This window comes from Limnoraphis robusta BA-68 BA1 (assembly GCF_034932365.1).
Classification (GTDB): Bacteria; Cyanobacteriota; Cyanobacteriia; order Cyanobacteriales; family Microcoleaceae; genus Capilliphycus; species Capilliphycus robustus.
Genome location: NZ_JAYGHR010000022.1, coordinates 1 through 51,159, shown reverse-complemented (window position 1 = coordinate 51,159; position 51,159 = coordinate 1). Strand labels below are relative to the sequence as shown.

At 40.1% G+C, this 51,159-nt stretch carries 41 protein-coding genes and 4 pseudogenes; 27 read left to right on the top strand and 18 right to left on the bottom strand.

Annotation, left to right across the window (positions count from 1 at the left end; genetic code table 11):
• Together VB836_RS10605 and VB836_RS10600 are read right to left on the bottom strand one after the other, a co-directional pair.
• A pseudogene (locus VB836_RS10605) lies at positions 1-496 on the bottom strand (RNA-guided endonuclease TnpB family protein); the annotation flags it as partial.
• A gap of 276 nt (positions 497-772) precedes the next feature.
• The gene (locus VB836_RS10600; RefSeq protein ID WP_323219322.1) at positions 773-1,735 is read right to left on the bottom strand and encodes an aldo/keto reductase; all 963 of its coding nucleotides are present in this window, start codon (positions 1,733-1,735) and stop codon (positions 773-775) included.
• 74 nt (positions 1,736-1,809) lie between these two features.
• Here VB836_RS10600 and VB836_RS10595 point away from each other — a divergent pair, with 74 nt between their 5' ends.
• Entirely contained in the window at positions 1,810-2,403 is a 594-nt protein-coding gene (locus VB836_RS10595) for a DUF1802 family protein (RefSeq protein ID WP_323219321.1), read from the top strand.
• Positions 2,404-2,552: 149 nt separating this feature from the next.
• On the opposite strand, the gene VB836_RS10590 is transcribed toward VB836_RS10595, so the two are convergent.
• Entirely contained in the window at positions 2,553-3,536 is a 984-nt protein-coding gene (locus VB836_RS10590; protein ID WP_323219320.1) for a hypothetical protein, read from the bottom strand.
• A 734-nt stretch (positions 3,537-4,270) separates the two neighbouring features.
• Between VB836_RS10590 and VB836_RS10585 the strand changes: the two genes are divergently transcribed.
• Complete coding sequence (locus VB836_RS10585; protein WP_323219319.1) at positions 4,271-4,933, top strand: MOSC domain-containing protein; 663 nt, start codon at positions 4,271-4,273, stop codon at positions 4,931-4,933.
• Between the two features lie 431 nt (positions 4,934-5,364).
• Here the strand turns inward: VB836_RS10585 and VB836_RS10580 are convergent, their stop codons facing one another.
• The gene (locus VB836_RS10580) at positions 5,365-5,721 is read right to left on the bottom strand and encodes a peptidoglycan-binding domain-containing protein (protein WP_046280937.1); all 357 of its coding nucleotides are present in this window, start codon (positions 5,719-5,721) and stop codon (positions 5,365-5,367) included.
• Positions 5,722-6,009: 288 nt separating this feature from the next.
• Positions 6,010-6,387: a rhodanese-like domain-containing protein gene (locus VB836_RS10575; protein ID WP_063847412.1), complete on the bottom strand. Its 378-nt coding sequence runs from the start codon at positions 6,385-6,387 to the stop codon at positions 6,010-6,012.
• Positions 6,388-6,828: 441 nt separating this feature from the next.
• Between VB836_RS10575 and VB836_RS10570 the strand changes: the two are divergent.
• From VB836_RS10570 to VB836_RS10535, 8 genes and pseudogenes are all read left to right on the top strand, one after another.
• Positions 6,829-7,071: pseudogene (locus VB836_RS10570) on the top strand (hypothetical protein); the annotation flags it as partial.
• Between the two features lie 113 nt (positions 7,072-7,184).
• Positions 7,185-8,163: pseudogene (locus tag VB836_RS10565) on the top strand (RNA-guided endonuclease InsQ/TnpB family protein); the annotation flags it as partial.
• A gap of 67 nt (positions 8,164-8,230) precedes the next feature.
• Positions 8,231-9,376 carry a DegT/DnrJ/EryC1/StrS family aminotransferase gene (locus VB836_RS10560; protein WP_323219318.1) on the top strand — a complete coding sequence of 382 codons (1,146 nt, stop codon included), beginning with the start codon at positions 8,231-8,233 and terminating at the stop codon, positions 9,374-9,376.
• 207 nt (positions 9,377-9,583) lie between these two features.
• Positions 9,584-10,468: a cyanoexosortase B gene (gene crtB, locus VB836_RS10555; protein ID WP_323219317.1), complete on the top strand. Its 885-nt coding sequence runs from the start codon at positions 9,584-9,586 to the stop codon at positions 10,466-10,468.
• Between the two features lie 61 nt (positions 10,469-10,529).
• Positions 10,530-11,318, top strand: a complete 789-nt coding sequence (locus VB836_RS10550; protein WP_046278032.1) for a cyanoexosortase B system-associated protein — start codon at positions 10,530-10,532, stop codon at positions 11,316-11,318.
• 107 nt (positions 11,319-11,425) lie between these two features.
• On the top strand, positions 11,426-13,066 hold the full coding sequence (locus VB836_RS10545; RefSeq protein ID WP_323219316.1) for an SLBB domain-containing protein: 1,641 nt from the start codon (positions 11,426-11,428) through the stop codon (positions 13,064-13,066).
• A gap of 95 nt (positions 13,067-13,161) precedes the next feature.
• Positions 13,162-15,384, top strand: coding sequence for a GumC family protein (locus tag VB836_RS10540; RefSeq protein ID WP_323219315.1), 2,223 nt, complete (start codon positions 13,162-13,164; stop codon positions 15,382-15,384).
• On the top strand, positions 15,381-16,103 hold the full coding sequence (locus tag VB836_RS10535; RefSeq protein ID WP_323219314.1) for a 4'-phosphopantetheinyl transferase family protein: 723 nt from the start codon (positions 15,381-15,383) through the stop codon (positions 16,101-16,103). The genes VB836_RS10540 and VB836_RS10535 overlap by 4 nt, the downstream gene beginning before the upstream one ends.
• 70 nt (positions 16,104-16,173) lie before the next feature.
• On the opposite strand, the gene VB836_RS10530 is transcribed toward VB836_RS10535, so the two are convergent.
• A complete protein-coding gene (locus tag VB836_RS10530; RefSeq protein ID WP_323219313.1) occupies positions 16,174-16,587 on the bottom strand; it encodes a type IV pilin protein in 414 nt (137 codons plus the stop codon).
• Positions 16,588-16,690: 103 nt separating this feature from the next.
• Positions 16,691-17,011: a hypothetical protein gene (locus VB836_RS10525; RefSeq protein ID WP_323219312.1), complete on the bottom strand. Its 321-nt coding sequence runs from the start codon at positions 17,009-17,011 to the stop codon at positions 16,691-16,693.
• A gap of 342 nt (positions 17,012-17,353) precedes the next feature.
• Between VB836_RS10525 and VB836_RS10520 the strand changes: the two genes are divergently transcribed.
• Positions 17,354-18,727, top strand: coding sequence for an NB-ARC domain-containing protein (locus VB836_RS10520; protein ID WP_323219311.1), 1,374 nt, complete (start codon positions 17,354-17,356; stop codon positions 18,725-18,727).
• 66 nt (positions 18,728-18,793) lie between these two features.
• Here the strand turns inward: VB836_RS10520 and VB836_RS10515 are convergent.
• The 3 genes and pseudogenes from VB836_RS10515 to VB836_RS10505 form a co-directional block, all read right to left on the bottom strand.
• Positions 18,794-20,004, bottom strand: a pseudogene (locus VB836_RS10515) (RNA-guided endonuclease InsQ/TnpB family protein).
• 110 nt (positions 20,005-20,114) lie between these two features.
• Positions 20,115-22,367, bottom strand: coding sequence for a GumC family protein (locus tag VB836_RS10510; RefSeq protein ID WP_323219310.1), 2,253 nt, complete (start codon positions 22,365-22,367; stop codon positions 20,115-20,117).
• 71 nt (positions 22,368-22,438) lie between these two features.
• A complete protein-coding gene (locus VB836_RS10505; protein ID WP_323219309.1) occupies positions 22,439-23,917 on the bottom strand; it encodes an SLBB domain-containing protein in 1,479 nt (492 codons plus the stop codon).
• 105 nt (positions 23,918-24,022) lie between these two features.
• Between VB836_RS10505 and VB836_RS10500 the strand changes: the two genes are divergently transcribed.
• Positions 24,023-25,375: an O-antigen ligase family protein gene (locus VB836_RS10500; protein ID WP_046276975.1), complete on the top strand. Its 1,353-nt coding sequence runs from the start codon at positions 24,023-24,025 to the stop codon at positions 25,373-25,375.
• Here the strand turns inward: VB836_RS10500 and VB836_RS10495 are convergent.
• A complete protein-coding gene (locus tag VB836_RS10495) occupies positions 25,365-26,288 on the bottom strand; it encodes an alpha-1,2-fucosyltransferase (protein ID WP_323219308.1) in 924 nt (307 codons plus the stop codon). The two genes, VB836_RS10500 and VB836_RS10495, sit on opposite strands and share 11 nt — an antisense overlap.
• Positions 26,289-26,432: 144 nt before the next feature.
• Between VB836_RS10495 and VB836_RS10490 the strand changes: the two genes are divergently transcribed.
• The 11 genes from VB836_RS10490 to VB836_RS10440 are packed head-to-tail and all read left to right on the top strand — an operon-like array spanning position 26,433 to position 38,950.
• Entirely contained in the window at positions 26,433-27,971 is a 1,539-nt protein-coding gene (locus tag VB836_RS10490) for a lipopolysaccharide biosynthesis protein (RefSeq protein ID WP_323219307.1), read from the top strand.
• Between the two features lie 3 nt (positions 27,972-27,974).
• Positions 27,975-28,817, top strand: coding sequence for a sulfotransferase (locus VB836_RS10485; RefSeq protein WP_323219306.1), 843 nt, complete (start codon positions 27,975-27,977; stop codon positions 28,815-28,817).
• Positions 28,818-28,824: 7 nt separating this feature from the next.
• Positions 28,825-29,955, top strand: coding sequence for a hypothetical protein (locus VB836_RS10480; RefSeq protein ID WP_323219305.1), 1,131 nt, complete (start codon positions 28,825-28,827; stop codon positions 29,953-29,955).
• A gap of 29 nt (positions 29,956-29,984) precedes the next feature.
• Complete coding sequence (locus VB836_RS10475) at positions 29,985-31,211, top strand: glycosyltransferase (RefSeq protein ID WP_323219304.1); 1,227 nt, start codon at positions 29,985-29,987, stop codon at positions 31,209-31,211.
• 45 nt (positions 31,212-31,256) lie between these two features.
• A complete protein-coding gene (locus tag VB836_RS10470) occupies positions 31,257-32,396 on the top strand; it encodes an acyltransferase family protein (RefSeq protein ID WP_323219303.1) in 1,140 nt (379 codons plus the stop codon).
• 40 nt (positions 32,397-32,436) lie between these two features.
• Complete coding sequence (locus tag VB836_RS10465; RefSeq protein WP_323219302.1) at positions 32,437-33,351, top strand: glycosyltransferase family A protein; 915 nt, start codon at positions 32,437-32,439, stop codon at positions 33,349-33,351.
• A gap of 38 nt (positions 33,352-33,389) precedes the next feature.
• Entirely contained in the window at positions 33,390-34,109 is a 720-nt protein-coding gene (locus VB836_RS10460) for a CatB-related O-acetyltransferase (RefSeq protein WP_323219301.1), read from the top strand.
• Positions 34,106-35,344 (top strand): glycosyltransferase family 4 protein, encoded by a 1,239-nt coding sequence (locus tag VB836_RS10455; protein WP_323219300.1) that lies wholly within the window; start codon positions 34,106-34,108, stop codon positions 35,342-35,344. Before VB836_RS10460 ends, VB836_RS10455 begins: the two co-directional genes overlap by 4 nt.
• A gap of 19 nt (positions 35,345-35,363) precedes the next feature.
• Positions 35,364-36,617 carry a glycosyltransferase gene (locus tag VB836_RS10450; RefSeq protein ID WP_323219299.1) on the top strand — a complete coding sequence of 418 codons (1,254 nt, stop codon included), beginning with the start codon at positions 35,364-35,366 and terminating at the stop codon, positions 36,615-36,617.
• Between the two features lie 29 nt (positions 36,618-36,646).
• Entirely contained in the window at positions 36,647-37,780 is a 1,134-nt protein-coding gene (locus VB836_RS10445; RefSeq protein WP_323219298.1) for a glycosyltransferase family 4 protein, read from the top strand.
• A gap of 45 nt (positions 37,781-37,825) precedes the next feature.
• Positions 37,826-38,950, top strand: a complete 1,125-nt coding sequence (locus tag VB836_RS10440) for a glycosyltransferase family 4 protein (protein ID WP_323219297.1) — start codon at positions 37,826-37,828, stop codon at positions 38,948-38,950.
• 170 nt (positions 38,951-39,120) lie between these two features.
• Here the strand turns inward: VB836_RS10440 and VB836_RS10435 are convergent, their stop codons facing one another.
• A complete protein-coding gene (locus tag VB836_RS10435) occupies positions 39,121-39,609 on the bottom strand; it encodes a pentapeptide repeat-containing protein (RefSeq protein WP_323219296.1) in 489 nt (162 codons plus the stop codon).
• 120 nt (positions 39,610-39,729) lie between these two features.
• Between VB836_RS10435 and VB836_RS10430 the strand changes: the two genes are divergently transcribed.
• Positions 39,730-40,086: a phage holin family protein gene (locus tag VB836_RS10430; RefSeq protein ID WP_323219295.1), complete on the top strand. Its 357-nt coding sequence runs from the start codon at positions 39,730-39,732 to the stop codon at positions 40,084-40,086.
• A gap of 72 nt (positions 40,087-40,158) precedes the next feature.
• On the opposite strand, the gene cobJ is transcribed toward VB836_RS10430, so the two are convergent.
• Complete coding sequence (gene cobJ / locus VB836_RS10425; RefSeq protein ID WP_323219294.1) at positions 40,159-42,018, bottom strand: precorrin-3B C(17)-methyltransferase; 1,860 nt, start codon at positions 42,016-42,018, stop codon at positions 40,159-40,161.
• A gap of 119 nt (positions 42,019-42,137) precedes the next feature.
• Here cobJ and VB836_RS10420 point away from each other — a divergent pair, with 119 nt between their 5' ends.
• Both VB836_RS10420 and VB836_RS10415 read left to right on the top strand, forming a co-directional pair.
• Positions 42,138-42,932, top strand: a complete 795-nt coding sequence (locus tag VB836_RS10420) for a cyclic nucleotide-binding domain-containing protein (RefSeq protein WP_046276619.1) — start codon at positions 42,138-42,140, stop codon at positions 42,930-42,932.
• Between the two features lie 25 nt (positions 42,933-42,957).
• Positions 42,958-44,058: a saccharopine dehydrogenase family protein gene (locus tag VB836_RS10415; protein WP_323219324.1), complete on the top strand. Its 1,101-nt coding sequence runs from the start codon at positions 42,958-42,960 to the stop codon at positions 44,056-44,058.
• Between the two features lie 6 nt (positions 44,059-44,064).
• Here the strand turns inward: VB836_RS10415 and VB836_RS10410 are convergent, their stop codons facing one another.
• The 5 genes from VB836_RS10410 to cobA form a co-directional block, all read right to left on the bottom strand.
• Positions 44,065-45,111 carry a diguanylate cyclase domain-containing protein gene (locus tag VB836_RS10410; protein ID WP_323219293.1) on the bottom strand — a complete coding sequence of 349 codons (1,047 nt, stop codon included), beginning with the start codon at positions 45,109-45,111 and terminating at the stop codon, positions 44,065-44,067.
• Entirely contained in the window at positions 45,104-45,520 is a 417-nt protein-coding gene (locus tag VB836_RS10405; RefSeq protein ID WP_323219292.1) for a response regulator, read from the bottom strand. Before VB836_RS10405 ends, VB836_RS10410 begins: the two co-directional genes overlap by 8 nt.
• Positions 45,521-45,548: 28 nt before the next feature.
• Entirely contained in the window at positions 45,549-46,979 is a 1,431-nt protein-coding gene (locus VB836_RS10400; protein WP_323219291.1) for a response regulator, read from the bottom strand.
• A gap of 286 nt (positions 46,980-47,265) precedes the next feature.
• A complete protein-coding gene (locus VB836_RS10395) occupies positions 47,266-48,474 on the bottom strand; it encodes a trypsin-like peptidase domain-containing protein (protein ID WP_323219290.1) in 1,209 nt (402 codons plus the stop codon).
• Between the two features lie 37 nt (positions 48,475-48,511).
• Positions 48,512-50,098, bottom strand: a complete 1,587-nt coding sequence (cobA, locus tag VB836_RS10390) for a uroporphyrinogen-III C-methyltransferase (RefSeq protein WP_456085756.1) — start codon at positions 50,096-50,098, stop codon at positions 48,512-48,514.
• Positions 50,099-50,323: 225 nt separating this feature from the next.
• Here cobA and VB836_RS10385 point away from each other — a divergent pair, with 225 nt between their 5' ends.
• Entirely contained in the window at positions 50,324-51,100 is a 777-nt protein-coding gene (locus tag VB836_RS10385; protein WP_323219289.1) for a hypothetical protein, read from the top strand.
• The last annotated feature ends 59 nt before the right edge of the window (positions 51,101-51,159 follow it).

Below are 51,159 nucleotides of genomic sequence, written 5' to 3'. Positions count from 1 at the left end.
ACTGCACATAGTATCCATCGGCTCTCTTCACTAACCTCACTCGCTTAATGTCTTCGAGTTGGTAGAAATGAAGATCATAGGTTCCCTTTAGCTTCAGCTTACCGATATTGTTCTTATCGGTGAAAGTAATATGTTTCCTGTTCTCTGAAAGCTTCCACCCGCAAGTCTTATATTCAACAGAACGAGCGTGTTTCTTGAACTTAGGGAATCCTTTCAAACCAGGTACTTTTTTCTTACAGTTGTTGTAAAATCTGCTAATTGCACTCCAACTACATTCAGCCGCAGACTGTCTAGCTTGAGAGTTGAGTTTGTGAGCAAAAGGATATTGTTTAGCTAGCACCTTGCAATATTTATTGAGGTCGTACTTGCTCACCATTTTGTTGTCCATCCAATATCTTAAACAAGAGTTTCGGATGAACTTGTAGGAGCGTATCGCCTCATCAATTGCTCGATACTGGCTATCTTTACCTTGTGCTTTGAACTCAAAAACTATCAATTCTGACTACTTACCTTTTAATTTATGCTGACTATGATAGCATAGATTTGTCTAACACAAGCACATCGAGCGGTTTTTTTTTACTTTGGGGAGCAATAAAACCACGAAGACACTAAGGGTGAAGAGGTAGAAATTCTTTGAGTATATAGGGCAGCATCCATCCCAATTATAATATAACCCCAAAACGGCTTTTGGTCAACCCCTAAATCTAAAAATTTAGATTTGTATGGGTGCAAGCCTTGTACGTTTAAAGTTGCACCTAGAAATAGTAGAATTCTAGGAATTCAGCCTCTTCAAATTTTCATCTAACGGATCAGTAACAATCCGTCCTATGCTGTCAATTTCATCTAAATCATGGTCTGAAAGTTGAATAGCTGCCGCCTGAGCATTTTGTTGAGATTGTTCATCGTGACGCGCCCCGACAATGGCATTGGTTTGAGGTTGAGCAATTAACCAAGCTAGAGATAACTGGGCTAATGTGCAATGATTTCGTTCGGCAATTGGACGCAATTTATCTAAGGCGGTTTGAACACGGGCGTAGTTTTCTTGATCGGCGAATAACTTATTAGAAGAGCGATTATCTCCTTCTGAAAATTGATGAGCAGGGCCAAATTTTCCGGTTAAGAGTCCTTGGGCTAAAGAGGAATAAGCTAGAATTGAAATATTGTTTTCAAGGCAATAAGGCACAATATCTTTTTCGATTTGACGCCAAAATAAAGAATAGGGCGGTTGTAAACTTTCAATGCGACCATATTGAGCGGCTTCGGCGAGTTGATCGCGAGAAAAGTTAGAAACCCCGATCGCCCAAATTTTACCTTGTTCTTTGAGTTTATTCAAGGCTCTCATTGTTTCTTCAATGGGAACAATTTCACTGTTGAAACTCCCAGACGGCCAGTGAATTTGGTAAAGATCAATGTAGTCGGTTTGCAGATTTTTTAAAGAGCGCTCGCAAGCTTCAATCACTTGGTTATACTTAAGATGATTGGGGAAAACTTTTGTGGCATAAACGACTTGATCCCGAACATCGGATAACGCCTGAGCCACAATTTGTTCAGAATGACCATCTCCATAAATTTCTGCGGTGTCTACTGTGGTTATTCCGGCTTCAAATGCTGTCCGAATGGCTTTGATGGTATCTTCATCCTGAATACCCGTCCAACCTCGCTTTCCAGCTTGCCAAGTTCCCATAATAATGGGTGTAATTTGAATATTAGAGGTGCCAAGGGGTCGCGTTTCCATCTTTGAATCCTCAATTGTCAAATGCTACGAATTCTATTATTGTAAAGACAAATTGTCGATTCTGTATCTATCTTATGGATGTTAAAATCAAACAAGCGTTAAAAGAATGGAATATTGCGGTTAAGGCTTTAGAAGCGGGTGAAACTATTTTACTGCTACGAAAAGGGGGAATTAGAGAACAAGGGGGAAAGTTTTCTGTTGAACATCAACAGGTTTTATTGTATCCGACTTTTGAACATCAACAGCCGGATTTACTATTACCTGAATATGCGTCTCAAGTGCAACCTGTCTCCTCCGGTTGGCATCCAAAAACGGTTAAAATTAGCAGTTGGGCAGAAATTACGGATATTTTATCAATCGAAACGCAACAGGCGGAAATGTTGATTTCTGAGTTGCTGCCTTTTTTGATTTGGAATGAACAATTTGTGCGGGAACGTCTCCAGTTTAAACCGCAAAAACCGCTTTTTTTACTGCTGTTAAAACCTTATAAACTTTCCCAAGTTGATGAAATTCCCTATCATCGGAGTTATGGCGGTTGTCGTTCTTGGATAGAATTACAAGAGGATATTTCAATTCAAAACTCTATTTCTGTTTGGGAAGAAACAGAATATCAAACCCTTTGTGCAGAAATTCGCCAATTGTTAATGCAGCCGGAAAAGTCTGATTGAACAGTCCCAAACACCCGAAAATCAAAAAAGGGGCTACAAAACAAATCTTGTCAAAACTAGAGGTTGGGTTAAATCCTGTGAAACCCAACAATTCTAAAAAAGGGATGTATTTCAAGAAGAATATAAATTGACTCAAATCATAGACTTGTTCAAGATTGAGATTCGGTTTGAGCAAGTTTAGCGATCGCCTTATCTTTTTTAGAAGCTTTCAAAAACCTCGGTGATTTTTCTATCGGTGGGGCTAATTCTTCTACAAAACCAAACAGATCTCGATCCGGTAAAAACTTGGCTTTAACCTGAACAAAATGAGGTTTACCTTGTTCTTCTTTTTCTAACTTCGGGTTAAATCTAAAAGGTCTAACAGGTGCATCTTTCCACAGCAAAGGAATATGAGAGGCTTTCATAAACTTGACCTTGCGAGTCGGATCAGCTTCTTTAATCCAAGCTAGCCGTTCGTCGTTAAAGTTCCGAAAAATCGAAATGCAAGGAACCCGACAAACGGGAATAAATTGCCATAACCCACAGAGACGAAATTCTCCGTCTTTTAATTCTTCTTCGACACCGGATTTTGTGTTTTTATCACTGACAAAACCGACTAACTGAAAACCAATCCCATGCGGTTGTTCTTTTCTGGGAAAGTGAAACAATTTAGGATAAACAATTAAACGCTGGACTAAGTTTCCTGTTGTTTCAATTTCTTTTTTTAGGGCATTATAGGCTTTTTGACGCCGACCGGGAATATAAAACAATCGGTATTCTTGATCTCCCAGCTTAATGATCGAGCGTTCCTCGGTTAAATGCACTTCAGCTTTGAGAATACCAATTCCCTGAAACTCTACTTGCTCGAGAGATTGTTGTTCAACTGCTTCAACTTCTGAAGCTTGAGGCTGGTTGGCTTCAACTTTTTCTGAAGCTTGAGGCTGTTTGGCTTCAACCTCTGGAGTTGAGATTTGCGGTTTAGGCTTTGAAGGCTTAACGGGTTTTGGAAGTGGAGAGGGCGATGGAGTTTCTGGTGCTGGCGATGATGATTGAGTTTTCACCTTTTTCAGCAAAGCCTCGTACATGGCTTTTTGCTTGGGGTTGGTTGCCGTTGCAATTAAATTTTGAAGCTTCGCTTCTTGAGGTGTAGTCATTCTCTGTGGCTCTATCAATATTAATATATTACAGTTTACTCCACAAGATATCAGATGAAAACCCTAGAAAACAACCCTCAAATTAAATAATCTCTAAAAATTTCTCTCTAGCCTCTGGGGTACAAACCGATGCAACTGCTTATTTGTGCTTCCCATCGCCTGATATTATGTCCGGTTGATTAATTCTGTTATGGGGTGGGGCGGGTTTATCTCAATCTCTCAGTAGTGCTAAAGATATTGACTGAACCCGCCCCTACAGAATCATTATTGATTAGTCGGACATGATATGAGTTGAGTTGAAATCAAGGAATCCCACATCTATCAAGGGTTTGACTTCAAGGATTGGTGTTTATAGGGAGAATGATCTTCATTTTAAACTCAAAACCTTCTGAAAGTTCAGTAATTCCCCTGTTGCCTGTCTCCGCTTTAGAGTTTAATCTTGAAATCGAGAATTCATCAAATCACCCCAGAGTTTAACCAGGAGTCAATGCCTTAATCCTGATTGCCTCTATCTCAATCCTCAAAAAAACCCCGAATTAACGTTAATAAACCTGCCCGGTTAGATTGGAAAAAATCCATGCAATGTAGAGGCGAGTTTATTAATCAAGTTAGGGTAGGGGGGGATCAGCCAAATTCTGGGTGAGATTTGAAAGGTTTTGTCGCATCGCCTGACCATTTAGATTTTTATGGACTGATTGATATAAAATATAACAAGGATTGGAAAATCGACAGATATGCTCATTCCTCAACTCGATTCAATTCAAGTCGGTCTACCGCAACAAATTGGTATAGAAGAAGCAACTGATCCGATGGATCGTCCTTGGTCAACAGGATTTTTTAAAGAATCCGTTCAAGGATTAATTTGGCTTGGAAAAACTCACCTCGTTGGTGATGGTCAAGCGGATCTCAAAAATCATGGAGGTGTTGATAAAGCAGTTTTGGGTTATGGTGCGGATCATTATCCCTGGTGGAAAAATTGTTTAAATAAAATTAATTTTCCCTACGGTGCATTTGGTGAAAATTTTACCATTAGTGGACAAACTGAGACATCGGTTTGTATTGGTGATGTTTACCAAGTGGGTGAAGCGGAAATACAGGTGTCTCAACCTCGAAAACCCTGTTGGAAATTATCTCGTCGTTGGCGGATTGAAGATTTAGCCCTGCAAGTGCAGAAAACTGGACGGACAGGTTGGTATTTTCGAGTATTAAAAGAAGGTTTTGTTGAACCGGGTTTACCGCTCATATTAAGCGATCGCCCTTTTCCTGAGTGGACAGTTGCTCAGGCTAATGACATCATGTACAATCGATGTTGTGATCCAGATGTCAAAAGCCTACTGGCAACTTGTCCTTTATTATCTGCTAACTGGCAAGAAAAACTCTTGAACTCTTTATATTAATCCGTTAAAAAACCCCTGATAAAACTTTCATTTCATAGCCTTGATCAGTAACTCTGTCAGCAGTGCTGAGGCTATTCTTTCTAGTCTCATGGATTGTCCACTTCTAGGATCACTAAATAAATGGACAGCAATGAGATTACAACAATACCAGTCAATCCGAAAAGGCTAATACTGATAGCGGTAGTGATGGTGATCGGGTCCATGATTTTGGTGTTCTCCTAATTGATTGAATAGTTCAGGGTTGACTGAATAAAACTCAGCAAGTCCGAAGAAGTTGGATGATATTTGAGTGGATTAACTCTACTCTTAGAGTAACTCAAAAAAGCCTGAAAAAGCCAGAGTAGTTTTACGGATTTTTTTGATTTTTAGATGTAAACAAATCCGGATATGACCCCGTGAAATTACGGATTTAGCGGCTCTTAGGGATACATTCAGCGAAAATCACCGAGCCTTGGTATAGATGAAGGAGTTGAGATCGAACTTGAAACCGGGGGAGAGTTGAACTGAGATTCAATCGCAGCCTGAGTCATGGAGCCAACAATACCATCGAGTTTTAATCCAACATCACTTTGAAAGACTTTGACGGCTTGCTGTGTAGAAAGATCATAGTAACCTGTAATGGGTTTGTTATAATATCCCATGACTTGAAGATATTGCTGAAGTTCGATCACTTCAGAACCGCGACTTCCTAATTTTAAAAGTGATGTTTTTAGGGAAGTTTGGCTAGTGTTCGCATTTGTTAGAGCAAGGAGTGCTAGAGTTTTAGGAGTGGCAATTCCATATCTCAATAAAAGGATGGCATTCGATGAATGAATGATTGATTTATTGCTTTGAAAAACTCTTCGTAGGATGCGCCGCTATCAGAGCTATAGCGCGAAGCGCTAGGCAAGAGGCAAGAGGCAAAAGGCAAGAGGGGGAAAAAGTTCGGTATAGTCAGGCTTTTGGCTATTCTTCGTGCCGTAGATTTGTAAATATACCAGCGCGAACTGCTATAAAAAAATAAGCCCTACAGAAACTTATCTGCAAGACTCTAATCAGCTATTGGGATTTTTGTTAGAAGGAAGACCCAATGAATTTTAGGTAACGATCGCACTAATTGCTTCAACCGGATAACCCACTGCTCTCCAGGCTGCAAGTCCACCAATTAACTCAGCAACATGAAGATAACCTGCTTCACGGAGTAGGGCTGCTGCTTGTGCTGTTTCTTCCTCAGTTTCAGCATAAAGATAGATATCACGAGCAGGTTCCAAAGTTTCCGGTACTCGCTCAACCAATTTGTCCATTGGTATGCCAATGGCGCCGAGAATATGACAAGCGTTGAAGGCTTCTAAGCCTCGCACATCAATGATGGTTAAAGCAGGTTCGCCCCAGTCCAAACGGGATTTCAAATCTTGAACTCGAGATTTAGGTTTGATCGGTTCAGGAGTGGGGATTAGCTTAGAAAACATATTCATAGATAAAAATACTCAACATTTAGAATCAGATCATTACTCTCAATGTAACTAAATATTTCACAAATTGCAAATTTTTATTGCTAAAACTTGACGAAAATTATAAATTTATATCTAAAGAGAGAGTCAGCAGGTCTTCTCTATATCTCTATATCTGTAGAAAAATCACAGCGACTTGAGATCACACAAATCCCAAGTTTTCCTGAGCTATGCTATTCATGCCCAGATCTGCTGAGTCGCTGCCAATCAACTCACTCCTATTCTGCCAGGAGACCGATCGCGATGACTCACTCGGCCTCGTCACTCTAAAACGCTCTAAAATTAAAAGCTTCTGGGCGATTCTGGCCCCTCTATTTACCAAGAGAAGCAGGTTTAAAGCCCCGTCGTTCACGACGGATTATTTTATGCTAACATAAGTTTATCGTGGCTTGATGCCGATAATCTATGCTTGTGTATGAAATGAAGCTGCAAGGAACGCAATACCAGTACAGAAAGTTAGACGAAGCTATCCGTACTGGTAGGTTTGTTCGCAACAGCATCATCAAAGCATGGATAAATGGTCAAGTTAAAAGTCGCAACGATGCTTATGCCTACTGCAAACTGCTGTCAGACAATCCAGATTTTCCCTGGGTAAACAAACTCAATTCTATGGCTCGACAAGCCCACGCAGAAAGAGCATGGGCATCCATTTAAAAACGGATAGAGAAGCGGAAGAACGGATTAACTTAACTGTAAAACGCATAGATCTTGGCATCTCACAGATAGCTTAATCCGTTAAATCCTTATCCTATCTGTTTTAAATTGAACGATTTTATCAAAAATGTCGGCAAAAAATACCGGGGAAAAAAGGATTTCCAAAGTTTAAAAAATCTCAAGTCCGAGCATCTGTTGAATACAAAACATCGGGATGGAAACTTTCAGAAGATAGACGCTATTTAACCTTTTCCGATAAGTTTCAAGCAGGTACATTTAAGCTTTGGGGTAGTCGAGACTTGCACTTCTATCAACTCCAACAAATTAAACGAGTTAGGGTGATTAGAAGACACGATGGGTATTATGCTCAATTTTTGATAGACCATGAAAGGGAGGAAAACAAAGAACTCAGTAACAAACAAACAGGGCTTGATGTAGGTCTTAACTATTTCTACACTGATTCCACCGGGATACAGGTAGAGAATCCCCGTTTTCTAAGAAAAGATGAGCGACGAATTAAAAAGCTACAACGTCGATTATCTCGAAAAAAAAAGGGAAGTCAAAACCGTAAAAAAGCCAGGAATCGGTTAGGTAGAGCGCATCTAAGAGTTTCACGCAGGCGTAATGATTGGGTTTGTAAACAGGCCCAACACGTCATACAGTCTAACGACTTGGTAGCGATTGAAAACCTACGGATACGCAATTTAGTTAAAAATCATCATCTAGCCAAATCAATTAATGATGCTGCTTGGTACAGATTTAGAGAATGGTTGGAGTATTTTGGGAGAATTTATGGGGTTCCGGTGATTGCTGTTGAACCCGCATATACTTCTCAAAATTGCTCAAATTGCGGTGAGAAGGTTGTCAAAACTCTCAGCACCCGGACTCACAAATGTCCTCACTGTGGGTATGTAGCAGACCGGGATGAAAACGCCGCCAAAAACATTCTAAAATCTGCACTTAAACAACTATCAAATACCGTCGGGCAGACGGAAATTAACGCCTCCCGAGAGACTGACCTCTGCTTGGACGGGGAAACCCAATCCTTGTAAGTCAACTCATAGAAAGAGGAAGCCCAAACAGTGATGTTTGGAATCTCCGTTGTTTACGGCGGAGAGGATGTCAATATATAAAAACTCAACGGAAACTCACGATGACTACCGCTTTAAGCTCTATTCCTTTTGTTGATCTCAAGCTGCAACAGCAACCCATACAATCTCAAATCGAACAAGCAATACAAGCCGTTATTGATCAAGGAGATTTTGTCCTCGGTCAAGTGTTAGGAGAATTTGAAACAGCTTTTGCTCAAGCTAGTGGAGCGCAATATGGTATCGGGGTCGCCTGTGGCACCGATGCGATCGCTTTAGGCTTACAAGCGATCGGTATTGGTCAAGGTGATGAAGTGATTTTACCCGCTAATACCTTCATTGCGACTGCGATTGGTGTGATCCACTCGGGGGCAACTCCTATTCTGGTTGATTGTGACCCTCAGACGGCTTTAATTGACCTAGAAGCTGCCCAAAAAGCAATTACCGCTAAAACAAAAGCAATCCTTCCCGTTCATCTCTACGGTCAAATGGTTTCGCCTCACGGCTTGCTCGAGTTAGCGAACAGTCATAACTTAGTGATCTTTGAAGATGCAGCCCAAGCCCACCTCGCCCAACGAGAGGGCTATCGAGCGGGTTCAGTCGGGATGGCGGCGGCGTTTAGCTTCTATCCCAGTAAAAATCTCGGTGCGTTTGGGGATGGCGGAATGGTGATCACCCGTAGCGAAGAAGTGGCGCAAAAAATGAAAAGCCTGCGAAACTATGGCGCACCGAAAAAATATGTTCATATGGAACTGGGAACCAATAGCCGTTTAGATACAATACAAGCAGCGATTTTAAACGTGAAACTCCCTCATTTAGAAAGCTGGAATCACGATCGCAATTTTGCGGCTGAACAATATGATACCCTGCTGTTACCTCTACGGGAAAAGGGGATTATCCCGATCGAAAATCAATGCGAAGATGGTCATGTGTATCATTTGTATGTGATGCGGGTAACAGAAGAATGTGTCGTTGATCGCGATACTTTACAGGCGAAATTATCTGAGATGGGCGTACAAACTGGAATTCACTATCCAATTCCCTGTCATCTGCAACCTGCTTATCAACATTTAGGGTATTCTGAAGGTGATTTCCCAATGGCGGAAATGCTCAGTCGTCAAATCCTCTCCCTGCCGATGTATCCTGGACTCAGGAACGAGCAAATTAATCATGTGGTTGCATCTATTAAATCTGTGTTAGGGATTAATTAGTAAACAGCTTTTACAGTGTAGGGGCGGGTTCAGCCCAAATCTATGTTGATCATAAACAGCATACATAAACCCGCCCCAAGAGTGCCTCTCTTGCAAACTGTGCTTCTGCCGGAAACCGCCGGGCCGCAAGTTTGCGCTGTTGCCTTTTACCTATCTTTTGGGAAAACTTTTGATCGGAACGCATTAAATACAGGGTTAGTAAGAACGATGCAAATTCAACGAAAAATTCCCATTGCAATTGAGCGATATGTGTTAAATGCCGCTCTTGTGGTACTGTTAGGCTTGCTGTATGCTCCTCTGTTAGTTTATTGGTTTGATGGTTGGCTTGAAAAAAGTATCAGTATTGAACATGAATATTTTAGTCATGGTTTAATTGGTTTACCGTTTGCAGCTTATATTGCTTGGACACAGCGATCGCAATGGAGTCAACTTCCGAATATTAGCCATCCTGCGGGTGCAGTTTTGCTGCTCATTTCGGGGTTATTTTATGCGTCAGGATTATCAGATTTAGTCAATCTTTCCTTTCCGATGATGTTAGGGGGACTGTGTTTGTGGTTGAAAGGAATTGCGGGTTTAAGGTTGCAGAAATGGCCGTTAATTTTTGTGGCTTTGGCGACTCCGACTCATTTACCCTATCTGATCGAACCGTTAGCATTTCCGTTGCAAAAATTTATTGCATCCGTTGCCGGATTTATCTTGGTGCAGTTTAATCTAAATGTAACAGTGGAGCAAGTTTATCTATTTGTTAACGGACAAATTGTTGAAGTTGCGCCTCATTGTGCGGGACTGAAGATGTTATTTACCAGTTTATACGTCGGGTTGATGCTGTTGTATTGGACGGGTACAATATCAGATCGCACAAAAAGCATTTTATTTTTAGTGAGTGCTGCTACCATTAGTGTGGTTGCTAATATTATTAGAAATACGCTGCTTACACTGTTTCATGGTACGGGTCAAGATGGATTATTTCACTGGCTGCATGATAGTTGGGGGGGTGATCTTTATTCAGCTTTGATGTTGGGTTTATTGGTTGTGTTGATTAATTGGGTACAAAATTATTTTCCGAATGAACCGGAACCTGAGACTGATTAAACGGTGATAAATTTCCAGATAAATAACTCTAAAATCATCAGAATGAATCAAAAAATAACCTATGGTTGTAAAAGAAAAACTCCCCCAAAAATGGGCTAAAATTATTGTTTTAATCTTTCTGTTTTTGCTGTTAATGGTTGCAGCAATTCCGGGTTATCTAACGGGAAAATGGACTTGGGCCGATCAACCGCAACTGCAAACCTTAGCACAATTGCAACAAATCCGAAAACAGGGTTTAGATTTAGCCGGATGGAAAACCCTCGAACAAAAACTGATGAAAATTCGGGGTCAAGAGTGGTTAATTCAAACGGTTGAACAGGATAATCAAACGGCTATTTTAGTCATGCTGGTTCAGAAGTATTATAAAGATAGACCGCAAGTAGAATGGATGGATATCAACGGATTTCAACAGTGGAAAACGGATTCTTCACGTCGTCTACGCTTAACCGTTGAACCGTCTAAAGAAGAATCATCCTCTGTAAAATTTACCACTCATTTTTTTCGCAGTTGGACGCAAGCGGCTAACCCGTTATTAAGTTTATTGTGGAAAGATTGTTCCTCCGATCAACTCTGTGAACTTTACCAAAAACAGCGTTTAAAACAAACCTATGCAGTAATGCAATGGTACGCTTGGCCTAATGGTGGTAGTCCAGCCGCGAGTCATTGGTTTATGGCGGATCGCATGGCTCAATTATCCCAGCAACGGGCGGCTTGGGTAGCAGTTAACGTGTTAATTCCGATTGAACCATTAGGTAAAATAGAAAAAGTAGAGGATAGGGCTAGTTCTCTGAGTCAAACCGTTCAAGCGGCATTGATGGCAGAAGCATTTCTGCTCACCAGTCACCAGTAAACAGTTACCATTAAACAGTCACCAACGAACAGTTTGTAGGGGCGTGCCTCCTGACAACTGATATAAACCCGCCCTAAGTGATAACTGTTTACTCCCTAAAAAATGTTATGGTTAATTCTATTGATCGATTTATTTCAGTAACAGTAGCGGGTCTTTACTCGGGGAGTTGGACTCTAGGATTAACGGTACTATTGGGGGGAGTCAATACCGTTGTTTTTGTTCGCCAAAGCAAAGCGCAGCAAATCCCGGATAAATGTGTTTTACCGCAAGAGTTTGTTGAGCGCAAGATCGAACTTTTGGAGGGTGTGGAACCGCAAAATACGCCGGAAATTTTAGGATTATTTCAACAACCGGGCGGCCGACCTGTAGAACGAGTCCTTGAACCGAATTTAGTTCCAGTGGATGTATCCTATTTTGAACGGGGTAATGAAAATCAGATTGAACGCTACCGTTTAGGGCCTGGAGATCAAATTTTTATTGATATCTTTGTCAATGGTTTACGTTCAACAGAGTTAAGCATTCCGAATGCGGTGATAGGCCCGGAAGGAACAACGATTATCCCGTTAATTGGCACGGTGAGACTAGAGGGGTTATTTTTACGAGAAATAGAACAGGAAATTCGCGATCGCTTAAATCAGTATGTGAAAAATCCCCTAGTCAACGTCTCACTTTTAGCACAGCGCCCCGTACAAGTCACTGTTACTGGACAAGTCGCCCGGCCCGGTTTTTATCCTTTGGGAACCCCTCAACTGGCGATCGCCCTCTCAAGCGCTGGGGGGACTCGCGCCAATGCTGATTTACGTTCAGTTCAACTGCGCCGGGGTTTACCTGATGGGAGAACCCTAGCCGCAGAAATTGATTTATTGACGCCTCTCGTCTCGGGTTTAGCTCCCCCAGATATTCGTTTAGAAGACCGAGATATTATCTTCGTTCCCACCCAACAAACCTTACCCACTCAAGGCCCAGAACGGGAGATAGTTGAGTCCTACAGTTTAGCGGCAGCGCCTACCCCTGTGGAAGTAACCATAGTGGGAGCCGTCGTCAAACCGGGTTTTTACACCTTACCAGCAGGGCTAGGACGGGTGTCTGCGGCGATTTTAGCGGCGGGAGGGGCAACTTTAACAGCAGATTTGCGATCGGTGATTGTCTGTCGTGTGACCATTGATGGTCAAGTGATTCAAGATCGGGTTGATTTGTATTCTCCGTTAAAAGAGGCAACGGCTTTACCGAATGTGGCGCTGTCGAATGGGGATTCGGTAATTGTACCGCAATTGTCGATTCAGGATCAACAAGATTATGATCGAACTTTGGTCGCGAATTCAACATTGGTTAATCAACAGATTACGATACGAATTCTCAGTAATGCGGGCGGTGCAGTGGGATCGGTGACGTTACCGAATGGCAGTACCTTTGTCGATATTCTCAATAACGTTCCTTTAGCGACGGCGAAGTTGGATGAAATCACCTTAATTCGTTTTGATCCCCAAGCGGGTAAAGCGATCACCCGGACACTCAATGGTAGACAAGTGTTACAAGGTAATCCCACCGATAATATTTTGTTGCAAGATGAAGATGTGATCGTGATTGATCGCAATTTCTCGGCTAATTTGAGTTATTTCCTCAATAGCTTTACTCAGCCGTTTCGGGATATTCTCGGTTTTCTCCTGTTTTTTAGAGAGATTAGCAATGCGGCGGAAGAGCTATTCGGGCCGAATAATAGTAGTGGGGGAAGTGGAAATCGCCGTTGATGATCAGTTTTATTCTTGAAGTGCCGTTAAAAATATTCCTGAAACAACACTTTTGAAGATTTTAATTTGATGTTCTATTTAGACAAAAATTCCTTATGACTTTACCGATTGTTAAACGATATCTGATTGCCTTTGACCAGTATAAATGGGCGGGATTTTCGACTTTTATACTGGTTTTGGGCGTTTCGGGGGCTGTAGCCATGATTCTCGAACCACCAGAGAAACCCCCTTACACTGCAACCGGAGTATTGACCTATCAAAATCCACCTGTACTTTTTTCAGAAACGGGTCAAAGTATTCGCGAGAGAGGACAGCAACTTAATGAGGGAATGTTACTGCAACCGCGAGTTATTGAAACAGTTTTGGAGAAGACCAAGGTGACTCCAAAACAGTTGAAAGATGGTTTAAAGGTGACGGTGAAGAATCAAGTGGATGCACCGAGTTTTATTCAAGTGAATTATACTGATCCCAACCGGGAACGAGCCGTCGAAATTGTGAATATAATGATGACGGAGATGATTGAACAAAGTCGCTTGATTAATACTCAGCAGCTTCGGGATATTATTGATACGGTTACAGCCCGTTTGAGTCCGGTCGAAAAAGAACTGCGACAAGCCGAACAAGACTTAGAACAATATGATAAACGGGAGGGAGCAACCTTACTAGCGATAGAAAGTGGTGTTTTACCGGAAGCAATTGTTGGTAATCAAAAACAACAACAAGATGTACAAATTCAGATTGAAACGCTGACGGCACAAATCAAAAGTTTGCAGTCGAGACTCGGATTAAATGTGGATCAAGCCTATGTTTCTCAAGCCCTAACGGCTGATCCGATTATCGCGCAGTTACGGGTTCAACTGTATCAAATTGAGTCTCAGCTTGGGCTTTTACGTCAAGATTATCGAGATGAACATCCCCAAGTTGCCGCTTTAATTAAACAAAAACAAGCCGCCGAACGACAATTACAAGAACGAGCCTCTGAAGTGTTGGGGGGAGATGGAGTCGCGGCACCTTTAAGACAAGCGGATCAAATTCGGGTAGATTCTTCTCTCGATCCGGCTCGCCAACTATTGGCTCAAAATTTAACAGCCTTGCAAACCCAAAAAGAAACACTCCAACAACAATTAGAAAATCTCAAAAAAATCGAAGTTGATCTGCGAGAAAGTTATGCCACTCTCCCCAATAAACAGTTAGAAAAGCAACGCCTCGAACAAGAACTCCTCTACAAAAAAGCCTTACATGATAAGATGAAGGCTCAGTTGGTGGACTCTCAAGCAGCAGAAGCGGAAACCGTTAGTAGTTTAAAGGTGGCTCAAGAGGCTTATGCAAAGGATGTAGAAGTTCCAGAAGCGATCAGTATGGCGCTGATTTTAGCCGGGGGTGGGCTGGCTGGGGTTTTAGGGGGAGCGGTGTTAATTTTTGTTCTGGGAATGCTCAGTGGCAAGTTCTACACTTGGGAAGAAATCAAAGGCGCATTGCAAGAACGAGAGGTGCCGTTGTTGGGTTTATTACCGAATGTGATGTTATTTGAAGGATCATCTCAGGCGATGCCTCTATTGCTCAAAGCTCATTCTCCCTATTTAGAATATTACGAAAAAGTCCGCAGCAATTTACAACGAATAGGAGAAAAACCCGCTAGAGTGGTACTGATTACCAGTGCGGGTGAGTTGGAAGGAAAAACGTTCTGTGCTTATAATTTGGCAATTGCTACAGCTAGAGCGGGAAAACGGACGTTGTTAATTGAAGGAGATTTGCGATCGCCCTCTCAGGTAGAATCTTTGAGATTGGCACCAGAACCGTTGAGTGGGACTGAACCTTTACGCTACTACGGGGATGCTAATCATTGTATTCGCCTGGTTCCTGATGTGGAGAATTTGTATGTGATTCCCAGTCCGGGGCCATTGCGACAAGCGGCTAGGGTTTTAGAGTCGAGCGAGATGAAACGTTTACTGGCAGAAGTTCGTTATCGCTTTGATATGGTGATTATTGATGTTCCTTCTCTGAGTTCTAATAACGATGCTTTGACGCTTGAACCTTCAACGGATGGTTTAATTTTAGTGGCTCGTCCAAGCTATACGCTATCGGGTCAGCTAGGAGAACTAGCGGAGCAGTTGACAGAAGTGGATGAGGATGAAGGCTCAACAAAATACCGTCCGCGTCTGTTGGGTGCAATGATTAATGATGCGGATATTGCGGTTGAATGGTTTGATGAACCTATAGATCAGAGCAAACAGGCTGTAGACGCTCCCTTGTATCAACCGACGCTCCCTTCCCAGTCTCAGACAGTGCGCCAGTTACCCTCAAAGGTTAAACGATGAATTTGATTTGGCATCGACCTGCGAAGGTGTATAATCTCTCAACGGATGGGGTTGAGGTTTGGCAGGCTGAGTTCGGGTTACTCAGTGAACACCTGGAGGAATTTGAGCAAGTCCTTTCCCCCGATGAACAAGAACGAGCCAGACGTTATCGCCAAAAACGGGATCACGTTCGGTTTGTCGGGGCGAGGGGGGTTCTGAGAATGATTTTGGCGGGTTATTTGGGGGTGTCACCGTCTGAAGTTGAGTTTAGTTATAGTGAACGGGGAAAGCCTTTTTTAAAGGCAAATTCGACGGGTATTGAGTTTAATGTCTCTCATTCTGAGGATAAGGCATTGTTGGCGATCGCATTAAATCGTCGAGTGGGAATTGATGTTGAATATATTCGTCCTATTGAGGTGTTGTCACTGGCGAAGCGGTTTTTTCGGGAGTCGGAATATTTGGTTTTGAGTACATCGCAAGGAATGGAACAACTGAGGGGATTTTTTCAGTTGTGGACAGCAAAAGAGGCGTATTTGAAGGCGACGGGGGAAGGGTTAGCGGGGTTAGAAACGGTGGAAATTTCGTTATCGGAGTTAGAGTCTGCTGAGAGTTTAGAGATTCATAATACAGGTTGTGATTGGTTGCTGCAATCTCTAGAGTTGGGTGAAGACTATTGTGCGGCGATCGCAGTGGAGGGAAAAGCGAGTCAAGTCAACTGTTGGCAATTTAACATCGGATGAAAAGCGGAAGTAATGACTAAGCGCGAGTTCTTAGACATTCATTAATTGCTATTGGCAACCGAGAGCTAAATTAATTGCTACTAGCACACAAAAAGAGCATTTGTCTTTCACCGCCCTTTTCAAGAGCCATACAGCAAGCAAGAGTGACATTACCATCTTCAGGTTTTGTCGGTGGAAAAATTTCTAGATCGTATAGATAATTTTGGGTTTCACTAGACAAACCAATTGAGTCTAAAGACTCGGCAAATTTTGTGTTTTCTACATAGTAAGTCTGTTGTTGTTTTTGACAGTAGTTAATATTAGCAAGTGCTTCTGTTTCTTTCGCTTGATGAATAATTTTAAACATTGTTGCCGTAGAAATAGAAGCTAAAATACCAATAATTAAAATAACGACCAAGAGTTCGATAAGAGTGAATCCTGAACTTTGCAGTTGAGAATCATATTTGTAAAAAAGAATGGTTAAGTATTTCAGGCTTGTTTTCATAGTTAATTATTGTCGGATTACCGTGAACAAATTCAGTGAGAGTTATTGACTGTGAATGAATACTACTCACTGAATTGACCTTTAAAAAGTTAGATTTTATCTTTTACCACCACCATTTCCAGTACCGATGGTAGCAGTTTGTTTCCAAACTAGCTGCAAACCAACCAGCCGCTTCACCATATACTGTACCATTTGTGCGTGGATATTTCCACTGACAAATGAGGTCACGATTCTGGGGAGGTGTGCCGAAGTGTATTCTTCCTCTAGACCTCCAATAAGCCTCATTATCTGCGCTGGTTGCTCGCCCTAAATAATCTGTTTTCCACCACCCAAATGCTGATGCAGGTTCGGCTGTAGAAACCATTATACTCCCACAAAAAATGGTGGCAATAGAAAGAGTTTTGAGAAATTTTTTAGGTTTCATAGTAAAAAAACATTCCTGGTTGTAGTAGAGAGTATTGGCTAAAATAACTGTTTACAATCAACATAAAAAGGAGTTTAGCCGTACCGCAAAATTGATTTGTTAATACTTATTATTGCCTCTTGTTTAATTAAATTCAATCATAATCAGTTTGATTTTATCAGCAAAAACTCTATCGATAGTGTCAGAAAAAATCAGAATTTATCATAAAAATCAACAAAATCAATAAAAAGTATGATATTATAGTAAAATTACTGAGTTACATAGCAATAATCACATCTATTAAATTGTTATTCAGTAATAATACTGAGAAGCAAGACTTCTATCTCCAAAAAAATTAAAATAATGGATATTCAAGAAGTATTGGGTTTTGCGGATGAACTGGTCTTCGCCAACACAGGGAAACATCTATCTGATTTACAAAGTGCTGTTTTACGAGGAGTTTGGCAGGGTAAAAAGTATTTTGAAATTGCTGAAGAACATTATTGTAGTGAAGGATATGTGAGAAATATAGCCTCAGAACTGTGGCAAATTTTATCAGATGCTATAGCAGAAAATGTCAATAGAACGAATCTGCGATCAGTGATGGAGAGGAAGCAATCACTAATTTTATCCTCTAATTTGGTAGGTAATGATTTTATCGTTGGTAATGTTAATATTTGCGGAGATCCCTCATCAAATCAGTATTCACCCTCAACATTCACCAAACCTCAACAAGATTTAAGCAACGCACCAGACTTAATTAAATTATGCGATCGCCACAAGGAAATTGCCACCTTAGAAAAATGGATACTGTACGAAGGCTGTCGTTTAGTTGCAATTCTAGGTTGCTCTGGAATCGGTAAAACTGCACTGGCTGGATATTTATTACAAAAAATAAAAACTCACTTTGATGTCGTTATTTGGCAAAATTTTGATCTATCCCCTCCTTTAGAAAATACACTAAACAATTTAATTTTATCTATTTCTCGTAACCCTGAAACTCAATTACCTTCAAGTTTAGGTGAAAAGTTGTCAATGTTATTAGAAAATTTGCAACAAAAACGCTGTCTAATTGTATTAGATGGGATAGAGAATTTACTCAGCGAGAAACAATTTGCAGGAACTTACAGAGCAGACTGTAAAAACTATCAAAAATTATTTAAAATGATTGGTGAAACCGTTCACAAAAGTTGCTGTATTCTTAACAGTTGGGAAGCTCCCCAAGAATTGATGATCTTAGCAGGTAAAAACTCACCTGTTCGCCTCTTTCCTCTGAAGGGTTTAGGTGTAGCAGCTAAAGAAATACTCAAAGAAAGCAAATTATCAGATGAGTCTGAATGGAATAATTTAATTAATACTTATCAAGGAAACCCATTATTTTTGAAAATAACAGTTAATACAATTCAAGAAGTTTTTGACGGAAGATTAGGAGAATTTTTAAAATATGAACAACCCTATTTGAGTGAAGAATTGAAGATTGTTCTCGATCAACAATGGCAACATTTACCAGAATTCGAGCAAACAATTATTGCTTGTATCAGTCGTGAATATGAACCTGTTTCTCTTAATCAATTATTGGTAGATAGTCAATTAAATTATCAACAATTATTCAAGATAATACAATCTTTAAAGCGACGTTTTTTGATTGAGAGCAATGAAAAAAAACAGGAATCTTTGTTTACAGTTTCAGAGATTTTGAGGCATTATGTAAGATCTATTAATAAGTCAGAGCGATGAGTTATGAGATCTGAGGCAGACAATATTGACATCCTCCCCGACCTGAAGGTACGGGGATTCCAAGAATCACTTCTTGGGCTTCCTCTTTCCACGACTCGACTTGCTTGGAGGGATTTCTCCACCCACGCAGAGGTCGATGTCTCCAGAGGCGTTAGTTCCGACGTGACCCGCCGTACTTAGACCTTTTTCTAATATGTTCCGTGCTGCATTCTGGTCCCGGTCTTGGGTATGTCCACAATCAGGACAAACATGAGTTCTGGTACTAAGGGATTTTTTAACTACTGCACCACAATTAGAACAGTTCTGTGAAGTGTAGTGGGGTGGGACTGCAATAGTTACTACTCCAAACACTTTGCCAAAATACTCAACCCATTGCCGGAACAACGACCACGAAGCATCACTAATCGATTTAGCCAAGCGATGATTCTTGAGCATATTCCGCACCTGCAAATCTTCATACGCCACGAGGTCGTTAAACTTCACTACGCACCTTGCTGTTTTTACAGCAAAGTCTTTACGCTGGCGACTTACTTTGAGGTGTTTACGAGCAAGTTTATTTCTCAACTTGGCTCTGTTTTTAGAACCTTTTTTAGTCTTAGAAAATCGGCGTTGCAGCCGTTTCAAAACCTTTTCGCTTTTACGAAGGTGTCGGGGATTTGCAACTGTTTCTCCATTACTATCGGTGTAGAAGTGGTTCAACCCCACATCAATACCAATAGTTTTACCTGTTGGCTCTCGCCTTTCTGTTCGTTCTTGGTCAATACAAAACTGAGTATAATACCCGGAACTCACGGCGCACAACCCGTACTCGCTTGAACTGTTTAAGTTGGTAGAAATGCAGGTCACGGGTTCCCCAAAGTTTGAAAGTTCCTGCTTTGAAGCCATCAGTAAAAGTGATGTATCTTCGGTCAGCAGAAAGCTTCCAACCACTGGTTTTGTACTCAACACTTCCGTGAGTTTGTTCTTTTTTGAAGCGTGGATAACCTTTCTTCCCTGGCTTGTTTTTCTTGCAATTATCAAAAAATCTAGCAATTGCACTCCATGCTCTTTCAGCAGAAGCTTGTCGAGCCATAGAATTGAGTTTGTCCACCCAAGGGAAATTCTCATCCGCAGCAAGTACAGCGCTGCGGAGCACTCAACTCATATCTGCCAATATCGCGGTTATCCATCCAGTATCTCAGGCAAGCATTACGAACAAAACGAGCCGTTCTAATCGCCTCATTCAGCGATTGATACTGCTCATTCGTTCCTTCCAGCTTGGCCTCAAATACCAGCATTTTTACGTTTAACTCACTGACGTAATGATACCACAAAAAGCCGTCCTAGAAGGACGGGGCTTTCAACCCATTTTTTCGGTAAACTTTTCTTTTACCTATTGCCTGACTTCTTAACGTCTCATGCGGTTAGCGACTAACCCCAAAACAGAGTTACTGAGGTTGAGTCCTTCTAGGGATTTTAGCAGGGCGGAACGGTTGGTTTTTTTGATGCCAACGACTAAAATAATACCATCGGTTTGAGCGGCGATTAAACTGGCATCTGCTAAACCTGTGACGGCGGGTGTGTCGTAAATAACTAAATCAAAGAATGCCCGAAATTGTTCCATCAGGTATTGTCTTTTTTTGGCGGAGAGGACTTGTACGGGATCGGGGGGAATTTGTCCGGCGGTGAGGACGAATAGGTTATCATCTTGAGGCGATCGCATAGCGTCTCGGAAGGAGAATCGCTGAATGGCATCATTGAGACTGAGATCGCTGGTAATGGCATCTCGAAAGCCTCGTAAATTGGGTAAACCGAGTTTATGATGAATTTGGGGATTGCGGAGGTCTGCGTCAACCAGGAGGACACGCTGACCCATAAAAGCGGCGGTTTGAGCCAGATGAATAGCAATGGTTGATTTACCATCTCCTGGAGTCGCGGAACTGATGGTGATAGAGCGTAAGGGTTTGTTAGAACTGAGTAAACAGATATTGGCATAGAGGGAGCGAAAGGCTTCTGAAACTGGGGAAGCTGTATAGTATTGATGGACTTGAGGGTTGACGGGGGCTGAGTGGCGATCAACGACAGGGGTTAAACTGGCGACTGAGCCGATGGGAATAAAAGTTTTGGATTTTTGGGCGACTTTTTTGAAGTGTTTGGAAAGGGGAATAACGCCTAAAACGGGTAATTTAGTGTTTGATTTAATTTCGTCGGGTGTGTGGAATACGGTGATCAAGACGTCTATGATGAAGCCAATGCCAATTCCGAGCAAGGTACTCAAGACGACTGCGATCGCGAGTTGACGTTTTGTACTACTAACGGTAATTGAGATGGGTTTTCCAGAGTCATCTATCGATACCGAGGGAGGGGAAACCAGATGCCAGGGAATTTGTTGTTGAGCGGCGTCAATACCGAGGGCTTCTCGTTTTTCAAGAAATTCTGTGAGGGTTTCTGAAGCGACTAGAAGTTGTTGTTGTAATTCGGCTTCTCGGTTTGCTAAAGCTGGGAGTTCTTGTATTCGTTGGTTGAGTTGATTTTGAGCCTCCAGCAATACATTGACTCGGGCTTCTAGTGCTTCTATACGTCCTACGGTACTGTCTATAACTTTTTGAGCTTCTTGTTGCAGAAGTGATTGCATCTTTTGCTGCTTTTCTCGTAGTAGCTGCATGGGAATACTGTCTTCACGGAGTCGCTTTGATTCTTGGATGATCTCGGCTTCGGTGTCGTAGTATTGCTTGATTAACCAAGAATAAGAGCCTGTGTCATTTCCTAAAATTTCGGCATAGTTTCCTTGGGCATATTGTTGTTGGAGAACTTCTGCCCAAACTTTTTTTTCGGCGAGTTCGGATTGGTTGTTTACGATTTGTTCTTGCAGGTTTCGGGCTGCAATTGCGAGTTCTCGATCTTTATTGTCGGGATTAATTAGATTGGCTTCTTGGCGAAATATTTTAATTTGTTTTTGTAGATTATTATATCGTGCTTCTAACATCGGTAACTGTTTATTTATAAATTCTAGTCCCTGATTAATACTGGTTAAACGTTCTTGTAAACTATAATTCAAATAAGCTTCTGAAATTTGATCTAAAATAAATTGGATTTTTTCAGGATCAGAATCCTGATAGCTAACTTTGATCAGTTTTGTTCCTTCTTCTTTTGAATCTTTTTCATACATGATCCGACCAATTTCTAGGCTAGAAAGGAAGGAACGGGAACTCAAATTTGGATAACGTTGTTTGATTTCCTCTACAACAGGTTCCATTAAACTAGGACTTTTCAAAACTCGAATGAGACTCTCATAATCGACTAAACTATTATTCACTTGAATTCGATTAATATCTACACCTCCAGCTTGAGCAGATAGATATTTTTGGGCAAACTGACCTTCTACCGTGACGGGTTCTATTAATAGTTGAAATGCTCCTTGGTATTTCGGAATAACTTGGCGAGATTTCAAAACGATCAAACTTCCTAAAGCTGCGGTGAGAGTCAAGATTACAAATAACATGATCGGTAAGCGTCGTCGGAAAACGGCAAAGACCCAGCCAATATCTAGTCGTTCTTCATCTTGATCTTGAACTTCTCCTGAAAATCCTTGATTCATTTCGGGATTAAGCTTCCCGTTATTTTGGACTAAAAATCGTTGTAAATCTCGTTCAGTGTCCATGATTTTGATTGATTTTTTATAGCAATTATTTTTAATTGAAGTGAAGAGCCTCTATCAGCTTGAGATTTCAATTAATCTTGGAACCCTTCGATAACCTCCAGAAGTCGAAAAATAGATAGGGCTTGATTGATGAAACTACCTGTTGGAGTTAGAAGTAAACTCGTCCGATCTGAAAACTTTGCTAAACCAGAACGTTCGACAACAATGATGTCGTTATTGCGAAGTAGAGGATTGTTTTGTTCATTCGGACTGGCAGAAAAATCAATGGCTATCGTTCGCTGAGATATTGTACCATCGGGGTTGAGGCGAATCAAATCCACGAACTGTCGGCTTGATCTGGGATTAAATCCACCTGCTTTGAGTAAGGCTTGGTTCAATGTTGTATCTGGGGCTACGTCAATTGTACCGACACCGGGATTTCTAATTTCTCCGACTACACTCACCCTAATTGTAGCAGGCGAAAAACTGGCCCGAGCGATTGGTGTAATTTCGGTTAAATCAACAGTTGTTGCTTGCGGAATAACAATGGTGTCTCCATCTTGTAAGAAGGGGTCTTTGTTGAGGTCGCCTGTTTGCAAGAGTTCCCATAAATTGACGGGGATAATCTGTTGGGTTCCGGCTTGGGTGATGCGATGAAGTTGAATTTGACGAATATCGGCTTGTTCTGTAATTCCTCCGGCTTGTCGAATGGCCCAAGTGACGGTGGCGTATCCGCCTGGACGTTCAGTATTGGCATCGCCCCCAATTAAGACATAGTTCCCCGGACGGTTCACTTGTCCAACGACAATAATATTATGAGCGACATCGGCTGAGATCGCTAAGTTACTGTTGGCAACCTGACGAACTTCTGCTTGATTAAAATGGGTGGTCGCTGGAATAATAATCGTGTCTCCATCTCGTAGGGTTATATTAGAACGAGTATCCCCATTCTGAAGAAACTCCCAAAAATTAATGGCGATGATTTGTTCACCCCCTGAAGGTTGAGGTCTACGAAGCTGAATTTGACGGATATCGGCCGATAATGTTACTCCTCCGGCTTTTTGAATGGCTTCTGCGAGGGTGGGATAACGCAGTTCAGGTTGACGGGACTCCGGGTCAAACAGGGTCAAGATGTAGAACCCCGGACGAGAGACTTCTCCTGAAACGGCGATTTTTATGGGCCGAGGTTTGGTGAGGGTAACGGTGATTAAGGGATGTTTGAGGATACGAGCATATTCTGTTTCAATCATCCGAGTCACTTGCTCTAGGGTACTCCCTTGAACGTATAATCTCTTGATGTAGGGGAGTTGTAGGGTTCCATCCGCAATCACCTGAGCTTCTCCACTGAAATCTTCAGCGTCAAAAATTTTAACAGAAATAAAATCACCTATTCCTAAAATGTAGGCAGGTTCAAGGACAGTTAGATTATTGTCCGACTCGGATACAGTTTGACTCGGTTGAGGTAGGGATTGAGTAGAACCGCTTAGATGCCCCCCGACAGTTGTCAGTATGATTAGAGAGAGGTTAACGATCACTCGGGTCATTTTGTAGGGAGTCTTTAGGCTAACCATAGAGACATCTTTTTTAAAAATATATGAGGCTTTATTTCTATATCTTAATCTAGTTTTTTCTTGAGTTGCACCGTCTCTCCTCTAGAACTGCATAATCTTAATCTTATGAAACAGATTCTTTTTGATCCTATTTTTTTGCCTTTGATTTTAGGGGTTGTGATTATTTATGCGTTATTGGCTTTTCATTTGTCGAGTTCTAAAAAAGTTAGTTTTCTCTTCGGAGATATTTTTACGATCTTTTTTCTGTGTTTAGTTCCTAAACTGGTTATTTTCCCGTTCAACAAGTTTGATTTAAGTGTTTTGTCTAATCCGGTTTTTACCTTGGCTTCTGCTACCGGAATTATTGTCATGGCTTTTTATGGTTCTTCGTTTATTCTTTTACATTTATATTATCACAAATATTTAGAGCATACCCTCTCAATTCTCAAAGATCCGTTTTTAGGAACTTTAATAATTTTAGCCGTTTGTTCAACGTTTTGGGCTTATGAAACTGAAAAGACGTTACGAGCGACTCTTGTTATTTTGTTTCTCAGTAGTTTAGCGGCTCATATCAGTCGGCGATACAGTTTACAAAAAATTTCGTCTCTCATGCGAATCTCTCATACAATAGTCGCGTTTTTAAGTGCTTTTTATGCCCTAGCAAAACCCAGTATTGGAATCCATGAAAAAGGCTGGAAAGGGATTGCAATTCATCCCAATTTTCTCGCCATTATTATGGCTTTAAGTGTTTTAATTTGGACGATTGATGCTTTAAATAAACCCAAATATCCGGGGTTATCTTGGGGAATGGCTGCTTTTTCGTTTTTTATTTTACAAATGGCAAACTCTGCGGGTGCTTTTGTGACGGCGATGTTGATGCTGATGATGATTGGATTGCTGAGAGTCTTAAAAAGTCTCACTTTTCAGCAAGCTTTTACCGCTATTGTGCTTTTTTTAGTCTTGGGAATTGTGATTATGATTTTACTAACAGAAAATTGGGTGAGTGTTCTCAGTAGTTTGGGTAAAGATCCAACTTTAACGGGACGAACGGAATTTTGGCCAATGCTAATTGATGCGATTAATCAAAGACCTGTTTTGGGTTATGGATACCATAACTTTTGGCAACCTTGGCGGGGGGTTGATAATCCCGCCGCAGGCGTTATTACACCGAATGGGTTTAAGCCGCCTCATGCTCATAATGGCTTTATTGAGATTGGTCTAGACTTAGGGTATATTGGCTTATCTTTGTTTATTTTGTCTTTTTTTAGAAATCTTCTTTTGGGTTCCATGCTATTAACTCAAAGCAAAAGACTAGAGTCTTTACTCCCTACTATTTTTATGGGATATTTGCTTTTTCAAAATATTACTGAAAGCCGACTTTTTGATGCTAACTTTGTCTGGTTTTATTATGTGTTATTCACGGTCAAACTCAATCATATTCACGAAGAACTGAAAAAAGAAAGAGAACTCACCCCTTAGTGTCTAACGTTAAACCTTGGGGATATTTGTAGTCCATTCCGGGAACATAAATTTTAAACTGTTCCAAACTCAAACTTAAGTTTTCGTCTGGATTATAAATTCTATACAGGGGAACTTTCCCATAAAAAGAAGCCCATGTTGAATAGGTACTCATCGGCCCAATTAAGGAGTCACAAGCGGCTAAAGCATAAAGGTCTTCTAATAAATGATTCGTTCCAAAGAAGACGTTTAGAGGGGCAAACTGTTCGAGATTGTGTTGAGAATCTGAACAGACTAAAAATCCGACTTTTTGTTGAGGAAATAACTGTGTAACGTTCTGCATAACTTGTACATACTGTTCAACTGTAAAAAAGAATTCACCGCCTCGATGCTGTTGATAGTCGCCATGACGAATATGCACCCCAACTAATATTTGACACTGAGAGCGAATCTCTGAAATTAATGTTTTAATATTGTTCTGATGATGCTCAACGGGTGTAAAATAGTCTCTAACGTGATCAGCATATTTGATTAAGTTAGATTCATCTCGAAAGCGAAATCCTTGAATGCAGTAGGTTTTCTGGTGATCAAATTGACTGAGAAACTCATCACTATCGAGTAAACAATCCTGTTGGGAATCAATTCTAAGAATCTTTAAACCCCGATTCAACCCTTTGATTTTACTCATCAGTATCACGAAAGAATTAGCCCAACGACCGATTAATTGGCGTAGAATTCGATTGGGTTTACCCGGAGAAGGATGAGGCGGATAACGGCAAAATAAGTCGCGACTGGTGGGTTGAAATAAATCAGCGTATTCATCAAACGCCAGATTAGCTAAGGTGATTTTATGGGCGTGAGCAAATGCGATTAAATGTGAAAATAAAATCAATCGATTGCCAAGCTGTCCATATTTCTGAGTGATGATCATCATGGTTTGATTGTGTAAAGTATCTTAACAAAAAACTTCACAGAAAAGTCATACTCTGTTTATTATGTCTAAGTTAAAAAAACAAGTCAACTCAAGACATCGTGATATAGTATTGACAGCAATAGTAGCGGGATAAGAGGTATCATTTTGCCGGAGTCCAAACCCAAAACTCCTGCTAGCACCGATCCGGAACGATTCTTTCGTACTGATCATCTCAAAGCCGATCTCAGAGGGCGTTCGATTCGCGGGGGTGCGATCACCATTTTGGCTCAAGTTAGCAAGTTAATCATGCAATTTGGGTCAATCGTTGTTCTTGCTCGTCTTCTTGAACCCGAAGATTATGGTTTAATCGGGATGGTGACAGTTATTACAGGCTTTATTTCCATTTTTAAGGACTTAGGCTTGTCAATGGCGACGATGCAACGAGAACAGATTACCCAGACTCAAGTCAGTACCCTATTTTGGATCAATGTTGGAATCAGCAGTGCAATTATGTTGCTGACTGTGGCTTTAGCGCCTGTGATTGCTTGGTTTTACGGTGAACCGCGTTTAATTTTGATTACGTTAGTGCTGGGGAGTGGTTTTATCTTCGGCGGACTAACTGTTCAACATCAAGCGTTGCTGAAGCGACAAATGCGTTTGGGTGCGTTGGCGGTGATTGATATTATCTCGATGATTAGTAGCATTAGTATCGCCCTGACGCTGGCAATTTTGGGTACAGGTTATTGGGCGTTAGTCGCCATGCAATTGGCGATGACAATTATTAATTGTATTGGAGTCTGGGTGAGTTGTGGTTGGCGTCCGGGATGGCCGAAGTTTGACTCAGATGTTGCTCCGATGTTAGCGTTTGGGGGATGGAACACGGGTTTTACAGTTGTTAATTATTTTACTCGTAATCTCGATAATTTACTAATTGGAAAGTTTTGGGGTGCGGATCAATTGGGACTCTACGCCCAAGCTTACAAATTGTTGGTTTTACCGCTACAACAGATTAATTTTCCGCTTTCAACGGTGGCTTTACCGGGTTTGTGCAGTGTCCAGTCTGATCCCGAACGATATCGATCTTACTATGGCAAAGCCGTTGAAGTGATGGTCTTGCTCGGAATGCCTATTTCAGTCTATATGGCGGTGGATGCTGATAATTTGATCATCAATTTGTTAGGATCTCAATGGAGTGAGGCGATCATTTTATTTAGAGTCCTTTCACCTGTCGCTTTTATTAGTACCTTTAACGTCGCCACTGCCTGGGTGTTTATCTCAATGGGACGAGCGGATCGTCAATTTCACTGGAATATATTTGCTTCCGCGATCACGGTGATTGCATTTTTAATTGGGGTGCGTTGGGGTGCTTTGGGGGTAGCAATTGCAGCCAGTATTACCTTCTGTGGTTTGCGTTATCCGGGGATTGTTTATTGCTTTCAGTCTTCTCCATTGACCCCAGGATTTCTGATGAAGATTTTATGGAAACCTGCCGTTGCTTCTTTTGTTGCCGGAGGACTGCTTTGGTTGCTTCGTCAAGCAATATCTTGGAGTATTAATCCTTTTGTTGAAATTGCCCTTCATTGTGCATTATATGCTTTATTCTATCTGTCGTGCTGGTGTATTTTACCGAATGGCAGACAGACTTTAACACAAGTGTTGCAACTACTCAATGAGTTGCGACATAAGCCTAAAAAGGTGGGATAAAAAATGTCTAAACTCAATCAGTTTATTCCGAGTTCGATTCAACCCTTCTATCAAAAAATACGAGGTTTTCGTTATCAAGTTGAGGGGGAATTTCAAAAATTAACGACTCCAGTTCATCCTCATCCTATTCTGGTGTTAGGAAATCAAAAGTCTGGAACTTCAGCAATTGCTGCTTTACTCGCTGAAAATACGGGCTTATCAGTGACAATTGATATTACCCAAGAAGTTGATTACCCAATTTATCATCATGTGCTTTTAGGGAAACTATCGTTTAATACATATATTCAACGTCACAAACTCTATTTTTCTAAAGCGATTATCAAAGAACCTAATCTCACCCTGTTTTATCAGGAGTTAATTAACTATTTTCCGCAAGCCAAATTTGTTTTTATTATTCGTGATCCCCGAGATAATATTAGAAGTATTTTGAATCGCTTAAATTTACCCGGAAATCTCGATGAAATTCAACCTGAACAGGGCAAAAAAATCAGTCAAGCTTGGCAGTTAATTGTCAATAATGTTGGGTTAAATCTTCCCGGTTTAAACTATATTGAAAGAATGGCTTATCGATGGAATTATATGGCTGATGTTTACGGCAATCACTCCGAAAAGATGATTTTAATTCGTTATGAAGATTTTCTCAAAGATAAAGTTAGTCAAATTGAAAAACTCGCTCAACAGTTAGGTCTAAAGCCTGTCAATGATATTGCTGATAAAGTTAATATTCAGTTTCAAGGACGAGGAGATAAAAATGTAAAATGGCAAGATTTCTTTGGAAAAGATAATTTAAGCAAAATCGAATTGATTTGTGCTGAAAACATGAGAAAATTTAATTATTCAATTTAGGAAAAAGATGCACCCGGATTATCCAGAAAAAATCTTCTTCTATTGTCTTCCTCAAGGGCCACCCGAAAAAGCGGCTTATCAACATCCTATTGTTTGTTTAGCGGAAGGTTTACAACAATTAGGAATTCCTTTTTATGGGAATGTTAACTATTGGAAAACATCCGTTCAAGAGGATAGGTTTCTCCTGTGCCATGACCCCGAGATTACAGCTAATGAATGTCAGGTGGCAATTATTAGTGGTCGTTGGTTTGACTATGGTTATCCCATTCCTGAAAATTTATTTCATCCCAAACGCAAGTACATAACGGTATATTTCGATGATTCAGATGGCTTAAGAACTCCATCTTTTCACGATAAATTTAGAAAATTTGACTATATTTTTAAGTGTCATTATCACCAACAACTAAAATACCCAGAAAACTTTTATCCTTGGGCTTTTGGGTTATCTAACCGGATTATTAAAATGACTCAAGAACAACCCGATTTTTCTCAGAGAAACAAAACATTACTCTATAATTTTCGAGTGAAGCACTCTCTGCGAGATACCGTTAAAAGCCGGTTAATTGAAAATGGTCTTCATCAAATTTTACCTTTAGACGAAACGATTGATCAGTCTGACACCAGTTCTTTGAGTGCTGAAGATCGCTTACAATGGACTCAAAGTGGAAGACGTCATTATCCTTCCTATTATCAACGCTTAAAATCATCAGTCGCTTGTGCTGCTTTTGGGGGAACATTTGTTCCTGCTTTTCCCAAAAACCCTAACCATTTATTCAGTCGAACCTTGACGCATTTATTAGGTGAAGAAATGATTTGTAAAGTTGATTCTAGACTCCGAATCATTGTCCAGTGGGATAGTTGGAGATTCTGGGAATCTTTAGCTGCCGGGTGCGTGACTTTTCATGTTAACTTTGAACAGAATAGCTTTTTATTACCTGTGATGCCCACCAACTGGAAACACTATATTGGCATTGATTTAAAAAATGTAAAAGAAACCGTTCAACGTCTAATAGAAGACGCACAAATTTTAGCAGAAATTTCCACGAATGGTAGGAGTTGGGCTATTGAACATTATAGTCCTGTTCCGACGGCGATTCGTTTTCTCAAAGCGATTGGAAAAGACTATCTCATCAAATAAACTTTTAGGATGGAGTTGAGAGTAAACATATGAAAATTGCCTTTATCGTCGGAACATTTCCTTCCTTATCTGAAACCTTTATTCTTAATCAAATTACAGGTTTAATTGAGCGTGGACATCAAGTCGATATTTATGCAGATTCTCCTCAAGATCAAGATAAATTTCATGCTGATGTCGAAAAATATCAGTTGTCTAATCGGACTTACTATCGCCCCCGTTGGAGTCATCCTCGAACAAAAGCTGTCTTGAAAGGTTTAGGATTATTCCTCAAAAATTTCCCGAAAAATCCCCCAGTTTTGTTACGCTCATTAAATGTTTTTCAATATAAACAAGAAGCCTATTCATTGCGATTACTTTATGCCGCTATTCCCCTGATCGGAAAAAAGCCTTATGATATTATTCACTGTCACTTTGGTCAACTGGGTCAAAAAGGTGTAACTCTACGGGAAATTGGAGCCATTCAAGGACGATTAATTACTTCATTTCATGGGGCGGATGTTAACTCACCTGTTTGGTATTCAAGGGGAGGAACGTATAAAAAACTTTTCAAATTGGGCGATAAATTTACTGTCAATTCAAATTTTACGGCGGATCGAGCGATTGCTTTAGGATGTCCCCCGGAGAAAATTGTTAAACTTCCGATGGGATTAAATTTATCCCTTTATCAATTTAAAGCCCGTTATCTACAAGCCAATGAACCTGTTAAAATTATTACGGTAGCTCGATTAGTTGAAAAAAAAGGAATTGAATATTCAATTAGAGCTGTAGCTCAAGTTTTAACAGAATATCCCAACTTAATTTATCGTATTGTTGGGGATGGAGGTTTACGAGAGTCTCTTGAACAACTCATTAGAGAACTAAATGTTTCTGAAAATATTAAAATATTAGGATGGATGACTCAAGAAGAAGTTCGTCAGCTTTATTCAGATTCTCATCTTTTTATTCTTTCTAGTGTGACGGCTACCGATGGAGACAAAGAAGGTCAGGGTTTAGTTTTACAAGAGGCTCAAGCAATGGGTTTACCTGTTTTATCAACAATTCACAATGGAATTCCCGATGGTGTTTTAGATGGAAAATCAGGTTTTTTAGTCCCAGAAAAAGATGTTGATGCTTTAGCAGAAAAATTAAGGTTTTTGCTTAAAAATCCAGAAAAATGGTTAGAAATGGGTCAAGCTGGTCGAGCCTTTGTCGAAGAAAATTATGAGATTAATAAACTGAACGATCAATTAGTGGAGATTTATTCAAAATTAATATAACAAGAAAAAAATGAATTTAGCACAAATGTAATTTTCTTAACTCATATGAAAAGACTGGCTTATATTGATGCTTTGCGTGGAATAGCAATCTTTAGCGTTCTCGTAGTACATACAAGTCAAAAAGTTGAAAACTTACCGAATTGGTTAGCAAATCTTAGCGCTCAAGGAATATATGGCGTTCAGATTTTTTTCTTAATTAGTGGATTTTCAATTTTTTTGTCATTTGAACGCAGGATGAATTCGGAAAAGAAACCTTTAGTTAACTTTTTTATTCGTCGTTTTTTTCGGATTGCACCTCTTTTTTATTGTGCAATAATTCTTTACTTACTACTTTATGGACTTGGGCCTAGATATTGGTTAGGTGATGCTTCTTCAGTTACTTTGGCAAATATTATTGCAAATTTTACCTTTACAAATGGATTCAACCCTTATTGGATTAACAGTGTTGTTCCTGTCGGTTGGGCTGTTGCGATTGAAATGCAGTTTTATTTAATTGCTCCTTATCTTTATCGAAAAATTAAAAATGTAGAACAAGCAATAGGATTAACTTTAATTGTTCTCATCTTTAGTCAAATTCTCATCTGGATTTTAAAACAAAATCCCCTAATTTCTTCACAGCAGCTTTGGAATGGTTATCTTTATTTCTTTTTACCGAGTCAACTGCCTGTTTTTTCTTTAGGATTTGTTCTTTATTTTTTAATGAGAAATGCAGGGATTTTATCTCAATCTTCTAAAAATGAAACCTACAACTCTGAAAATTTTGTATTTAGACGTGCTTTTTTACTTCTGGGAATTGCTATCTATTTAAGTCTATCAATTATGAGCAACTACGAAATTATTCCTGGACACATTGCTTACTCTATTGTATTTTTGCTCTTAACGCTATCGTTAGGATTTTATTCATTTCCGTTCCTAGTGAATCGTTTTTGGATAGAATTTGGTAAAATAAGCTATAGCATTTATCTCTTACATTTTGCTATTTTATTCAAATTGAGCGAATGGTTTGCTAATTTTTTGTCTGCTACTGAAATAACCTTGCAGCCTATTCCTTACTTTATCTGCTTATTAACAATTTTGCTGATTTTAACTTTGCCTTTGTGTTATTTAACTTATAACTTTATTGAAAAAAATGGTATTATTTGGGGTAACAAATTAATATCAAATTTGGAAAAAAAGAGCGAATAAATGTTCATTAATTAACGGATTATATTGAGAGACAATAAAAATGAAAACTCCAGTTGTTTTTCTAATTTTTAACCGACCCGAATTAACCGCAAAAGTATTTGAGGTCATTCGTCAAGCCCAGCCCCCAATATTGCTCGTTGTGGCAGATGGCTCTCGGTCTGACCGACCAGAAGAAGCTGAAAAGTGTCAACAAACTCGGGCTATTATTGATTGTGTAGACTGGAACTGTGAGGTATTAAAAAACTATTCTGATATTAATTTAGGCTGTGCCAAGCGAGTTTCAAGTGGTTTAAATTGGGTCTTTGAAACTGTAGAATCAGCTATTATTTTAGAAGATGACTGTTTACCGCATCCTAGTTTTTTTGATTACTGTGAAGAACTCCTAGACTATTATCAGCAAGATCAACGAGTTATGTCAATAGCAGGAACAAACTTTCAATTCGGACATCAACGCAGTGAATACAGCTATTATTATTCAGGTTTTCACGACTGTTGGGGGTGGGCGACTTGGCGACGATCTTGGCAATATTTCGACTTTGAGATGAAGCTTTGGCCGACTTTTAGAGAGAGTAATTTTCTTGAGCATAAACTTTCAAATAATAGCCGAGCCGTTCGTTATTGGCGGCGACTGTTTCAAGCGACTTATGATGGACAAAAAAATAGTTGGTTTTATCGATGGTTATTTTCCTGTTGGGTTCAGAGTGGTTTGGGGATTATGCCCAGTGTAAATTTAGTTTCTAATCTTGGTTTTAGTTTATCATATTCTTCAAATACAACAGCCGAGGCTAAAAAGATTTCTTATGCTAATATGCCCGTACAAGCAATGGGTTTTCCCTTATCTCATCCTCCCTATCTGTTACAAAATTGGGAAGCTGACCAATGGACTCAAGAAACTCGTTTTTCGCCCAGCTTTTTGAACCGATTTAAACGAAAGTTGAACATTTTTTTGAGATAATAAATTATTTTTTTAATGTAATAACAGGAGTTTTTTTGATGTTAATATGGATTAAAATTTTAAAATCAGCCACTAAAAATCCCTTAACTGATTATTTGTCCTATCTCGTGAATTGGTGGAAAAACAAACTCAAATACAAAGGTTTAGAACAGGGATATTACTCAAAACTCAATAACACTACAGTTGGAAATCACGTTAAACTCTATGAAAATGTTACCCTTTTAAATTCTGATATTGGCTCTTACACTTATATTTTATCCAATACTCGTATTTCTAGAGTTAATATTGGTAAGTTTTGTTGTATTGGTATCAACTGTATCATCGGTTTTGGAATTCATCCAACCCAAGATTTTGTATCTACTCATCCCATTTTCTACTCGACTTTAAAGCAAGGAGGAATTACATTTTCCGATCAAAATTATTTTGAAGAAAGAAAAGAAATAAACATTGGAAATGACGTTTGGATTGGAGCAAATGTAACCATTTTAGATGGTGTAACAATTGGAGATGGATCTGTCATTGCAGCCGGAGCTGTTGTCAATAAGGACGTTCCACCTTATGCAATTGTTGGAGGAGTTCCAGCCAAACTAATCCGATACCGATTTGATGAAGAAACGATTAAATTTTTACTAAAGTTTCAGTGGTGGAGCAAAGATGAAGAATGGTTAAGAAGTCATTTTAAAGATTTTCACAATATTATTACCTTCAAACAAAAGTATGCTAAAACAGAGTCAGTGCATCCAAATAGCACCCCATGAAAAATATTTTACTTTCAGCTTATGCCTGTCAACCGAATAAAGGTTCAGAACTCGGTTTTGGTTGGAATTGGGCTTGGTATTTGGCACAATTGGGTCACGAAGTTTGGGTTTTAACTCGTTCTCATGCGGAAAGTAAAGCGGCTTGGGAAGAAGTCTTAGCGACTCAACCCCTGCCAAATTTACACTTTTTTCCAGTTGATATCCCTAACCGTTTCAAACCTTATTTGAAGGGAAAAATCGGAGTTTATCTTCATTACTTAATTTGGCAAAGACAAGCTTATACAGTTGCTTTAAAACTGAATGAAAAGCACAATTTTGATTTAATTCATCATGTGACTTGGGGAAGTTTAACGGCAGGTTCTGAGCTTTGGCGTCTCAATAAACCGTTTGTATTTGGGCCGGTTGGAGGGGGACAAATTGCACCACCAGCTTTCAAAAGTTACTTTTTAGATCAATGGCGAAGTGAAGCGTTTCGTTCTTTTGCTAATACTCAATTACTTCCTTTGAATTTAATTGCGCGTCAAACGGTTAGCCATGCAGATTTAATCTTAGCAACAAATCAAGATACCGCCCATTTAGCGAAACGTTTGGGTGCATCTTGGGTTGAATTGTTTCTAGATACTGGATTAGAAGAAAACTATTTTCCGGATTCACCGCCCAATCGAAGTCAAACTAAGCCTTTAAAGTTACTTTGGGTCGGTCGTTTATTTCATCGAAAAGGATTACTCTTAGCACTAGAAGCTCTTGCAAAAGTTAACTCAGAAATCCCTATTCAATTAACAATTGTTGGAGGAGGTTCTCTTGATCAATATATTCCACAATGGCTGAAGGATTTACAACTTGAAAGCAAAGTTGAGGTGAAAGGTCAAATCTCTTGGACAGAAGTTAAACAGGAATATTTAACCAATGATGTTTTCTTATTTACAAGTTTAAGAGACTCATTTGGTTCACAATTAGTTGAAGCAATGGCTTATGCTTTACCTGTTATTGTTCTCAACCATCAAGGTGCAGGAGATTTAGTTCCCGATACAGCAGGAATTAAAGTTTCTGTAACTCAACCGAGTGAAACTGTAGCCGAATTAGCTTTAGCGATTGAATTGATGTATAAACATCCTCAAAAACGATGGGAGATGGGTCAACAAGGTTATGAATTTGCTCGACAACAAATTTGGTCAAAGAAGGCAATTTCTATTGATCACTATTATGAGCGTTTAATGAATTCTAAGAAGCATTAATTTTATCAACGTATAACTTATGGATAGCCGCTCATCAAACTTCAAAAAAAATTCCCAAAAAATCCTAATTTGGAATCTAGTCTCAACAGGTCATTATGCAAACTATCTGCAATATTTAATTGAATTTATTGCCCTGAAAAATCTCAAATATCAGCTTTGTATTATTGTCTTGAATGAATTTATTTCAAAACATCAAGAAGTCGTTAATCTAGCTTCCAAACTTCCGAATAAAAATTTAGAATTTATTACGATAAAACCGGAAGAAGAGGAAATTTTAAAGTCAACTCAGTCTAAAATTGGGCGTTTTGTTCGAGATTTCCAGGAATTTAGGTTATTATGTCGATATGCAAAATCTTTAGAAGCAACTCAAGGTTTGATGATGATCGCGGATCGCTACCTGCTACCTCTAGCCTTAGAAGGTTATAAGTTACCTTGTCCTGTATCTGGAATTTATTATCGACCTTCCTTTCATTACGTGAATTTTTCGGATGATCAACGCAGTCAAAAAGAACGAATTCAACATTTCCGAGAAAAACTAATTCTAACTCGCGTCATGCAACAACCTCAAGTTAAAACATTATTTGTACTCGATCCGTTTGTTGTGAATAATTTGAATCAAAATAATAATAGAGCAACAGCAGTCTATATGCCTGATCCGGTAAAAACTTACAATTTCTCGGATCTAAATCTAGAAAAAATTCAAGAAGATTTGAATCTAAAACCGAATAAAAAAAGTTTTTTATTACTCGGAAGTTTGGGAGAACGTCGAGGAATTTATCAGCTTCTAGATGCAGTTGATTTGCTCCCCGATCACCTTTGTCACCAATTCTGTTTAGTTTTAGTGGGACAGATTATTCCCCAGGATCGTGATGCCGTAAAATCTAAAATTGCACAGCTCTCTCAAACAAAGCCTGTAGAGATTATTTGTAAATTTGAGTTTGTTTCTGAACAGGATGTTCATTGTTATTTTCACTTAGCTGATGTTATTCTATCTCCTCATCAAAAACATATTGGAATGAGCGGAACTCTAGTCTTAGCAGCAGCAGCTCAGAAACCTGTTCTCAGTTCTAATTATGGTTTAATGGGAAAACTTGTTCAAGACTATCATCTCGGTTTAACGCTTGACTCAACACAACCCAGTGAAATTGCTAAAGGTTTAACTCGATTTTTACAAGAACCCGAGACCGTATTATGCGATCGCACTCTAATGAAAAAATTTGCTGAACAGAACTCAGCCGAAAAGTTCGCTGACGTTATTTTTAATCATATCTAAGTTCATCAATCTACTTTTGAAATCTTTCTATGAAACAAGTTTTAATTGTTCAAACCTTAGTCAAACAATATCGAGTTTCTTTCTTTGAGAAACTGTATCAAGCTCTTGACTCAGAAGGAATTCAATTGAGAGTCGCTTATGGAGATCCGAGTCAAGCCGAACTACAAAAATCAGATAATGTTGAATTAAATTCAGAAGTCGGACTCAAAGTTAAGAATTATTGGTTGTTTAAAGGTAAAATATTGTATCAACCTTTATGGAAAGAAATTCAACGATCAGATTTAATCATTGTTGAGCAAGCAAGCCGCCATGTCATTAATTATGTTTTGTTAGTTTTATCCGCTTTGAAACTCAAAAAAGTTGCTTTTTGGGGTCACGGTTGGGATCGACAAGCTGAACAGGAAAACTTTCAAGAATGGGTTAAACGAAAGGTGATTAATCGGGTTGATTGGTGGTTTGCTTACACAGAAGGAACTGCTCAATATTTGAGAGAACATAACGTCAGAAAAGATACCATCACAATTGTACAGAACTCGATAGATACTCAACAACTCCAAGACGATCTACTCAGTATTACAGCCAATGAAATTGCCCAAGCAAAAGCCAAGTATCAGATCGAAGAACCGGATAAAATTGGATTATTTTGCGGGGGTTTATATCCCAATAAACATTGGAGATTTTTAATTGATTCAGGAAAACTAATTCACGAAAAAATTCCAAATTTTAAGCTGTTTATCCTCGGAAATGGCCCGGATCGTCAACAGCTTGAACAGATAGTCAGTGAATATCCTTGGATGTATTATGTAGGTTCTCAGTTTGAGCGACAAAAAGCACTCTACTTTTCTTTGGCTGATGTCTTTTTAATTCCGGGTTTAGTGGGTTTAGCTATTCTAGATGCTTTTGTAGCGGGACTCCCTGTAATTACAACAGATCTCCCAATTCACAGTCCAGAAATTGAGTATTTAAGTTCAGGTATTAATGGTGTAATGACAGAACATAGTATAGAAGAATATGCTCAAGCTGTGATCAAAGTTATGAACGATAATTATTTTTATTTAGAATTAAAAACAGGTGCTTTAATAACAGCAAAACAATATACAATAGAACAAATGGTTGATAATTTTAAGACGGGAATCTTGAAAGGCTTGAGTCCTAATGCTTAATCAGTAATTGAATTTGATGATAAAAACATTTTTAGAGGACAACAGATGCACATCCTTATTTCTGCATTAAGTCGGTTTACTCAACCCACAGGTTTATGTCGAGGCGCTGCAAATTTAGCAAAATGTTTAGCTGCTTCCGAACAAGTTGAACAAATTACCTTCGTTTTGGGAAGTTGGCAAAGACAATATTTTGAAGAAGATTTTCAGCTCAATTCTGATAAAATAAAAGTCCTACAAATTGAGATCAAAAATACTTCCTTGAAGCGGAACCTCTGGTTTATGTTTGAACTGCCAAAACTCGTCAATAAACTCAAGCCCAATATTGCTCACTTTTCCTTTCCGATTCCTTTTTTAAACTTTTTATTTTCTGTGCCTGTTGTTTCAACTATTCACGATTTTTATCCCTATGAAAAACCCGAAAACTTTGGCTTTCCAAATTATCTGTTTAATCAGCTTTTTACCTACCTGGCTGTGATCAATAGTGATGGAATTGTCTGTGTTTCTCAAGAGACTCTAAACCGACTGCAATACTATTTTCCCAAAGTCTATGCTCAAGGCAAAAATCGTGTAGTTTATAACTATGTTGACTTTGAAAATACTCAACCCAAACTTCCAATTAAACTCAATTTAGAGAACCGTCCTTTTATTCTCAGTGTAGCTCAACATCGTAAAAATAAAAATTTACATTTATTGATTCAAGCCTATGCTAAACTAATAGAAGAAAAACGAGATATCGCTCCCTCAACTCAACTCATTTTAGTGGGAAGTACAGGCCCAGAAACAGGGAATTTAATCGAACTTATTCATACAAAATCCCTGGGTGATCGAGTGCTTCTAACCTCATCCATTGATGATGAACAGTTGTGCTGGCTTTATCAAAATTGTCAGCTAGTAGTTTGTCCTTCTTCAACAGAAGGGTTTTGTTTACCCCTAGCAGAAGCCCTCTATTTTTCGAGTCGAGTAGTTTGTTCAGATATCCCGATATTTCGAGAAGTGGGGGCTTCTGACTGCTTTTATTTCGACTTAGATGATGATCCCGTTCACAATCTGTCTCAAGCAATTATTAACGCCTTAAAACAGCCTCGCCCCCAACTCTCTCCTGATGAGTTTCGCTTCTCAAAAACGACTGCAATGACACAATATTTAGAGTTTTACTCAAGTTTATTTTGAGGAGATTAAGATGAACGTAACTAAAGACTTTATCAACAAGACTCTGGATGTTTTCCCCAAATCTATTCAACGTTCTTTCAAATATTTATATGATGAGTTTATCAGGTAGGAGCGGTAAATTGGCAATTCATTAATTTCCCCAACAATCCGCTCCAATCCTCTTAAAAAAATCAACGACAACCCAAAGAATATCGAGTTTCAACCCCGGTTTTTGGATTAACACCACTGGCTCTTTTACACAGTTGTCGAAGCTGTTCTCGATCTAAAAGAGCCTCGCTAAAATCTGCACCTGTGATGTTTGTATTTTTAAAAGTCGAACCCAAAAATAGAGCTTCTGTAAAGATAGAATTACTCAAATCCGCATCACTAAAATCAACCTGATCCAACATTCCGTAGGTCAAATCTGCACCCCGCATATTAACTTTTTGCATAATCGCTTTGCTAAAAATTGACCCAACTAACTGAGAATTGTCAAAGGTAGCAGACTCTAAATTTGAGTTAGCAAACTCCGCCGCCGGAAGCATTTGATTAGAAAAATCCCGTCCTTGTAAGAGGCTATGATTAAAAAATAAACCCGATGGGTTCTCCTCAGCCCATGCCGTTAAAGGCCAACAGAACAACACCAGTGTTGCAATAACAGCGATGAATCCTCGAATCATCCGAAAATCTCCTATTAAAATGGACTCTCTCATTCCAGCATAGCGATTCTCGGATACAGATGCCGAAAAAATCGGTGAATTTGCTAAAATTACAAGGTACTGATAGAGTTGAGCTTTCCTATGCTGAATTTCTTTCTAACGTGGGTACTTTCGGCGATTGCGCTTTGGATTACCGCTTATCTGGTACCGGGCTTAACCATTGCGAGTTGGCAAGCCGCAGCCATTGGTGTTGTGGTTATGGGGTTAGTAAATGCGATTGTCAAACCGATTTTAATTCTGTTTACACTGCCTTTAACGCTGCTGACTTTAGGGTTATTTCTACTGGTGATTAACGCCATTTCCCTTTCATTAGTCGGATATTTTACACCAGGATTTGACGTTGCAGGATTTTTCCCTGCGTTGTTCGGTTCGATTGTTTTATCCCTAGTTTCTGGTTTAATTGATCGAGTTTTTTCTCGCACCACTCAAGACCTGTAAACCGTTTTTGATTGATTAGAAGACAACACAATTTCCTCACACTCCACTTGACTCCTCTGAACGTTTAGGAGGTTAACATTGTTCAAACCCTAAATATCCTCTCGGGGTAATCATCCAATTTTCCAGAAACGCTGTACTTTGATTGCCAATTAAAACCGTAGTCAACATATCAACAGAAACTTCCGTTAATTGCCCTAAAGTCGTTAACGTAATCTGTTCATCTTCTCGATAAGCAGAACGCACAATTGCTACGGGAGTTTGAGGCGAACGAAACTGTAAAAAAATCGCCTGAGCTTGGTATAATTGTTCGGTACGACTGCGCGATCGCGGATTATATAAAGCACAGACAAAATCAGCCATTGCAGCCGCTTTTAAGCGCTTTTCAATCACCTCCCAAGGTGTCAACAAATCACTCAAACTAATCGCGCAAAAATCGTGCATCAAGGGCGCACCCACCCGAGAAGCAGCCGCTTGCAACGCACTAATCCCCGGAAACACTTGTACTGCGGGCGTTTGCCCTTGCCAACCTTGGGCGCGAAGTTCTTCAAACACTAACCCCGCCATCCCGTAAATCCCACAATCTCCCGAAGACACCACCGCCACCGTTAACCCCCATTCAGCCAAGAAAATCCCTCGTTCTGCCCGAAGACGTTCTTGGGTAATGGGATAGGATTCAACAATTTGCCCCGGACGCAACAACGGCGCAATTAACTCCAAATACAGCGAATACCCAATCACCACATCCGCCTGAGTCACTGCGGTTTGGGCGGCGGGAGTCATTTGATTGAGTTGACCGGGGCCAATACCAATCAGCAATAATTGTCCCTTGCGTCCGGTATATTCTCGTTGGCTTTGGGCAATGGCCACCGTTACCGCCTGACCGATTCTTGGCTGTTCCGAGGGTTGAGGATGACGATAAATTTGTTTAGTTACCAGTAACGTTTCAACTCCTGCTGCTTTTAACGCCGCAGCTTCGGCAACACTGGGGGTTCCCACCTCTTGACGAACAATATCAGAAGGCGTCGGCACCGTCACCTGACGCAACACTTCGGCGTCAAACGTGCGTAACGGCCAGTCGCGCTCTTGACAAAGTTCCACTAATCCGGTTTCATCGGCTTTGAGATCAATCGTGGCAATTCCGGCAATCGCTTCAGAAGCGAGTTGATGAGTCTCTAAGACTTCTAAAATTGCCCTTTCAATCACCATTTTGGGGGTATGGCGTTCACAACCCACACCCACCCACAGGACTCGCGGATGCCATTGGACTTGGGGTAAATCGGTGGAAAGTGGTCGCGCTTTGGGGCTAATCCAGATTTTGGCTTGAGGAGTTGAGGTTGAGGTAAAATCAAAGGGGTGATCGGCGGGGAGATGCTGTTGCCAAAGCGTAGAACCTGCTTCTTGCTGAACTTGTAGCGTTTTTTGTTGGGCTAACGCCGCACTCACACCTGTCCAGTCTCCGGCTCCTCGTTTCCAGCCAAACGGCACCCCCAAAACATCAATTCCGGGGAGTTTCAAAGCGTTTGCGGCACCGGTTAATATAGGAGTTGCGCCCAGTTGACGGGCCACGAGTTGGGCGAGTTGATCCGCGCCGCCAATATGACCACTACAGACACTAATCACAAACTGGCCGCTTTCGTCAACCACAATCACCGCCGGATCGCTGGATTTATGCTGTAATAGGGGGGAAATCAGGCGGACAACGGCCCCTAAAGCCAGACAGAAGATAATAGCGCGATGACTTGACCAGAGTTGCGGTAGGAGTTGGCGCAGAGAGTCGGGATAGGTTTGGCTGCCGGGGATGCCGCCCAAGGATTGAGGCAGGTACAGCGTCACATCGGAAGTCTGACACAACGGTTGTAGTCGTTGGGCTGCGTTGGGGGTTGTAGCGATCGCAGCAATGGGCTGAAATGCAATCAGTTGTGATGGACTCATCGAATTTTGGAATTGATGCGCGATTCAGTTATTATATTAATCTTAATTATAAGTTGTAATTTGGGATTTTTGATTGCAGATTTGGGTCAGATCTAATAGGCCATCGGGGGTCGGACTTTATGTCTGAGAAAGCAAACTTATTTCTAAATTTGAAGACTTTCAAGGATTTTTACTCGGAAGAAGTCGAACTCATCTGTGAATATTTTTCAATTCATAAGTTTTTTGACCTACAAGAGATTATGCCCAAAACTGGACGTGATACTTCTTTTGGAGTGATTCTCAGTGGAGAAATTAGTATTATCGAGGATCATCGGGACAACTCGACGCGCACAACCGGGGACTTCTTAGGGGAAATGGCACTCTTGGAGTCAATCTCTCGTCAAGCCGATTTTATTGCGGCCAGTGATGGTACGATTGCGATTATGACCTTTGATGATATTGAAAACCTCAAACATAAACGTCCTCACTTAGCGGTTAAATTAATTCATCGTGTTACCCAGGCCGCCGTTGAGGGAATTCGCAGAAGTGGAATCAGGGCGAATCGTAAATATATGATTCTCATGGCAGATGAAACGAAAATCTCCGAGTTGGTAAACTGGGTAGAGAAGGAAATTGATATTTTGTCGAATGTACCGATTTTAGCGCCGGAATGGGTTGCTCAAATTTTAAAGCAGAAAGTCAATCTGAGCGTTAAACAAGTGATTCGTCCCAATCTTTTAGTCGGAGGGTCAGATACAATTGGTGTACAAATTATCTTAGGAAATATCAAGGCAGTGATTTGTTTGAGAGAACCTTTAATTCGCCGGCCAAATCTAGCTTCCTTAGAGGCTATTTTTAGACTTTGTGATACTTATCAGGTTATTTGTGCAACCAATATCCAAACTGCACGAGCAATTTTACCCACATTTACTTAAACTCTAATCAATCAAGGATAAAATGATGAAAAAGCGAATTTTAATTTTAGGAGGACGAGGGAGAGTCGGCCAGAGTGTGGCTCAAGATATCATTAATTTTACCCCAGAGGTTGAGATTACGATTACGGGCAGAAAGACCTTACAAACCAAGCCCTTTATTGATTCAAGGATGGAGTTTTTAGAATTAGATTTGGCGGATAAAAACAAGTTAATCTCAGCCATTTCATCCGTTGATTTGGTGATTCATTGTGCGGGGCCGTTTCATTATCGGGATGCAGGTGTTTTAGAATTGTGCATCGAAGCTGGCGTGAATTATATTGATGTCAGTGACAATCGTAGCTTTACTTTAAAGGCTTTAAACCATAAAGAAGCGGCTCAAAAAAACGGAATAACCGCTATTATTAATACAGGGATTTTTCCCGGCATTTCAAACAGTTTAGTCCGTCTCGGGGTGGAACAACTAGATCAAGTTGAAACGATTCATTTGAGTTATGTTGTTGGGGGTTCGGGCGGGGCAGGAATTACCGTTATGCGAACCACTTTTCTCGGGTTACAGCGTCCCTTTGAAGTCTGGAAAAATAGCCAATGGCAACAGGTTAAACCCTATAGCGATCGCGAAGTCATTAAATTTCCCGCACCCTATGGTAAACTCAGTGTCTATTGGTTTGATATGCCGGAATGTTTCACCCTCGCTCAATCTTTTGATGTGAAAACAGTTGTGACTAAATTCGGCACTTTTCCTGACTTTTATAATCATTTAACCAAAATGGTAGCTGATCAATGGCCGCCCAGTTGGTTACAAAATACGGCAGTGATTGAGTTTCTTTCTCAAGTCAGTTATGCGATGACAACTGTTACCGATTATTTTAGTGGAATTGGGGTAGCTGTCCGCTCATCAGCGCAAGGTTATAAAGACCAAAAACCCGTTGAATTTTGTTCAACGTTTACCCATGAAAATACAGCCGTCGCCGCCGGAATTGGAACCGGAAGTGTTGCTCAATTAATCCTCACCAATCAACTTCAGAAACCCGGAGTTTGGCCGATTGAACAAGCGTTACCAACAGATTTATTTCAAAAAACACTCCATCAACGTCATGTTACAATTCAATCGGCTTATTTAAGCTAAATTGAATTAACCCAAGTCTAAATCCTCAGACTGAGAAGAGAGAGGAAAAGCTTGATAAATCACACAATCTCGTCCCTGTTGTTTGGCTTTATAGAGTGCTTCATCTGCCGCTACTATCAAATCAGAGGGCGAATAATTCGGATGAGGAACCACAGTAGAAACCCCTGAACTCACGGTAATACAATCGGCAATTTTAGATTGAGAATGGGGAATATTTAGGGATTTTATTTCCTGTCGAATGGCTTCAGCAACCTTAACCGCCCCTTCAGCTTGAGTATGGGGAAGAATGATCACAAATTCTTCTCCGCCATAGCGAGCGACTAAATCTCCGGGACGTTTAACTTGTTGACGAATGGCATCAGCAACCGTTCGTAAACAATCATCACCCGCCGGATGACCATATTGATCATTATAGTTTTTAAAATAGTCTACATCACACAAAATTAAAGATAAAAATTGCTGTTCTCGCATCATTCTCAGCCATTCATGGATTAAATATTCATCAAATTGACGACGATTTGATAATTGAGTCAAACTATCTGTAACCGCTAAACGCTGTAACTCTTGATTGGCTTGTTGCAGTTCTCCGGCTAATCGCTGTAACGCCTCGTTCATTTGTTGAAGTTTGAAGGTTTGTTCTTGGAGTTTCTTCTCCTTCATATAACTATTAACTGCTTCACTAATCGTTAATCTTAAATCCTCAGATTCCCAGGGTTTCGCAATATATCGATAGAGTTTTGCATATTTTATCGCATTACCGAGAGCAGGTAAATCCGCTTGTCCAGTTAGCAAGATTTTCAAGGTTTTAGGGGATCTTTCATGGATGACTCCCAGCAGTTCATCTCCCTTCATTCCCGGCATTAAATAGTCGGATAAAACCACTGCAATTTCGGAATTTTCTTCTTCAAGTTCATCTAAAAGTTCTAAAGCCTCTTCTCCGCCTTCGGCAATTTCAATCAAACATTGATTTCCTAATGCTTTTCTCAGTTCAACTTTTAAGCTTTCTAAAATAGTTGCTTCATCATCGACACAAATCACCACTGGTCTACTCATAATCCTGATAATGCTGATAATTCTTTAACCCTGATTCAATCGTGGCAATCAGTTCTTCACTGTTCCAAGGCTTAGATAAGCATCGATACAAATTCGCTTGCTCTATTGCCTGTTGAATTGCCTCCATATCTGCTTGTCCAGTCAGCATGATTTTTAAAACATTGGGGAATTTTTGATGAACTTTAATTAAAAATTCATCCCCTTTCATTCCCGGCATTAACCAATCCGAAACAATCACGACAACATTAGTATTGTCTTCCGAAAGTTCCTCTAAAATCTCCCAAGCTTCATCAGAACTTTCAGCCATTTCATAGCCATAAGTATCTCGGAAAGCGTTTTTGAGTTGAATTTTTAAACTATCTAAAACGACAGGTTCATCATCCACACACAAAATAACAGGTTTAGGCATAATGGCTGACCTCAGTTGAGTATTCTGATTAACTCGGAATGGGCAAACACACAGTAAAGGTTGTTTCACCGGGAACAGATTTGACTTCTATTGTACCTTTATGTTTTTCAATAATTTTTTTGACAATATCTAACCCCAGTCCACTGCCTTGACCTGCGGGTTTTGTGGTGAAAAAAGGCTCAAAAATTTTGGATTGAATTTCAGGAGAAATTCCCCCACCATTATCCGTAATCTGAATGAGTAGCCTGTCGCTTTGATTAATCACATTAATGGTCAACGTTCCTTGATAATTCATGGCTTGTAAAGCGTTGTGAATCAGATTTGTCCAGACTTGATTTAACTCGTCAGGATAACATAAAATTGCAGGCAAGGAATCTGGATAATCTCTGATCACGTCTATGCCTTGTTTGATATAATTTTGATAGAGCGTTAATATGGTTTCTATGCCCTCGATAATATTCGCTTCTATCGGATTGCCTAAATGATCATATCGGGCATAAGTTTTTAAGGCAAATACAACCTTTGCGGCTCTATCTGTCGCTGTTTTTATCGTGTTAGCACTTCTTTGAATACTGGAAATTTTATAGGCTAAATTTAACACTTTTTCCCCATCTTGAGCTTGTATCAGTGATGCAATAAAGGCCGAATCCTCCAAAATACCCAGATCAACGAGTGTATCAGCTACAGTCTCGGCATTGCTAATATTGTAAGCTTCGAGTTTACGAGTCAAAGTCCGTCGGGCTTGACGTTTTTCTTTGTTAGAATAAGAAACCGTTTGTTCTAAGGACTGCTGACACAGCGTAAACAAATCTTTTTGTCGTTCAGGACTCAAAGTTTGTAAAACTTTTGGCAGATTTCCTAAACTATCATTAAAGAATGCTGTAATATTTTCGATAGAAGAACGAATCGCACCAAGAGGGGTATTAATTTCATGGGCAATTCCCGCCACTAACTGTCCCAAAGCTGCCATTTTTTCAGACTGAACCAGTTGATTTTGAGTGGTTTTGAGTTGTTCGACGGCGATTTCTAACTCTTGATTTTTTTCAAGCAAATTCTTTTGGAGATAATGAATTTTCAAATGCGTTTCGACTCGGGCTAACACCTCTTGAACTTGAAAAGGCTTAGTAATATAATCAACACCTCCCGCTTCAAAGGCTCTGACTTTATCAGAAACGTCATCTATCGCACTAATAAAAATCACCGGAACATCTTGACTGTGCTTGTTTGCTTTTAAGCGTTGACACACTTCATAACCATTCATATCCGGCATCATTACATCCAGTAAAATCAGATCAGGTAGTAATAATTCAATACCCGATAATGCTAACTCTCCATTGGGAATTAATCTAACTTTATACCCTTCATTTCTGAGAATATTACCCAACAATCGCAAATTATCCGGCGTATCATCAACAACAACAATATTTCCTTTATGTGTTTTTTCGGTTAATGAAGTCATGTTAAATTTCCTAATTTTATTCTTCCCTAACTAAGAGTTAAAAAAGGGATTTTATACAAAGGTTTAAAATGAAAATTAGAGACTCTCTAGTGATCTGCTTTCTCCAACTTTTGGGGTAGAATTCCATCCTCAGTGATCTGATGATATACAATCTGTTTGCAATTTGACAGACTGCACCTCACCGTTCTCTAATTCTACTATAGCTAAATCTTCAAAAAAGGCAAAAAAATCCAGAAATCAAGATTCTGGAGACTGTCGTTCTTTCCCATTTGAATTATTACATTAGTTACATAGAGGTTTCAAGTTCCTGAATGCGATTAACTGCATCTCGATAGGAAGCTTCTCGTCCGAGTTGGCGATACAGTTGGGCGGCTTGTTTAAAATCTGCGATCGCCAAATCCAACTTTTTTAGCTCTAAATAAGCCAACCCCCGATTATAATAAGCATCAGCATAACCAGGATTTAAACGAATCGCTTCGGTATAATCAGGAATCGGATTTGAACCGCGAACGGTTCCCACTTCTGAGGTAAAATTAGCCGCTAATACAGTTCGAGCCAAACCCAAATTAAAATAAGCTTCGGGGAGATTCGGATCATGTTTCAAGGCTTGATTAAAATCCTCAATCGCCTCCCAAGCATAGCCCTGATCTAAAAACGTTAAACCTCGAAAAAAGAAGGTTTTCGCATCAGTAGGATTATCCAGCGATAAAGTCGAATCAGTTGCCGTTGTTGGCGTGTCATCGATCTGAATATCCTCAAGTTTTAATTGAGTTTCTGATAACTGTCGAATAAATAAATTAATCGGAATTGCCGCATTAAATCCCGTTTTAATCGGTGCCACATCACCGGAACTGGTTTGAGCAAATCCAAACTCCCCTTGTCCGTGTAAACCCACCACACGCCCCGCCGCATCAAACACGGGGCCGCCACTCATGCCGCTCCAAGTAACAGCTTGATAGCGCAAATTGTATCCTTCTGGGCGACTTTTAGGGCGACTGGTGACTAATCCTGGTGAGAGTTCAGGTTCTCGTTCCGCCCCCGTTAATCCTCCCGTCGCCGGATATCCATAAACATAAATTTGAGCGCCAATTACAGCCTGTTCAGAATCCCCTAACATCGCCACTGTGTAATCAGAATTACTCTCAAACTCAACAATTGCTAAATCTGGTTCTGTGTTATCAGTTTGTAGGCGAATCACCTGTTTAACTAAATGATTTTCGCCGTCATGGGTGCGAATACTGTAATCGGTACTCGCATCTTCAACCACATGATTCACCGTCAAAACCGTGTATTTCTGACCAGCTTTGGCGATAATTACACCCGATCCATCGCCCAATGTACTATTAATTTGTACGGTAATTAATGCAGCAATTTCCGCGACTTCTTGAGCCGATTTTGCGACAACAATCTGCTGCTGGCTAATCACTGCCGCAACCGTTATTGTGCCTAACAAAATCTGTGTGAAATCACTTTGTTGAAATCGATTAAAACTCATAGTTTCACCCCCAAGGGAGAATATCAATTTTTTGGTCTTAAGAATTACCCTGAATAGTTCTCTGTCCCAATTCCCAGGCAACAATCGCCTCAGTTAACCCTTCTAAAGTATATTCTTTTGCTTCAATATCCAAGCGGCCTAACAAACGGTAACAAGTTTCCGAGGTTTGCGGCCCAATAGAAGCAATACAAACTCCCTCTAATAGATTCTGCCCAATTGATGCAATTAAATCACAAAAATTCTGCACGGTTTTAGAACTCGCAAAAGTAATCACATCAATTTTATGCTGTTGCAAAGCCTCTAATACATCAGGAGCGATCGCATCAGGACATCTAGACTCATAAGCCGGAACTTCCACCACCTCCGCACCTTGTTGGGTTAACTCCTGTACTAACACATCTCGCCCCCCAGTTTCTACTCTAGGAAACAAAATTCGTTTTCCCGCTAGGGACTCAGGAAAATGAGAAACTAAAGAATCAGCCACAAAATCCGGGGGGATAAAATCCGGTTTGAGTCCGTATTGTTTTAAACTGTCAGCCGTTTTTTTCCCCACAACTGCGATTTGAGTTTGAGCGAGGGCGCGAGTATCTTTTCGGTGAGTTTTCAATCGTTCAAAAAAGAAATTTACCCCATTTGCAGACGTGAGAATTAACCAATTAAAATAACCTGGAGAAGTTGCATCAAAATGAGCGATCGCTTCATCTAAAGCCGCCCAACTCGAAGGCGGGCCAATCACTAAAGCAGGCATTTCGATCACCGTTGCCCCTTCTGCGGTTAACAGTTGGGAAAATTTACTCGATTGTCCTTCCGCACGAGTGACTAAAATGGTTTTTGCAGAAAGAGGTTTTTGAGAATTGGGCATAGAATAGACAGGAGATTGTAGGAAATTTCGTAATCGTACCACTTCTCCGACAACAATAACGCAAGGGGAAAGAGAATAGTTAGCTGTCTTTTCAATCATATCGCTTAAAGTTCCCACCCAAACCTGTTGTTGAGGACGTCCTCCTTCGCGGATAATGGCAATTGGGGTTTGAGGCGATCGCCCATTTTGTTGTAATTGCTGGATAATTTCTGTTAAATTCCGACTTCCCATTAAAATCACTAAAGTCTCAATTTTTGCAACCGTTTTCCAGTCTATTACTTCAGGTTCGTGAGCGGTTAATACAGCAAAACAACGACTTATCATTACATCGGTTAGGGGAATTCCAGCCAGTAAAGGCGCCGCCAAAGCTGAAGAAATACCGGGAACTACTTCAAAGTCACAATCGGCGGCAATTAAGGCTTGAATTTCGCCGGTTGTCCGTCCGAAAATAAACGGATCACCGCCTTTGAGTCGCAAAACTTGTTTTCCTTGCTGACAATATTTGACTAAAAGCTGATTAATTTCAGCCTGGGGAGTGCTGGGTTTTCCGCCTCGTTTACCGACATCAAGTTTTAGGCAATTTGTTGGAATCAGTTGCAAGATCGAATCATCAACCAAAGCATCATAAACGATGACTTCAGCTTGGGTTAAAAGTTGATGCGATCGCACAGTTAGATAAGCGACATCTCCTAATCCCGCACCCACCAAATAAACTTTTCCGGGTTTTGAGGTTTTCATTTCAATTTTGACGTTTATATTCATTTTTAACCGTGTTTTTTGAAATTAACATCCAATTGTTAAATTGTCACAATGACCTTTATATTTATTCATTTTTTGTGCAATCTTGCGCTCCCTACATTTTTTATAGGTTAGCATCCAATTGTACCATTGTCACAACTATGAAACTTAGAGAACTGTCACATGATTGTCTGGAAACTGAAATCAGCTCGACATAATTTAAACATCTGAATTGATTAGCATTCAACTATGAGAAACTCAGTTAATTTTGCAGGTTTCGGTGTGGGACTTTTTCTATTGGTTCTTTTCTGTTTTGGAATTTTACAATGGTTAAACATTCCGACAGGTAATTTTTTAGACTGGGTAATTGGCGGCGCGACATTTTGGTGGTTATTATTAATTGTGACTGTTCCCTGGAATATTCATTTTGATGCAAAGGAAGTTCTCGCTGAAGCTGAAGATTCTGTCAAAAAAGAGATCAAAATTGATGAAAAACAACTCAAATATGTTAAGCTCGTTGCTCGTCGTTCACTGTGGGTTGCGATTGGATTACATATCATTTCTACAGTCGGACTTTATGCCTTAGCTTTAGCCGGAATTAGTGTGGTTGGTTATATTGGTTCGGGTGCGGCATTGTTATTAACAGTTTTGCGTCCGGCTATTCGTGCTTATCAATATTTAGCAGCCCGTTTAGCAATGGTTCGGCGAGAGTTTTCTTATCCGCGAGAAGATGTTTTAGAACTTCGCGATCGCTTTTCAACCCTTGAGTATAAAGTAAAAGAATTAGAAGCTTTACTTGATGCGAATAATCCCAATTCATTCATCTCTCAACAGGTTAAACGTTGGGAAGTTCAAGAAAGAGATTTAGAGAAACTTTCGGCAGATTTAAAACAGTTAAAATCCAGCAACCAAGCCGAACATCAAAAGTTAGCTAGAGATGCTGAAAATGCTATTTCTCAACTGACAACCGACAGCGAAGTTCTCAGCCATGTCCGCGAAATTGTCCGATTTTTTAAAGAGGCTTAATATTATTTGATATCACCCCCTAACTCCCTCTCCAATCCCCCCTTGATCCCCCCTTAATC

Coding starts and splice junctions, on each gene's coding strand:
- VB836_RS10455 (WP_323219300.1), top strand. CDS start 34,106: ATGAAAAATATTTTACTTTCAGCTTATGCCTGTCAACCGAATAAAGGT.
- VB836_RS10550 (WP_046278032.1), top strand. CDS start 10,530: ATGGTTGTAAAAGAAAAACTCCCCCAAAAATGGGCTAAAATTATTGTT.
- VB836_RS10495 (WP_323219308.1), bottom strand. CDS start 26,288: ATGATGATCATCACTCAGAAATATGGACAGCTTGGCAATCGATTGATT.
- VB836_RS10505 (WP_323219309.1), bottom strand. CDS start 23,917: ATGGTTAGCCTAAAGACTCCCTACAAAATGACCCGAGTGATCGTTAAC.
- VB836_RS10415 (WP_323219324.1), top strand. CDS start 42,958: ATGAAAAAGCGAATTTTAATTTTAGGAGGACGAGGGAGAGTCGGCCAG.
- VB836_RS10500 (WP_046276975.1), top strand. CDS start 24,023: ATGAAACAGATTCTTTTTGATCCTATTTTTTTGCCTTTGATTTTAGGG.
- VB836_RS10590 (WP_323219320.1), bottom strand. CDS start 3,536: ATGACTACACCTCAAGAAGCGAAGCTTCAAAATTTAATTGCAACGGCA.
- VB836_RS10545 (WP_323219316.1), top strand. CDS start 11,426: ATGGTTAATTCTATTGATCGATTTATTTCAGTAACAGTAGCGGGTCTT.
- VB836_RS10460 (WP_323219301.1), top strand. CDS start 33,390: ATGTTAATATGGATTAAAATTTTAAAATCAGCCACTAAAAATCCCTTA.
- VB836_RS10575 (WP_063847412.1), bottom strand. CDS start 6,387: ATGAATATGTTTTCTAAGCTAATCCCCACTCCTGAACCGATCAAACCT.
- VB836_RS10520 (WP_323219311.1), top strand. CDS start 17,354: ATGGATATTCAAGAAGTATTGGGTTTTGCGGATGAACTGGTCTTCGCC.
- cobA (WP_456085756.1), bottom strand. CDS start 50,098: ATGAATATAAACGTCAAAATTGAAATGAAAACCTCAAAACCCGGAAAA.
- VB836_RS10525 (WP_323219312.1), bottom strand. CDS start 17,011: ATGAAACCTAAAAAATTTCTCAAAACTCTTTCTATTGCCACCATTTTT.
- VB836_RS10535 (WP_323219314.1), top strand. CDS start 15,381: ATGAATTTGATTTGGCATCGACCTGCGAAGGTGTATAATCTCTCAACG.
- VB836_RS10410 (WP_323219293.1), bottom strand. CDS start 45,111: ATGAGTAGACCAGTGGTGATTTGTGTCGATGATGAAGCAACTATTTTA.
- VB836_RS10420 (WP_046276619.1), top strand. CDS start 42,138: ATGTCTGAGAAAGCAAACTTATTTCTAAATTTGAAGACTTTCAAGGAT.
- VB836_RS10475 (WP_323219304.1), top strand. CDS start 29,985: ATGAAAATTGCCTTTATCGTCGGAACATTTCCTTCCTTATCTGAAACC.
- VB836_RS10400 (WP_323219291.1), bottom strand. CDS start 46,979: ATGACTTCATTAACCGAAAAAACACATAAAGGAAATATTGTTGTTGTT.
- VB836_RS10405 (WP_323219292.1), bottom strand. CDS start 45,520: ATGCCTAAACCTGTTATTTTGTGTGTGGATGATGAACCTGTCGTTTTA.
- VB836_RS10485 (WP_323219306.1), top strand. CDS start 27,975: ATGTCTAAACTCAATCAGTTTATTCCGAGTTCGATTCAACCCTTCTAT.
- VB836_RS10540 (WP_323219315.1), top strand. CDS start 13,162: ATGACTTTACCGATTGTTAAACGATATCTGATTGCCTTTGACCAGTAT.
- VB836_RS10600 (WP_323219322.1), bottom strand. CDS start 1,735: ATGGAAACGCGACCCCTTGGCACCTCTAATATTCAAATTACACCCATT.
- VB836_RS10435 (WP_323219296.1), bottom strand. CDS start 39,609: ATGATTCGAGGATTCATCGCTGTTATTGCAACACTGGTGTTGTTCTGT.
- VB836_RS10430 (WP_323219295.1), top strand. CDS start 39,730: ATGCTGAATTTCTTTCTAACGTGGGTACTTTCGGCGATTGCGCTTTGG.
- VB836_RS10440 (WP_323219297.1), top strand. CDS start 37,826: ATGCACATCCTTATTTCTGCATTAAGTCGGTTTACTCAACCCACAGGT.
- VB836_RS10395 (WP_323219290.1), bottom strand. CDS start 48,474: ATGAGTTTTAATCGATTTCAACAAAGTGATTTCACACAGATTTTGTTA.
- VB836_RS10510 (WP_323219310.1), bottom strand. CDS start 22,367: ATGGACACTGAACGAGATTTACAACGATTTTTAGTCCAAAATAACGGG.
- crtB (WP_323219317.1), top strand. CDS start 9,584: ATGCAAATTCAACGAAAAATTCCCATTGCAATTGAGCGATATGTGTTA.
- VB836_RS10595 (WP_323219321.1), top strand. CDS start 1,810: ATGGATGTTAAAATCAAACAAGCGTTAAAAGAATGGAATATTGCGGTT.
- VB836_RS10480 (WP_323219305.1), top strand. CDS start 28,825: ATGCACCCGGATTATCCAGAAAAAATCTTCTTCTATTGTCTTCCTCAA.
- cobJ (WP_323219294.1), bottom strand. CDS start 42,018: ATGAGTCCATCACAACTGATTGCATTTCAGCCCATTGCTGCGATCGCT.
- VB836_RS10450 (WP_323219299.1), top strand. CDS start 35,364: ATGGATAGCCGCTCATCAAACTTCAAAAAAAATTCCCAAAAAATCCTA.
- VB836_RS10560 (WP_323219318.1), top strand. CDS start 8,231: ATGACTACCGCTTTAAGCTCTATTCCTTTTGTTGATCTCAAGCTGCAA.
- VB836_RS10445 (WP_323219298.1), top strand. CDS start 36,647: ATGAAACAAGTTTTAATTGTTCAAACCTTAGTCAAACAATATCGAGTT.
- VB836_RS10585 (WP_323219319.1), top strand. CDS start 4,271: ATGCTCATTCCTCAACTCGATTCAATTCAAGTCGGTCTACCGCAACAA.
- VB836_RS10385 (WP_323219289.1), top strand. CDS start 50,324: ATGAGAAACTCAGTTAATTTTGCAGGTTTCGGTGTGGGACTTTTTCTA.
- VB836_RS10530 (WP_323219313.1), bottom strand. CDS start 16,587: ATGAAAACAAGCCTGAAATACTTAACCATTCTTTTTTACAAATATGAT.
- VB836_RS10465 (WP_323219302.1), top strand. CDS start 32,437: ATGAAAACTCCAGTTGTTTTTCTAATTTTTAACCGACCCGAATTAACC.
- VB836_RS10470 (WP_323219303.1), top strand. CDS start 31,257: ATGAAAAGACTGGCTTATATTGATGCTTTGCGTGGAATAGCAATCTTT.